This is a genomic window from Pseudoalteromonas maricaloris (assembly GCF_024746855.1).
Classification (GTDB): domain Bacteria; phylum Pseudomonadota; class Gammaproteobacteria; order Enterobacterales; family Alteromonadaceae; genus Pseudoalteromonas; species Pseudoalteromonas maricaloris.
In genome coordinates this window covers 4,028,186-4,085,856 of sequence record NZ_CP024625.1, presented here as the reverse complement: position 1 = coordinate 4,085,856, position 57,671 = coordinate 4,028,186, and the positions used below count along the sequence as shown (strand labels likewise).

Here is a 57,671-nt window from a genome sequence, read left to right as displayed (position 1 = left end):
AAGGGTCAATACCCTGCGGATGAGCTAGAACAATTACCAAGCGGCGTGAGTTTATCGCAAGATATTAGTTTAGTGGTGCCCAAGCTTGAAGGTGAGCGCCATTTAATCATTCTTTCTAAAGATTAATTGTCGAGGACAATGTGGCAAGAGTCATTGCAATAGCAAACCAAAAAGGTGGTGTTGGTAAAACAACCACTGCGGTGAATTTAGCCGCGTCCATGGCGGCGACTAAACGTAAAGTTCTGTTGATCGATCTCGATCCCCAAGGTAATGCAACCATGGGCAGTGGCGTTGATAAATACGCCGATGTTGCAACGGTTTATGATCTGTTGATCGAAGAAGCGCCTATGGATCAAGTGATCACCACAGAAACCAGTGGTGAGTATCATCTGATCGCAGCGAATGGGGATGTAACCGCGGCAGAAGTCAAACTGATGGAGTTGTTTGCGCGCGAAGTGAGATTACGCAACGCCCTTGAGACGATAAAAGATAAATATGAGTATATATTCATCGACTGTCCACCTTCATTAAATATGCTAACGGTAAATGCCATGGCTGCCGCCGATGCGGTTTTAGTTCCGATGCAGTGTGAATATTATGCACTGGAGGGATTAACAGCTTTAATGGACACCATTACCCAACTCGGTAAGTTGGTGAATCCAGGATTGCAAATTGAAGGCATTTTGCGCACTATGTACGACCCGCGTAATCGTCTAGCTAACGACGTATCTGAACAGTTAAAACAACACTTTGGCGATAAAGTGTACCGGACTGTGATCCCTCGTAATGTGCGATTAGCGGAGGCGCCAAGTTTTGGAGCGCCTGCGATGTATTATGATAGAGCATCAAGCGGTGCGAAAGCTTATCTAGCGCTAGCGGGTGAAATGCTAAGACGCAAAGAAAAGCAAGCGGCTGCGGTTGCCTAAGAGGATAAAAAGAACATGTCGGTTAAAAAACGTGGTTTAGGCCGAGGGTTGGATGCCCTACTCAGCTCAGCTAAACCTAATCCAAGTGCTGCGGCACCTGTGCCTAATCAACAAGAAGCGGTTGCAACAGTCAGTGAAGCACCTGCCGAATCGGCGGTTGAACAAGAGTTACAACGATTACCTATTGAGTGGCTAAAGCCGGGTAAATATCAGCCGCGTAAAGATATGTCTGAACAGGCACTTGAGGAACTGGCGAGTTCGATCCGTTCACAGGGGATTTTACAGCCTATTGTGGTGCGTAAAGTTACCACGCAAAGCTTTGAAATTATTGCCGGTGAGAGGCGTTGGCGTGCGGCACAACTGGCAAAGCAGGATACCGTGCCTTGTTTAATCAAAGATGTGCCGGATGAAGCGGCTGTTGCAATTGCGCTTATTGAAAACATTCAGCGTGAAGACCTCAATGCAATGGAAGAAGCAATTGCTCTAGATAGATTGCTCAATGAATTTGAACTCACGCATCAGCAGGTCGCCGATGCGGTTGGTAAATCGCGTACAACGGTCACCAATTTACTTCGTCTCAACAATCTCAACGATGATGTAAAAATCTTGTTGGAACATGGCGATATAGAAATGGGCCATGCTCGTTGTTTACTTGCCCTAACTGGCGAAGCGCAATCTGAAGCGGCAAGAACCGCTGTGGCCAAGGGATTAACCGTAAGAGAAACCGAAAAACTGGTTCGTACCATTTTAGAGCCGGTTGAGAAAAAAGAAGCGAAGCAAAAAGATCCTGATGTGAAGCTGCTTGAACAGCAATTACAGGAAAATTTAGGCGCGAAAGTTGAGATCAACTACAACCAAAAAGGTAAAGGTAAACTGGTTATTTCCTATGCTAGTTTGGATGAGCTTGATGGTATTTTGGGGCGTATTAACCCTGAAATGAATGAAGCTGACTAACGGTAAACTTAACCAATTGACTAATCCGTGAATGCGGTGCTTTATTTTGCGCCGCTATTTCCTCACCGATATGCTGCGAAATAGCGAGAATACTAAGAACTTTGATGGAAAAATAGCCACTCTTGTACAGGCTTTAATTTAAGCCTTCCTCCCTAACAAATTTTGACCTATTTGGCGTCCAAAAAACGTCACATTTCGCCTCGTCAAGTTGCAAATTAAGCAGAAACAAGTATAATTTCGCCAGTTTTCATACCCTGATAAAATTTAACGTCATTAAGGTTAATATAAAGTGACTCATTCGTTAGCCCGCCCATACAGGCGAGCCGCATTACAAGGTGTTTTGATTCAGGGTATCGTAGCATTAGTCGCTGCAGTAATCGTTTTTATAGGTTGGGGAGTACAAGCCGGAGTTTCAGCATTAGCTGGCGGCGCTGTGTTGGTACTCCCTAATTTTGTATTTGCTGCTTACGCCTTTCGATTTATGGGTGCAAGCAAAGCAAATCAAGTATATTCCTCGATAAAACGAGGAAATGGATTAAAATTTTTGCTAACTGTTGTGCTCTTTGCACTGATTTTTAAGCATTTTTCAGTAATGATGCTGCCTTTCTTTGGCGCGTATATGCTCGTGATGCTGACACAATGGTTGGTCCTGATTTTTTTTAATCATTAACTTTTGGGATAAAACATGGCTGCAGAAGAAGTTACTCTATCAAGCCATATTCAGCACCACTTGACCAATGCCAAGATGTGCTCGACCGATGCCGGTCTTGCCTTCAACAAAGCATGTGCGGATAGTGGTTTCTGGACATGGCATGTAGATACCCTCGCATGGTCAATCGGTTTAGGTCTGATATTTTTATGGATCTTCCGAAGTGCCGCTAAAAAATCCACTATAGGTGTTCCTGGTAAATTCCAGTGCTTTATCGAGATGGTTGTTGAGTTCGTTGGTGCCAACGTACGTGACACTTATCATGGTAATAGCAAGTTAGTTGCACCTTTAGCCCTAACGGTCTTCGTTTGGGTATTCCTAATGAACTTGATGGATTTGATTCCAGTTGACTTCCTACCTGCATTCGCTGGCTTTGTTGGTGAACAAGCATTTGGTATGGATTCACACGATGTGTACATGAAGATTGTACCTACAACAGACTTAAACATGACAGCTGCACTGGCGCTAGGTGTGTTTATTCTGATGATCGGTTATTCAATTAAAATCAAAGGCATCGGTGGCTTTATTGCAGAATTAACATTGCACCCATTTAGTTCTAAAAACAAACTAATGATGGCAGTGTTGATCCCGTTTAACTTACTACTTGAAACAATCGCATTGGTTGCTAAGCCGTTCTCGCTAGCACTACGTTTGTTCGGTAACTTATACGCAGGTGAGATGATCTTCATCCTTATCGGTGCAATTGGTTTGATGCAGTTACCACTGCACTTCGTGTGGGCAGTATTCCACATTATGGTAATCGTTCTTCAAGCATTCGTATTTATGATGCTGACTATCGTTTACCTCAGTATGGCTAGTACAAAAAGTCACTAATCAGCTGAATAATAAAGATTTTTACAACTTAAATTTAAACTTAAACTTTAATTTACTATTAAAACTTTGGAGATAAAAATGGAAATCGCAGTTGCTATTAAACTTATCGCTGTTGCACTACTAATCGGTTTTGGTGCTATCGGTACTGCACTAGGCTTCGGTAACATGGGTGGTAAGTTCCTAGAAGCATGTGCTCGTCAACCTGAGCTTGCGCCTTCACTACAAGTTAAAATGTTCATCCTAGCTGGTCTTATCGATGCCGTTGCAATGATCGGTGTAGGTATCGCTATGTACATGTTGTTCGCTCTTTAATATTGCAAAATACCTGAAACGAACAACTGTCAAGTAAGGAGGAGCGGTCGTGAACTTAAACGCCACTCTAATAGGTGAATTAATCGCATTTGTGGTCTTCGTATGGTTCTGTATGAAGTTCGTATGGCCACCACTAAATGGTGCGATTGAAGCTCGCCAGAAGAAAATTGAAGATGGTTTAGCGGCATCTGATGAAGCTGAGAAAGAACTTGAGCGCGTACGTGCACAAGGTGCTGAACAGCTGAAAGAAGCGAAAGCACAAGCGGCTGAAATCATCGAACAAGCTAAGAAGCGTGCTGCGCTGATTGTTGACGAAGAGACTACTCGTGGTCAGCAAGAGCGTGAAAAAATCATTGCTCAGGGACACTCTGAAATTGAGTCTGAGCGCAACCGTGTGAAAGAAGAGCTGCGTTCACAAGTCGCTGCACTTTCTATCGCAGGCGCTGAGAAGATTTTAGAGCGTGAAATCAATCAAGCCACACACAGTGACATCGTTGAAAAACTTGTCGCTGAGCTTTAAGTAGGAGGGTATGAGCATGTCTGAATTGACTACTATCGCTCGCCCATATGCTAAAGCGGCTTTTGAACTTGCCGTTGAAAAAGGCACAGTTGAAGCTTGGAATGAAATGCTGTTCTTCGCTGGTCAAGTTACCAGCGACGAGCAGGTTCAGGCGCTACTTGGTAGCATCGCTACTGAATCACAGCAGTCTGAAATCATTATCAAGTTATGTGCTGAGCAACTCAACGAACAAGGTCAAAATCTTATCAAGCTGATGGCCGAAAATGAGCGTTTAGCCGCCATTCCAGCTGTTGCAGAATTGTTTGCTGAACTAAAAGCAGACTATGACAAAGAAATCGAAGTAGATGTGGTTTCAGCAACAGTGCTTGCAGATGATACGCAAGCAAAATTGGTCGCGGCACTTGAGAAACGTTTCGCACGCAAAGTTAAGCTGAATTGTAGCATCGACGAAGCCATTGTAAGTGGCCTAGTGATTAAAGCCGGTGACACCGTAATCGACGGTTCTGTTCGCGGCAAGTTAGATCGTCTTGCGACGTCGCTACAATCGTAATTGGGAAAAAGAGCATGCAACTTAATTCCACAGAAATTTCTGCACTGATCAAGCAACGCATTGAGCAGTTTGAAGTTGTAAGTGAAGCGCGTAACGAAGGTACTATCGTATCTGTTACCGACGGTATCATCCGCATCCACGGTCTTGCTGACTGTATGCAGGGTGAGATGATCGAGCTTCCTGGCAACCGTTATGCTATCGCACTAAACCTTGAGCGTGACTCAGTAGGTGCTGTAGTAATGGGTCCATACGCTGACCTTAAAGAAGGCGTAAAAGTTAAATCAACTGGTCGTATCCTTGAAGTACCAGTAGGCCGTGGTCTACTAGGTCGTGTTGTTAACACGCTAGGTGAGCCAATCGACGGTAAAGGCGCTGTTGATAACGATGGTTTTGAACCAGTTGAAAAAATCGCACCTGGCGTAATCGAGCGTCAATCAGTAGATGAGCCAGTACAAACTGGTTATAAGTCTATCGATGCGATGATCCCAGTTGGTCGTGGTCAGCGTGAGCTTGTGATCGGTGACCGTCAGACTGGTAAAACAGCACTAGCAATCGATGCTATCATCAACCAAAAAGACACAGGCGTTAAGTGTGTGTACGTAGCGGTTGGTCAAAAAGCGTCAACAATTGCTAACGTAGTACGTAAACTAGAAGAGCACGGTGCACTTGCAAACACTATCGTAGTAGTTGCTTCTGCATCAGAATCTGCAGCGCTACAATTCCTAGCGCCGTTCTCTGGTTGTACTATGGGTGAATACTTCCGTGACCGCGGTGAAGATGCACTAATCGTATATGATGATTTGTCTAAGCAAGCTGTTGCTTACCGTCAAATCTCACTACTACTTAAGCGTCCACCGGGCCGTGAAGCGTACCCAGGTGACGTTTTCTATCTTCACTCACGTCTTCTAGAGCGTGCGTCTCGTGTAAACGCTGACTACGTTGAGAAGTTCACAAATGGTGAAGTGAAAGGTAAAACAGGTTCATTGACGGCATTGCCAATCATTGAAACTCAAGGTGGTGACGTTTCTGCATTCGTACCTACCAACGTTATCTCAATCACTGACGGTCAGATCTTCTTAGAAACTGACTTGTTCAACGCAGGTATCCGTCCAGCTGTTAACGCTGGTATCTCGGTATCTCGTGTAGGTGGTGCAGCTCAAACTAAGATTGTTAAGAAACTAGGTGGTGGTATCCGTCTAGCGCTAGCTCAGTACCGTGAACTAGCGGCGTTCTCTCAGTTCGCTTCTGACCTTGATGATGCAACACGTGCACAGCTTGAACACGGTGAGCGTGTAACAGAGCTAATGAAGCAGAAACAGTACGCACCGATGTCTGTTGCTGATATGTCATTATCGCTATTTGCAGTAGAGAAAGGCTTCCTAAAAGATATCGAAATCAACAAGATCCTTGATTTCGAAGCAAGCCTAATCGCATTTGCTAAGAGCGAGTACGCAGAGCTAATGGCTCAAATCAATGAAACTGGTAACTACAACGCCGAGATCGAAGCGCAGCTTAAAGAGCTTCTTGAGAAGTTCAAGTCTACGCAAACTTGGTAATGTGTTATTAAGGTGAGTAGGTTACTACTCACCGAGATTCGGAGAGAGAGTCATGGCCAGCGGAAAAGAGATAAAAAGCAAGATCGGGAGTATCAAGAATACTCAAAAGATCACCAGCGCAATGGAGATGGTTGCCGCTTCTAAAATGAAGAAGGCACAAGAACGCGTAGCGTCTAGTCGTCCATACGCTGAAAACTTACGCAAAGTGATCGGTCGTGTTGCTCAGGCTAATCTTGATTTCCATCACCCGTTCCTTGAAGAACGTGATGTGAAACGAGTTGGTTATATCGTTATCTCTACAGACCGTGGTCTTTGTGGTGGCTTAAACTCAAACGAGTTTAAGCGTGTAGCGAAAGACGTGAAAGCGTGGAAAGAAAAAGGTGTTGAGGCGTCGTTCGCAACACTAGGTAGCAAAGCTGCTGGTTTCTTTAGACGTTTTGGTGGTTCGCTTGAAGCCAAAAAGGCAGGGCTGGGAGATGCACCTTCAATTCAGGACGTAATTGGTCCTGTAAAAGTAATGCTAGATGCATACGAAGAAGGCAAAATTGACCGCTTATTCGTTGTGTACAACAAGTTTGTCAACACAATGAAACAAGAGCCTGTTATCGATCAGTTATTACCTTTGCCAAAAGCTGAAGAAGAAGTATCAGCTCACGCTTGGGATTACTTATATGAGCCAAGCCCAGAGGCGATTTTAGAGACACTAATTGTGCGCTTTATTGAGTCTCAGGTTTACCAAGGCGTAGTTGAGAATGCTGCCTCTGAGCAAGCTGCCCGTATGGTTGCGATGAAAGCCGCAACTGATAACGCAGGTGGCCTGATTGATGAGCTACAGCTGGTATACAACAAGGCACGTCAAGCCGCAATCACACAAGAAATCAGTGAGATTGTGAGCGGTTCGGCTGCCGTGTAACGCTTCGGCAAAGTTTAATAAGAGGAATAGACATGAGTTTAGGTAAGGTCGTCCAAATTATCGGCGCCGTTGTGGACATCGAGTTTCCACAAGACAACGTGCCAGCCGTATATGACGCACTAAAAGTTACAGAAGGCGACTTAGCTGGTTTGACACTAGAAGTGCAACAGCAGCTAGGTGGCGGTGTGGTACGTGGTATCGCACTAGGTAGTACTGACGGTCTACGTCGCGGTACTCCAGTACAAGGTACAGCTGAGCCAATCAAGGTTCCAGTTGGTACAGCAACACTAGGTCGTATCATGAACGTACTTGGTGACGCGATTGATGAAGCGGGTCCTATCGGTGAAGAAGAGCGTTGGTCTATTCACCGTGCAGCACCATCATACGAAGATCAAAGCAACTCTGTTGAACTTCTAGAGACTGGTATCAAGGTTATCGACCTTGTATGTCCATTCGCTAAAGGTGGTAAAGTTGGTCTATTCGGTGGTGCGGGTGTAGGTAAAACCGTAAACATGATGGAACTTATCCGTAACATCGCAATCGAGCACAGCGGTTACTCAGTATTCGCAGGTGTTGGTGAGCGTACTCGTGAGGGTAATGACTTCTACCATGAGATGAACGACTCAAACGTACTAGACAAAGTATCTCTAGTATATGGTCAGATGAACGAGCCACCGGGTAACCGTCTACGTGTTGCACTAACTGGTCTAACAATGGCTGAGAAGTTCCGTGACGAAGGTCGTGACGTACTATTCTTCGTAGATAACATCTACCGTTATACACTAGCAGGTACTGAAGTATCAGCACTTCTAGGTCGTATGCCTTCAGCAGTAGGTTACCAGCCTACACTAGCTGAAGAAATGGGTGTTCTACAGGAGCGTATCGCATCAACTAAGACAGGTTCAATCACTTCAATCCAAGCGGTATACGTACCTGCGGATGACTTGACTGACCCATCTCCAGCAACAACGTTTGCTCACTTAGATGCGACAGTAGTACTTTCTCGTGATATCGCGTCTCTAGGTATCTACCCTGCGGTAGACCCTCTAGATTCAACTTCACGTCAGCTTGACCCACAAGTTATCGGTCAAGAGCACTACGACACAGCACGTGGCGTTCAGACAGTTCTTCAGCGTTATAAAGAGCTGAAAGACATCATCGCAATTCTAGGTATGGACGAGCTATCTGACGAAGATAAGCAAGTTGTATCTCGTGCACGTAAGATCCAGCGTTTCCTATCTCAGCCGTTCTTCGTTGCTGAGGTATTTACAGGTGCACCTGGTAAATACGTATCTCTTAAAGACACAATCTCTGGCTTTAAGGGCATCCTAAACGGTGATTACGATGATATGCCTGAGCAGGCATTCTACATGGTTGGCTCAATCGACGAAGCAGTTGATAAAGCTAAAAACATGTAATTAGGAGGTTGTTATGGCAATGACAGTACACCTTGATGTAGTAAGTGCAGAGCAGAGCTTGTTCTCTGGCGCTGTGACTACTATCCAAGTGACAGGTAGTGAAGGTGAGCTTGGTATTCATCCAGGTCACGCGCCACTACTGACTGGCCTAAAACCTGGTATGGTACGTTTGGTTAAAGCAGATAGCTCAGAAGAAGTTATCTACGTTGCAGGCGGTACGCTTGAAGTTCAACCACAAACAGTAACTGTTCTAGCGGACGTTGCTATTCGTGCGGAAGAGCTTGACGAGCAAGCTGCTGAAGAAGCTAAACGTGAAGCGCAAGCGCAAATGGCTTCTGGTACTACCGGTGAGTTGGATTACCAACAAGCTGCGGTACAACTAGAAGAAGCCCTTGCTCAACTACGCGTTATTCGCCAGCTGCGCAAATAAGCAACCACCTATCTGGTTATCAAAAACCCACGCATTGCGTGGGTTTTTTTATGAACGATGTATACCACCCAATCAATTTGAAAGTATCAAGCCGACCGACCCAAACGAAGTTCAAGATTTCTCAACGAGGTTGCCTCCTTGGGTTTATTCCAATTCACTTAATTAAGCGAATTGGTATTACTTAGTACATTTAACCTTTCCTACTCTTAGGAGAGCTACAAAATGGCCACCAACCTATTGTGACAGTGTTAATTCTTTATGTTGAAGTTCTTTTTTAGGAATGCTGACGTATCAAATATGCAGGCTTAAGCTGTTTGTCACGATTCATTACTTTTTGTATTTATTGTTATAACTATATGTTTATTAAACTAATAATTACTTGGTCACACGTTGTGGCGTGAGGTAACAACACTTCACTTTTCGTATCCGCTTTCTACTCTCTAAACTCAACCAAACAAACACAGAGAAAAGTGAAATCAACGGGGATCAAGTTATGAAAATTTTTACGCATCAAGTCGGTGTGTTGTTGCTACTCCTTGTGTCTCAGCACAGCTTGGCGCAGCGTATCGTGACTACCGCTCCGGTTGTCGAAAACAGCCGAGGGATCACGAGTAAGTTGGTTGCAGAGGTTGTTGATTCAGATGCCATCGTACTATCTAGTTACAGCAGCGCGCACGTTCTTAGGATTAAAAAGATTGGAGAGCGAGTAAATGCTGGCGATGTGATTGCACAATTGGATACTCAATTTCTATCGTTGTCGGAGCAAAAAAAGCGCTTTGAGATTCACCAAGCTGAGGCTCAGGTACAGCATCTTAATGTTGAGTTAAAGCGACTCGAAACCTTATCAAAAACTAAAAGTGTTAATCAATCGGAGTTAGATCAGCTTACTTATGAGCTTGCGAGCGCCAAAAACAAGGTATCTGAGCTTGAAGTCAGTCTGACAGAAATCCAAAGACATATTTCGCTTAGTACAATTCGTGCTTCTGAAAGTGGCTTTGTCGCAGAAACCTTCGTACGTAAAGGCGAATTTGTCCAAGAAGGGGATGCGATTGCAAGAGTCAATAATTTTGCTGCGATTGAGCTATCTAGTCAGCTTCCCATTGAACTACTTGATTATATTGATGAGCATGCTGAACTGATCATCGAAAGTGAGCTACAGGTACCGAAGCGCATAGGCACAGCCAAGGTCGCGAGAGTTGTACCTGAAGTAAGTGTAGGGACTGGCGCTGTAAAGCTATTTGTTGAACCGGAACCTGGATTGAAAGATAAGCTAGTATTAGGCTCTAACCTGTCCATACAACTCACAATCACGATACCAAATAGTCTGCTTATCCCTGGTGATGCGCTGATCCCAAGAGGCAAGGATAGTTTTGTTTACAAATTAAAAGCTGATAGTTCAGTAGAAAAAGCCAATGTAAAGGTACTTGCTGGCATTAATGGTGATTATGTCGTGAGTGGTGCGCTATCTGCCGGGGAGGTTGTTGTCACTCGAGGTGGACTAGGTTTGAAATCCGGTGATGTAGTAAAAGTGGATGAAAGGGTAGCTCAATTATGAATAGCAGAATACTGAAAAATCCTCACTATGTGGTGAGTTTTTTTCTCATCATAATCATCTTGGGTATTGCCGCTATACCCAAACTCCCTGTTCAATTACTTCCAGATATTGGTGAAGACCGAATTGTTGTAGGAAACTTCTGGCCGGGCGCATCGCCCATGGAAATGGAGCGTCAGATTGTTGAACCAGTAGAGGAGCTGTTAAGTAAAGTGCCCGGAGTGTTGCGTTATGAAACCGATACTGGGACTGGGTTTGCTTGGGTAAATATGACCTTTCAGCCAGGCACCGATATGCAGGAGGCTTATATTGAAGTTATCGATAAGATGAATCAATTTAATACGCGGCCAAAAACAGCACTAGAACCAATCATTCAAAACAAGTCAAAAGATAATAAAGGTAGCATTGCCGGCCTAGTACTTTTCCCAAATAGTGCAGGGGTTCCGGCTGATCGAGCAAGATACACAGAAGTATTTGAGAAATATGTCAGACCTAGAATCCTAGCGATTCCGGGCATTAGCAGCCTCTCGCCTTTAGCGTCAACTGAACAGCGCATAGATATTATTTTTGACCCTGAAAAGTTGACTAAATACACATTGACGATAGATCAAATGCTAAATATTTTGCGCAATTCTCTAGATCAAAGTGTCGGTATCGTTGAACAAGGCACACGCAACTTTGCGGTACGTTTTGAGGGTCGTCGTGATATCTCAGATCTCAATGGGCTAGTTATCGCTAAGAATGAGCAAAAGGTGGTTACACTCGGTGATGTTGCCTACATCGAAAATGCCTTTGTTACTGATTCATCGCCCGTTTACTGGAAGCGACAGCAAGCTTTTTATGTCAGCGTTAATGCTGCAACAGGGTCAAATGCTTTAGCATCTTTGGCACAGCTAAGAAAAGTGATGACTGAACTCAATACTACAGTACTGCCTGAGCTAGGTGTACAAATGGAATTGACCAAGGATGACTCTAAAACCATCAATAGTGCAGTAAGTATGGTGCAAAATAACCTGATCCTTGGGGTTGTATTATCTACTTTAATTCTATTTTTGTTTGTTAGAAAGCTCCCGGTTATCGCGATGATATTCATCAGTTTACCAATTTCCATTTTGGCCACATTTTTGGCTATGCAGGTTTTGGGTAGAACATTTAATGTGATATCGCTTGCCGGTATTGCTCTGTCGACAGGCATGATTTTGGATGCTGCAATCGTCGTGGTTGAAACTGCAGTGCGATATCGAGAGCAGGGGGAGCGTGTTGTAGACGCGATACATAAAACGATGGCTGAGGTATCGGGAGCGCTGGTAAATTCAGTGGTATCTAGCATTATCGTATTTGCTCCAATACTTTTGATGCAAAGTGCAGAGGGCAAGTTATTCCACGATTTGGCCATCACTATTTCATCGGCTCTAGGCGCTTCTTTGTTTGTTGCTTTACTGCTGTTACCACTGCTTTTACGCTATATTTTGCCTAGCATCAAAGCTCTGGATACGACAGGAGACTTTGTCGATAGAATTTCTGCACGCCTTGCACGTATGGTAGTAAGTTCACGAAACCGAAGTGCGATGCTCCTGTTATTAGTGGTAGTACCAATCGCCGGACTGATATTACTCGCGCCTAAGTTGAACATTCTACCGCAAGTGGAAGGAACGCGCGTTAACGTGTCTGTTAATGTCAACCAAAGTATGAATCATGAAGCGTTAACCGGTGAGTTGTTGATGCCCATAAATCAACTGATTGAAGCTGAGCAGGAACAGCAACAAGGCCCGCTTATTGATAAATTTTTGTCATTTGTTTCGGGAAGTTCGTCGGTCCAGTTGGTGCTATATCCCAAAGAACCTGAGCAGGCTGAGCAATTAAAGTCTTGGGCAAAAAACACACTAGAAGCGGCTTTTCCACATGCGAATGTGTATGCCAACTTTAACTCTTTACTTGGTTTTGGTTTGTCTACCAATCGTCGGGTTACTATCGATTTTACCGGTACGTCGCTGGATGATTTGCAATTAATTGGGCGAGAAGTGTATGAGCATCTAAACACCAATATGGGTTATGCCAACCCGTGGAGCAACACACCGCTTTATAATGATGACCCACAAATTATCTTTACTCCAAAAGACAATCAACTGCTTGAGTTGGGAGAGTCCCAGTATAATTTGTCACAGAAGTTACGTGCTCTGACCGACGGTGTCTATATTGGGGAATATTCTAATGGCACAAAAAACTTACCAATCTATATCAAAGGGGAAGATTGGGATGCCATCAATAATGTAATGGATACACCGTTGTATTTTCCACTTGAAAACAAAGTCACCCTGTTAAGGACCTTAGTTGATTATGAGTTGGATGTCGGGCCAAGTTCTTTATATCGTCTAAATGGCTTTCGTACATTATCAATTAATGTAACGCCACCGCCTAGCGTTCCCTTATCTACTTTTATTGACGATCTCAAAGTTCAAGTGACCCCAATTATTGGGCAACATATGCCACAGTCCGTTTCGGTGTCCTATCGTGGTAGCGCGAGTAAATTAAATGAGCTTATTTCGGATATGCTGCAACAGTTTAGCTTTGCAATGCTAATTCTATTTTTACTTGTATCCGGGTGGTTTAAGTCTTTCCGCAATGGTTTGGCTATTATGCTATCGTTACCTATTGCACTGATTGGCGGGATGTTAGCACTCAATACCGTTAATCTTTTTACCTATCAACCTTTAGATGTTATCTCAATGATGGGGTTCATCATTCTAATAGGACTCGTTATTAATAATGCAATTCTGTTTGTAGGTCATTTTAATGAACTTGATAGTTTGCGCTATACCATAGGCGATAAAATTCAGTTAGCGATTAAATCACGAGCGCGGCCTATATATATGAGTACACTGACGAGTATTTTTGGAATGTTGCCTCTGGCCATTATTCCTGGCGTGGGTTCGGAGATTTATCGTGGCTTGGCCATTGTGATCGTTGGTGGTATGACATTCAGTGCTATATTTTCTCTTTCTGTTATGGCTGCCTTGTTAAGTTTACCCGTTTTCGCCAAATACAAAGAGCGAGAAGCCCACTTCCCACACGCTGAAACGGTTTCATAATATTTATTTACCTAGTTGAACCCCATCAAGGCCACACTTAGTTGTGGCCTTTTTATGTATTGCACATTGTATCTTTTATGAGTTGAAGAGATCTGGTTTTGCTATGAAACGTGTAAAGTTGGAAACCTCATCAAGGCTACACGATGTGTCATATTATGCCCTAATGTATAAGAGCATTTGAGTCTGTGCTGAGCGCTATGACATGAAGTATTAATCGAATATTACACCCAACAATACGCCGCTTATTTAACATTACGATCTGATTTCCGTAAGCTTGGGAGTCATTATTGTGAGTTAACTGGCATTGAAGTATTGTGACATATTTATTTCATGACAGCAGCTTACACACTAAAACTTAGTTAGCAATGTTAACTTATTCTCATATTACAACTATTCAGGTCCCATTTCATCTTCACACTCCTGTGACTATCCGCTATGAATGGCCTAATAAAACAAAAGAGTACTTAGTAATAGATAAAAGATAGCAATATTGATTTTTTACAGACTATTGTTTTTGTTGGTTTTATTTATATTTTTGGTATGTAATCAATTGAAATAATGCGTAGTCATGAATGGTGGGGTGGTAAATAGGCTTTTTACGCTTAAAGTAGATTCATCAAATCGAAGCACGATAATAAAGTAAATGAATGCTCGATATAAATTAAACTCAAAAATTGGAAATAAATATGTTCTCTACATTAAAAAAACTAGCGCTAACAACTCTACTTACTTTAACTACAGTATCTGTAAATGCTTATGAGCAAGATACTAACAGTCAAGATAGTGCAACAGTAACGGATGACTTTGTAGTAACACCTGCATGCCCTAGTTTTCCTAAATGTTGGCCGGCTCTACCTCCAACATCAACGTCACAACACAGCACAAATAAAGAATAAAACGATAGCATCGAAGAGATTGCTTACATCCTATTTCCAATGCTGAAAAGTGGTAATAGGTGATGCACTCAGTAGTGATAATGTTACTGAATAAGCACTACTAAGCAAAAAATATAATTAAAATCAATTAAAAACAAAAATTACACAAGGATATAATATGTTTTCTAAAATAAACTCAACAACAATGAAATCACTTTTTATCGGCACCGTGTTTTTTATTCTGTGGGCGCCAGCAAAGGCTTCCGAACAACCTTATTACGCGAATGGTGCCAACACCACGGATACCCCAAATGGTGAGGTTATTACCCCAAGTTGCCCAAACTTCCCTAAGTGTTGGCCGGAAGATAACTCAACGGAAGAGTAATAATGACACTCTACCGCCAAGTGGATACTTACATGCGGTAGTTGGATTATTTAAAGTCTCATAGTAAAAGGTTAAGAAAGGCGTTTTAACACCTATGATCGTTCTAGCCCGTTGTCCTCTGCAAAATGATATGTGATGCAGAGGACACTTTATCGTATCGAGTTAAAAATAGACGTTGTAAAGGTCTGTACTCGGTGCTGCTCGTTGCAGTAGCAATAGCTTTTGTTCGCTCGGATGGAGTTGAAATTTTGCGTAGAATGCGTATTTCAGTAGAGAAGCTCGCTCAGACTTGCCTGAATTCAAATCTGTACGAACCAAATCATACTTATAACCATTTGAAACAGAATAATAGACGTATTGAGATGTAAGGTGCCAAGAAATATTAGATGCTAACTCTAGCTTTGCTATCGGTTTACTTTCTTTCATCGTGTCTAATGGTGCTCGATACAATTGGCCATCAGTACGCTGATAATATAGATACTGGCCTTTGGGATCCTCTTTTGCACTGACTACATTAGAAAGCAGTGGTTCTGATTTACCGCTGTTGACATCTTGGCGTATAAGCCAAAACTGATTGCCTTCCTTTCGTGAGAAGTAGATTGAACGTCCATCATTGCTCCAGCTCGGATTTTGAATATTTTCTAACTGAGTGGTTAGATAGTGTATTTGTTTGCTATTGATATCTAAGGTAAATAGTTGGCGGTCTAAAATACCGAGTATGGAGTGATGCTTTGGGTGATACTCCAGGTCGCTTATATTGTGATGCTGAGTAAACTCGGTTAATAACTCCATTTTTCCTGATGTTGAATAAGTCACGATTTGTGGAATATTGTCATATTCATAGCGGAACACTATGCTATTTGAGTCTGCCAGATAATCGGGATGTCCCTCTTTACCCGCAAGTGAAAACTCAAATAAGTTGTTGATACTATTGTTAAAGAATGGATTCTTAACTTCAATAATATCACGCACATTTTCTTCTTCCTTACCTACTAACAAGCAATGTTGTCCGCAGGTACTGTAAATTGAAGATAGCCCAAAATCGGTTTGCACTTGAGGGGTGAGCTCATTTTTCTGAGCGTTAAAAAAGAAGATTTCATTATTATTTGAAAGATAAAGGCCTGAACCGCTTTCATCCCAAACGATATTTTGCGGTATAAAGTCAAGTACGGTATTGCTCTGCACTTTTCCAGAGGCCAATTCTAAAATGATCAAGTGTGTCCGTTGATAATTTGAGTATCTTAAAACGCCAAGGCGTGATCCATCCCCTGAAATTGCTGAAAAGTAATCTCCATAAGGATTAAAGTCTGGGTAAGTTACCTGAGTTAGGCGTTTACTGTTAATATCGATCTTAAAGATGGTATTTGGATAATCCGATTGCTTTTTCAGGGAAAAGTACAGCGCACTATCGTCTGGAGCCCAGGATAAATTTGGCTGAGATGTATCATACTTGTAGATCACCTCTTCCTTAGAAACATCCATTGCATCATTTAGCGATAAGATGACTAGTTCTGCATGATTGCCTTTTTGTTTTTGTGCAGCGATTTTCTTTCCATTTTTAGAGAATTTAGCGGAATAATAATTAGCCTCGCCTGGGCTTAACCTTTTAGTAACGTTGGTTGACAAAGATTTAATGTATAAGTTAAAAAAACCCGACACGTCTTTGCGATGAGAATAGACGACCATATCCGACTCTTTGTGGTAATCCGCCCAATCCTCTTCACCTGACATACTGGTGACTGCTTTTATTTGTTGTATTTCCTTTTTAGTAGGTTTCAAAATATAAGCGTAAGCCACATAGCAAGAAATCAATGTTACTATAAGTAATATAAACAAATACTTAGATTGATTCTGGAGAGTTCTTTTAATGTTCTTATTATCAGGGGATTGGATATTTCCAGGGATGTGATCAGCGTCGTTACCTTGTGTGACCGTCTCGATATTTACTTCGGCAATAAGCAGGTAGCCTTTGCTAGGCACGGTTTTTATATAAGTAGGAGACTTTACATCGTCACCTAGCGCATCTCTGAGCTTTTTAACGACTCGGCGAATAGCATTGTCTGAAACGATGCGCCCATCCCAAACATGATCAAGCAGCTCTTTTTGGCTTACATAGTCACCTTGGCGCTTAACTAGGTAGCATAAAAGCTCCATGGTTAAGGGTTCTAGCTTAATTACTCGTTCGGCTTCATCCACGGCATTGTTGTCATACAAGCGTGTTTTTTTGAAATCGATCTGAAATTGACCAACTGTAATTTGTTTATCTTCTAACCAAATTGCCCTGTTAACACTATTACCATTCATGATTATATTGTGTTTATTTAATGTGTTTTTTTGTTACCAAACAATGTAACACATTATAATGGGAAGTGTTTTGTCTTTCTGTGCTGATTATTCAATTATCTTGGCTAGTTTAGTTTTGTTCACCGTGTGTCGTGCACAAGGAACAGGTATTGGAAGGCGAAGATGAGCATAGAAAGAAAACATAGCACTATAAAAAAGGCACTTTTATTTAGTGGCCTATCAACTATGGTAGTAACCAGTTGCGCTAGTTATTGGTTATGGGATCGACTGAATTCTGCTCTGCCTTTATTAAATGGTGAAGTTAATCTTCCTCATATTGAAAATGAAGTTGTTATAGACAGAGACAGAAGCGGTGTGCCATCCATTATTGCACAGACAAGAATGGATGTATCTCGAGCAATGGGCTTCTTACATGCTCAAGAGCGCTTTTTTCAAATGGATTACCTGCGTCGAAAGGCGGCTGGTGAACTTAGTGCACTTTTTGGTGAGTCTTTTGTTAGTGCTGACAAGGAAGCTCGGCTACATCAATTCAGAAAGTCTGCGCGACAAGCTTATGAAAGTTTAGATGTTAGACACAAAGCACTACTTGATGCCTATGTTGAAGGCGTAAATGCTGGGCTTGAAAAGCTAGACAATACCCCATTTGAATATACTTTGTTACAGGCATCACCAAATCTTTGGCAAGCGGAGGATTCATTCTTAGTTTCTTTTGCCATGTTTATGGAAATGCAAGGCCATGATTACCGTAATACACTTTATCTAAATAAGTTACGACAAAACTTACCACAGGCACTGGTTGACTTTCTGGTGCCGCTGGGTACTTCTTGGGATCAGCCATTAGATACACAACATCTTGCCGCAATATCTATCCCTAGTGCTGAAGTTTACTCACTAAAAAGTGCTACTGACACTAATCAAGACATTCTGGCGTTGCATGAGCAAGCTGATTCTTTATATACAATGGCGTTACAAGATAGCCCTTCAGTTGCTGGCAGTAATAACTGGGCTGTGTCGGGTGCAAATACAAAATCCGGCAAGGCTTTAGTTGCCAATGATATGCACTTAAACCTCAATGTTCCCAATATTTGGTATCGAGTTGGCTTTTCGTGGCACGAAGCGAATGAAGACCGCAAATTAACCGGTGTTTCCTTACCCGGTCTACCGCTGATGATTGCGGGCAGTAATACGCATATTGCCTGGGGTTTCACTAACTCTATGGGAGATTGGTCTGATTTGCTGCGGATCCCTGCAGATAGAGGCCAAGAACTAGTCACACATGTTACACAGCACATTGATGTCAAGGACGCTGAACCTGTGGAATATGTCGTTGATATCACACCTTACGGACCTGTCGTTGAACGTGAACAGAATGGCGATTTATTGGTTTTACGTTGGGTCGCCCATTCATCCTCTGCGGTCAACTTAGGGTTATTGGAGGTTGAGCGTGCATCTAGCGTTGATACCGCGCTGCCTTTATTCAATAACACACATATGACGCATCTCAATGTAGTGGTGGGTGATGAACAAGGGAATATTGGCTGGACGATGTTGGGGGTATTACCAAAGAGAGCCCATTCAGTATGGGCTCCCATCGACTATGACAATAAAGAATATGACTGGTCAGGGTACTTAACGACAGATAAATATCCGAAACGTGTTAATCCTAAATCGGGTTTTATTTTTACTGCTAATGCACGAGTCGTTTCAGGTGATGAACTAGATATTATTGGTCGCGAAAACTACGCACTTGGCGCGAGAGCGCAGCAAATTCATAACGGTCTCAGAGTGATGCATGAGCCTAGTGAAGCCCAGATGTTGCGTACACAGCTCGATAGTCGCGCAATATTTCTCCAGCGTTGGCAGTATCTGCTGCTGTCTATTATGAATGAAGAGTTCATGGCCAAATATCCTGAATTGGCCGAATACCGAAAAATTGTCAATAACTGGAATGGTAAAGCACTTAAAGACTCCACCGGTTATTTGTTGGTGAGAGCATTCAGAACTCAGGTCGCACGCAGAGTTTTTAGCGGCATTCTGAGTGGAGTTAATGAAAGTAATCCCGACCTAAATGTTTTTGACTACTTCAGCTTAACCAGCCAGTGGGAAGGGCCACTATGGAAGTTAGTCAATGAGCACCCTGACCATCTCTTAAATACACATTTTGAGTCTTGGCAAGCTTTGTATGCCGATGCTCTGACTTTTTTGAATGACCACTTTAATAACACTCATGGTTCGATTGCGAATGCCAAATGGGGTGACTACAACAAAGTTGCTATTTCTCATCCTGTCGCTGGTGCTCTGCCACTCATTGGGAGGTTCTTTAATATCCCAGAATACGGTGCTGACGGAGATATCAACATGCCCCTAGTACAGGAGCAAAGCTTCGGTGCCTCGATGAGAATGGGGGTGACACCAGGTGAAGAGCAAAGTGGATTCTTTCATATGCCTGTAGGTCAAGCGTCCAATCCAATGTCGCCATACTGGATGGCGGGGCATGACGACTGGCAAAAAGGGGTATTCTCGCCATTTTTGCCGCAGGAAACCGTTTACTCGCTCAAGCTACTCCCCGCTGAGTCTAAGGAATAAACCATGAAAAACAATAATAAACTCACAGAGGATAAGGGTATGATGCTGACATCTGCACAACTCGATATTTATCTGGATCAAAAACGATATCCAAGCTCACCAAACTATAACATTGGTGGAGTGATTACAATTAAAGAGCCTATTTGTGTGGCCTCCTTTCAACAGGCTATGGCGCAACTTGTGGCTGAAAACGATGTTTTTCACCTCTATTTCCAAGAACAGATGGGTCAACCAGTTCAGTGTCGCGCTGAAGTTGCGTGTAAGTTCGAATATCTTGACTTTAGTGCCGCTTCTGATGCGAAAGAGCAAGCGAAGCAGTTTGTAAAAACACAGCTAATGCAGCCTTTTGATTTATCTGAACCAGGTTTATATCAAACCTTCTTGCTCAAAGTAACGAGCGATGAGTATTGGTATGTACCGATTGCGCATCACTTGATTACCGATGGATTTGGTTACAGCAACTGGTTTGATACGTTATTTAGATATTATTTGGCACAGAAAGATGGAAACAGCGTTGTTGAGCCTATCCAGCTGACGCAGTTTGAGCACGTTGTCGATTATATGAATCACAATGTGGATATTAGTGCTGCAACAGCAGGCTTCTGGCAGCAAAAGTTCAGCAGCCAATTGCCAGATAGAATGTTTGTTCCCAAGCAGCTAAATACCCCCCTGATGCATGAGAGCTTTTTGAGCCAGTATGCGATTGCTCAGGCTGATTATACTAGCCTATCTGAACTGGCAAAAAACATGGGAGTTCGTATACATCATCTGTTTATGGCAGCTATCTCATGTTATTTAAACCTTCAATATCATACATCTGACATTATTTTGGCTTTGCCGTTTCACAATCGTGATAAAGCCACCGTGCGAGCAATTGGTGGCATAGTCTCTGTTTTACCAATGCGTTTTGGCATTGATCAACAGTGGACCATGGCTGACCTTGCGAGTGAGATCCGCACGCAAATGCGAGATGTCTCAAAGTTTAAGAAATATCCGGTAAGTAAAATTGTTGAGCACGCTCGTCAGTTGAAGCCGGACCTTGAGCGCTTATTCGATGTTCAGTTCAATTATCAAAAGCTAGATTATAAATATGCAGACGGACAGATAGACGCCGAATCAGAGTTTATCCCTCCTGGGGTGGAAACCACACCTTTGTTATTCAATCTTTGTGAATATGGCGACCATCAAGATGTGATTTTACAGGTTGAAGCAAATCGCGCATTTTTTGATGAATCTGATGTGGCAGTCATATTCGAACGTCTGTTTGCTATTTTGGAAGCTATACGTCACAACCCAGAGCAGCAGATCTCAGGCTTTAACTTTTTCAATGAGCAGGACTTTCAGGCTTATCAAACGCTAAACGGCAGCTCGGAAGCGTGTGACAGTAGTAGCCTAGTGCAACGTTTTAATCAGCAAGTAACAGACCGCCCAAATAGTATTGCGCTAGTTGTTGGTGAATCTACTTGGACTTATCGCGAATTAAGCGAAAAAGCGGTGCAAATCGCTGAAATTTTAACTTCACAAGGGCTCCAATCTGGCGATTGTGTAGGGTTATGTCTCGATCGCAATGAGAATATGGTTGCCACGTTATTAGCTTGCTTATCTATAGGCGTAACCTATGTACCGCTAGACCCTTCTTATCCGCTTGATCGTCTGACCTTTATGTTTACTGATAGTCAGGCTGCGCTGTTGGTGACTGATACGCAGGTATCGAAAACGACTCCGATTGATGCTAAACGTACATTACTTATTGACCAATTAACCGCCGATATAGAGGCGCCAAGGCAGCATAGCCTTAGCTTTTTGACAGAACGTGAAGCTGTGGGTGCTTATATTTTATACACTTCAGGGTCTACGGGTCGTCCTAAAGGCGCATTGATTGCTCAACGTAGTTTAGACAACCTCATTGGTGGCATGGTCGCGCGCCTTGAACTTACAGAAGCATGTCATTGTTTAGCAACAACAACGATAGGGTTTGATATTTCGACTTTGGAAATATTTGCCCCTTTGGTTGTTGGTGGCAAAGTCACGTTGGTTGGACATCAGATAGGTAAGGATGCACTTAAACTCGCAGCGTTTGCAAATACATCTGAGTACAACTTATTCCAGTGTACTCCAACGATGTGGCAAGCCTTAGTTGAGGCTGGTTGGCAAGGAAATGCTCAAGCGACATTGGTCACTGGTGGTGAGCCGCTTTATCCAGCACTTGCAGAGCAAATGCTGTTGCGTTCGAAACGAGTTATTAACGGTTATGGGCCAACGGAAGCAACCGTGTACTCTTTGGTTGAAGAGGTGCATAGAGACAAAGATGGTATACCAAGTTGCCGGTTATCAAGATCACTTCCTAATTACCGTCATGTTGTTGTTGATACTCGAGGGCAACTAGCTCCGGTTGGTGTGAGTGGTGAGCTATGTATTGCTGGCGATGGTCTTGCGCTTGAATATATAGGTCGACCTGATATTACCGCTACTCAGTTTGTGCACTTACCTGCGGTTGCCAAAGAGCGACTTTATCGAACAGGGGACTTAGTCACTTTACACCGCTCCGGTGAGATTGAGTATTTAGGTCGTATCGATCATCAGGTAAAAATCCGTGGTTATCGTATTGAATTGGGGGAAATCGAAGAAAAGCTATCGCAACTGACCGGCATTAAGCAGGCGGTGGTGACCACGCATGGTGAGCGAGGTAGTGATGTAAAGCTGGCTGCGTATGTCATCATGGAGTCTAGTGCTGCACTTGATGTTGAGGCCATACGTACTGCGCTTACAGCTGAGTTACCTAACTTTATGGTTCCTCACTTTTATACCGAAATGAATGCATTTCCATTGACTTCTAGTGGCAAGGTAGACCGTAAAGCGCTGCCTGAACCCGCACATCGAGAAGTTGAGTTTCTCGCAGCAACAACTGACACCGAGCATTTGTTAAGCACGATTTGGCAGTCGCTATTTGAGCGAGATGCAATTAGCGTGACACATAACTTCTTTGAGCTGGGTGGTCACTCTTTATTAGCCATGAAGATGTTTGGTCAGATAAGGCAAAGATTACAAGTGGATCTGCCACTTGCTTGCATCTTTGAACAGCCAACGATTAGGCAGTTGGCGAGCAAAGTCGATACGATGTTGGAAGATCAATCATATAGTCCGGCGACTCGCAATCTGACTAAGTCGGACATCGAACGTGGACATCCTTTATCGCGCTCTCAACTGTCAATGTGGGTGATTGATAAGCTCAGTTATGGCACGGCGCAATACAATATGCCCGGAGTATTTTCCATCACTGGGGCATTGCAGGTTAGTGCATTACGGAATGCGTTAGCGCAGCTAGTTAGCCGCCATGAGGTGTTACGCACAGTGTTAATCGATGACGATTATACGGCTAAGCAATACGTACTCGAAGACTATAGCTTTGATGTGCCAATGATAGACCTCTCGGGTAAACAAGATGTGATGTCCAGTGTTGAACATTTTGTTGAAGCCGAAGCGAATATGCCTTTTCAACTAGATGTGGGGTTAAAAATTCGCGCCAAAATTATTAAAACTGCGCCGGAACATCACTTTTTGTTACTGACTTTGCACCATATTGCCGCTGATGGATGGTCTATCAACATCTTAACCGAAGAGCTGAAGATGCTTTATCGCAGTGTGTTGAGAAATGAAGCTGCTGAACTTCCGACTCTGGATATTCAATACAAAGATTATGCGCATTGGCAACATCAAAACATTCAGGACGGTTTACTGGATGCGCAATTAGAGCATTGGCTTGACTTTTTGGCGGATCATCCACAAGTGCATGGTTTGCCGTTGGATTATCCTCGACCAGCACAACCTTCATTTGAAGGGCGTAGCTACAAGTTGACTATTGATAGCCAAATGCGCTCGCAGTTACAGGCTTTTTGTCAGCGTAAAGACATGACGCCGTTTATGGTACTACAGCTCGTGTATGCCCTTTTAATCGCAGAGCAAAGTGGCGAAAGCGATATCCTAGTTGGCACACCTGTAGCGGGTAGAAATCACCCTGATATCGAAGGATTAATAGGGTGTTTCACTAATTCAATAGTACTTCGCAATAGGATCGATTTTGGTCGACCCCTTGAAGACTTATTGGCCGAGTCCAAACAGTCTGTGATGTCTGCTTTTGATAATCAGGATGTTCCCTTTGAACTATTGGTAGAGCGATTAAATCCCGAACGCAACCAAAGTTACAACCCGATCTTTCAGCTTTGGTTTGTTTACCACAGCCAACAATTCAACCCGATGACGTTGGATAATTTAAAAGTTGAGCTGGTGGAGCCTCATACTCCAAGCGTTAACTTCGATCTTTCATTGTCGGTATACGAACAGGAAAGCACATTAACACTGGATTGGGAGTACCGCCCTGAGTTGTTTAACGTCGATACGGTAGCGCAATACGCCGCGCGCTTTAAGGCTATTTTGCAATGGTTCCTTGAAGGGTCTGACACGTTAATTCCTTTGACACAAATGTCCTCACAAAATATTGAAGTGCCAATCGTTGAGCAAGGAGTGTTTGCTGCACGAGTGGTCGCAAATGCTACCGCCAGTCCTCAGTCAACGGCAGTGGTAAACGAAGGACAAACAGTTGCTCAGCAAGCCCTGTTTGCCAAAGTTAGACGCATGCGCGCTTATTTAGATGCTCAAGGCGTAAAACCAGGTTATTCGGTAGGGGTTTGTTTAGAACATGGTTTGGCTTTATTAATCACTCAAATGGCCTGCTTATTCAGTGGTATCACCTTTATCGTATTAGACCCAGATAGTGATACACAGACGATAGATGAAGCAATCAAGCGTTTTAACCTGGAATTCGCGGTTACGCAGCGTCATTTAGGATCATTCTTAGCTGATACACCGGTAAAAGTGTTGGATACAACAGAAGCGCTGGCTTTTAAGGTACCGACAGGGTTTGTTGAGCCAGAAGCAAAGTTATCGATTCAGCCTATTTGTATTCTGTATCCAGGATCCGATAACGAAATAGCACTAACACAACACGATCTCGTCATGCTATCGGGCAAGCTCACCAATGAGCTTCAACCACAGCAGAGTCACAGTAATAAGTTTATTTGGAATGCATCCGTGTCCTTCGATTGCTCTGTCATGGCGCTATGTCTAATGAGTATTGGCTTCGAATTACATATCGTTGACACCAAGACTCGATACTCAATTACTGAATTGAATGATTACTTAGCATCTCAACAAGTAAACCTGATTGAGCTGACGCCTGGGTACTTAAATTTAATGCACAGCCAAACTGGGCTTACGTTTAGTCACACAACGGATCTGCTTATCAATGGTACAGAGGTGGATACACACCTGACTGAAATCCTAGCGCAATATCAAGCAACATCAGATGCCAAAGTGATAGCAGTCAACGCACTTTTTGAAGAGTTCCGCTTAATCAAACTTAACCAGCTATCAGCGTCAACTCAGCATGTTGGCAGTCTTGCACAGACTCAAAGCAAAGCCATACAACTGCGCGAACGCATTATAGATATTTTGCATGATATTTATGCATCGTTACTAAAAAAAGACCAAGTCAAAGTCGATGCAGGGTTCTACGAATTAGGAGGTAATCCATTACAAGTACAGGGTTTATGTTCATCTTGTGAACAGCATTTTAACTTGGGACTAAATGTGTCGACATTTGCCAGTGGTCCCTCTGTTAGCCAATTGGCAGAACTAATCTCATCCATTTTTAACAATCAAAGTATGGCCAGTCCAACGATGACAGCTACTACTTCGCCGCAAACTTTAAGGAAATAACCATGAACACACAAACAATAATAAATCAATGTCTTGAGCAAGGAGTTCGACTCTCTGTAGAGAACGGCAACTTGCAAATCGATGCGCCAAAAGGCGGATTGAGCAATGAAATGATCACTATTTTACGAGAAAATAAAGCGCAGCTTATTGAGTTCATTAATAAATTTTCAGCACAGAAAAGTGCTGTTGAAAAACAAAAACTCAAGCGTGCGGTGATTGATGGACCTATTCCGCTATCTTTTGCTCAACAGCGCCTTTGGATTATTGACCGTATTGAGCAAGGCTCTGCACAGTACAATATGTCTGCGGCATTTAAGCTAGATGGCAGCCTTAACCAAGCAGCTTTCATTGCTACGATCGATGCCGTGATTGAGCGCCATGAGATTTTACGTACAGTATACAAAGAAACAAACGACAAATGTGAACAGGTGATCCGAGATCAGGTTGATAGTGCGGTGACCATTATTGATTTCACTCACTTGCAAGGAGATGACCTGTACGACGAGATCCGTTCGTTGGCAGAGCAAGATGCATTAAAGCCATTCGATCTGCAAAACGACACTATGCTGCGAGTTCAGTTAATTAAAGCGTCAGGATCTGAGCATTATGTGTTGTTTAACATGCATCACATTGCTTCAGATGGTTGGTCTCTTGGTGTGTTAGTCAAAGAGTTCTTGGAAGTATATACCGCGTACAGTCAAGGCAAACCGAATCCGTTAGTTGAGTTGGAAGTACAATATAAGGACTATGCACACTGGCAACGTCAATGGCTACAAGGTGAAGTATTTGAAAATGAAGTGGGTTACTGGCGCGAACAGTTAAAAGGCCTACCAGCAACACACAGCCTACCATTAGACCGTAGTCGCCCAGCACAGCAAGGCTTTTTAGGTAATTCATTGCGCTGTGAATTGAGTGTCGCGCTAACGAAAAAACTAGATGCATACTGCCAACAACAGGGCGTAACACAGTTTATGGCGCTGCAAACGATTTATGCCTTATTGGTTGGTCAATGGAGCGCCGAAGAAGATGTTGTTATGGGTACGCCAGTCGCAGGCCGTATTCACCAAAACGTGGAACCACTCATTGGCTTCTTCCTAAACAATTTAGTACTACGTACCGACTTGTCAGGTAATCCAAGTTTCAATGAACTTATCGCCAGCAATAGAACTACGCTATTAGAGGCATTTGAACATCAGCACCTGCCGTTTGATGCACTTGTTGAAGACTTGAACCCTGAGCGTAGTAGCAGTCATCAACCTATGTTCCAGCTGTGGTTTGTACTACAAAACCATGATAGCGGTACGTTCCAGCTCCCTGGTTTAGAAATGTCGGATCCGGAAGAAATCCTCTCAGGTGTTGACGTGGTCAACTTTGATATCTCGCTAAGTGCCGCGGTGGAAGAAGGAAAGCTAGTACTGGTTTGGCAATATAAATCGGATCTGTTCGACGCACATACCATGGAGAACTTTGCTCAATCATTTGAAGCGTTGCTAGCAAATGCTATCGCTAATGGAGACGAGAAAATCTCGACAATTTCTGGTGTCACAGAAGGTACTCTACAGCCTTGGCAAAATGCGAATGAACATACCTTTGAAAACAAAACCAATCTGATTAATTCGATTTTTGAATTCGCACAACAAAATCCAGATGCAATCGCGTTACGAGTTGAAGATGAAGCTATTAGTTATGGTGAGCTTGCAGCGAAAGTCAGTGAGTTTTCTCAGCAATTAACAGCGCTAGGCGTGGTAACTGAGTCTCCTGTTGGTATTTGTGTCGACCGCAGTATCGAACAGCTAATTGCCCAACTAGCTGTGATGCACGCGGGTGGCGCATATGTCCCACTAGATGCTGGAGCACCTAATGATCGCATCGAATACATCATTGCTGACACTGGACTACATATCGTTGTTGCTCAGTCTCATTACAACGATAAATTCAAAGACATCAATTGTCAGACTCTGACTATCGATCACACACAGTTAGTGGCAACTGGTGAGATCAGTGTCGACGATATCAACTTGTCAGCTGAGCAATTGGCTTACGTGTTATATACATCAGGCTCAACTGGTAAGCCAAAGGGCGTGGCAGTTCAACACGGTAACTTGGTGAATCTTGCAAACAGCATGAAGCTGCTGTTGTCTGAGCGTGGGGTTTCAGGTCAGTATCGCTGGGCATGGAACGCGCCGATGATTTTCGATGCTTCTGTTCAGGCTCTGACTCAGTTGGCTTTTGGTGTGGAGCTTAATCTACTAAAAGATGAATTGCGAAAGGATCCAAGCAAGTTACTTAGTTACCTTACCGAAAATAAAATCGACGTACTCGATACCACCCCTGCATTAGTTGATTTAGTGCTTCGTGAAGCCAATGAGCAGGGAATTGCATTGCCGAATTTATTAATCGGTGGTGAGGCTATCAGCTCTGAATTATGGCAAAAAGTGGCATCACATGCTTCTGAACATCAACGTTTTGCGCTCAACGTCTATGGGCCTACAGAATGTACTGTTAACGCGACTTTCTCTGATATTACCGCTGAGTCTGTACCAAATATTGGGCGTCCATTGCCGAATTGCCAGACTTATATTTTGAATGATGCACTAGCACCGTTAGCGGCTGGCGCAAAAGGTGAAATATACATTGGTGGTGAAGGGGTTGCTCGTGGCTACTTTAACAATGAAGTGTTAACTGAAGAGCGTTTCATCGAGTCTGCTACTTTTGGTCGTATCTACAAAACCGGTGACTTAGGGCGTTGGCTGGCAGATGGCACTATTGAATACCTAGGACGTAGTGACTTCCAAGTTAAGTTACGTGGTTATCGTATCGAACTAAACGAAATCGAGTCTGTTATTTTGGAAGATGCGGGTGTAACTGATGCCGCAGTACTCGTTAAAGATGAACAGCTAGTCGCTTACGTGGCAGGTGCAGATGTAAACCAAAATAGACTCAGTGATTGGATGAAAGCAAAACTTCCCGCTTACATGGTTGCTGCCGTCATCATTGAAGTTGAAGAAATCCCGTTAACGAAAAATGGTAAGCAGGATCGTAAAGCGCTACTTAGCATTGAGCTTGAAGAAGTGATTGATGACTACATTGCGCCAAGATCAGAGATGGAAGCGCGTTTACAAACCATTTGGCAGGATTTATTGGGCAAAGAGTCTATCAGCATGGACGACAACTTCTTCGCTATCGGCGGTCACTCTCTATTGGGGATCCGAGTTGCGAGTGCCTGCCGTGAGCAACTTAGCATTGAAATACCATTAAAAGTGCTAATGGAAAACCCAACTATTCAAGCACTTGCTGAACAGTGTGAGCTCTATGAGAAACAAAAGTTGGTAATGTCTAGCAGCGTCGCGCGTGATGATGACGAAAGGATGGTGATATGAGTGTAGAGCACATCATTGAACAGTGCTCTACTTTGGGCCTCAGGCTGTCTACGGACGGCCAGAGCCTGAATATCACTGGCGATAAGAGTAACCTGATCCCTGAACTCATAGCGATGCTTAAGGAAAATAAAACAGCTCTGATTACATATATTCAGCGGTTTGCTGCGCTAGAAGGTGAACGGCAGCGTTATCGTATTACGCCAGTAGACAGAAATGGGCTTCTGCCCGTTTCTTCTGCACAACGCCGAATTTGGTTATCACAGCAGATGTCAGATGCTACGGCGACTTACAATATGCCAAATGGTGTGCACGTGGTTGGAGAGTTTGACGAGCTTATGGCTCGTCAGACAATGCAAATGATAGTTGCTCGTCATGAAGCATTGCGTACTGTTGTACATTACCAAGGTGAACAGCTGGTGCAAACGGTACGTGAAGCGGGCGATGTTGACTTTATTATTGAAGATTATAGTCATTTATCAGCTGCAGAAAGCGAGGCGCTTGCACTTGAGTTTGTACGTAAGGATGCTGATAGGCCTTTTGATCTTGAACATGACCTCATGCTTCGAGGTGGTTTTTTAAGGCAATCTCCAGAGCGGGGTATTTTGTTCTTCAATGTCCATCACATTGCTGCTGATGGCTGGTCAATGGCATTGTTACTTGACGAATTCAAGCATATTTATAACGCTTTATTTCATGGTATTGCGCCACAGCTTCCCGACGTTGCAGTGCAATATGCCGATTATGCAAATTGGCAATCAGAGATGCTACGTAGTGATAATGTGGAGGGATCAAAGACCTACTGGCTAACTCAATTACAGGATTTGCCAAGCGTTCATAGTATCCCATTGGACTTTTCGCGACCGGCATCTACCGGTGGTAGAAGTGACTTTAGAGTTGCCCAGTTATCAGCTTCTTTAAGTCGCAAGCTAAAAGCGTTGGCAACAACACAGCAAACATCATTATTTGTGTTGTTTCATGCCGCTATTTCGGTGGTACTGGGGCGCTACGCAGGTAGTGACGACGTTGTCGTGGGCACGCCAGTGGCGGGTAGAAAGCAAAAAGAACTAGAAAAAACGTTTGGCTGCTTTATTAACAACTTAGTGTTGCGCTTACGCCTAGACTCAAAGCAGTCATTTGCCCAGCTGTTGTCGGCAGCCAAACAAGTGAATGAATCTGCGCTTGAGCATCAGGATATTCCATTTGAATATTTAGTTGAGGCGTTAAAACCAGAGCGTAGCAATGGTTATCATCCGCTGTTTCAAATTGCGCTCGTACAGAACAATCTAGATATTAGCACAGAGGCAGAGATCCCATTGGCAGGAGAGGTCGTGTTGCAATCGTTTGACTCAGCAGAGCTAAGCGCAAAATACGATATCCAAATAAACATCGTTGACACAGTTGATGGCATTCAAGTGAGCTTTTCATTTGACACTAACCTGTTTAAGGCCGAAACCGTCGCGAGAATGACCCGCCAGTTACAGATCATTTGCAAGCAAATTGCTGACAATATTGATACTCCTATAGAGCAACTTGTGCTGATTGATGATGCCGAACTTACTCAGATACAAGAATGGGAGCAATCCGCTGCATATCAGGGAAATAATTTACCTATTCATAGCTATGTAGAGCATCGGGCAGGTAGCAACCCAGACAAACCAGCTATTTGTGTCGCCGGTAACACTCTGAGTTATGGAGAAGTAAATACCCGAGCGAATCAATTAGCAAGATACCTACAAAGCCAAGGTATAAGTAAAGGTGCATTCATTGGCGTGACATTCGAACGTTCTACGGAGCTCGTGATTGCCATGCTCGCGATTGTCAAAGCTGGCGCGGTTTACGTCCCTCTAGATCCCGATTATCCAGCGGCTAGGCTGCAATATATGATCGAAGATACGGCGCTAGAGCAAGTGCTGACTACGACAGCGTTAGCCCCCATTTTTGAGCAGTACGAGATTGCTGTCGCGGCAGTTGATGCGCTAGAAATTGAAGCTAAAATTGCAACTCACAGTGGTACTAATCTTGATTTAACTACTAGTGGTGATGATCTTGCCTACATTATTTACACCTCTGGATCGACAGGTAAACCAAAGGGGGTGATGGTTGAACACTTAGGTATTGAGCGATTAGTACACAACCCTAATTATGTCTCATTGAGTTCGGCTGAAAATATCTTATTCATTTCCAATACCGCGTTTGACGCTGCCACATTTGAGATTTGGGGAGCATTGGCAAACGGTGCAACATTATATGGGATGGATAAGGCTTGTTTACTTGATGCCAACCGCTTTGCTGATGAAGTTCGTCGCATGAACATTTCCACAGTATTCATCACTGTGGCGCTATTTAATCAAATCATTGCTATTCGTCCAGATGCATTTGCCTCACTAAATAATGTCATGGTTGGTGGAGAGAAACTCGATAAATATACTATTGATCGCGCATTAGCTAATGGTAAGCCCATGCGTTTATTGAATATTTATGGACCGACTGAAAATACGACATTTAGTACTTACTATGAAATTGAAGAAGTAGGGAGAGTCCAATATCCAATCGGCAAGGCAATCTCAGGTACGGGTTGTTATATTTTGGATGCTGAGCAGCAACGCAGTGCCGTTGGCGTTGTTGGTGAGCTGTACTTAAGCGGAATGGGACTTGCCAGAGGGTACTTAAACAAACCTGATATGACAGCAGAGCGTTTTGTCCATGTTGATTCAATTACGAGTGAGCGACTTTATCGCACCGGCGACATGGTTAAGTGGGATGAAAATGGCAATGTTTGTTATATCGGCAGAACCGATAATCAGGTAAAGATCCGCGGATTTCGTATCGAGATCGGTGAAATAGAGCAAGCGCTAACAAATCTAACCGATGTCAAAGAGGCCGCAGTACAAGTCGAAACTGAGGGTGGGCAAAAAAGCTTGATTGCTTATGTAACTTGCCATCAGGTACAGAGTGTTGAGGCGATTAAACAGGCACTTACTCCGTGTTTGCCTTTACATATGCTCCCGGCTCAGATTGTACTTTTAGAAGCGATGCCACTGACCGCAAATGGCAAAATAGATCGTGCCCGCCTGGTGCGTGAGCAAAGTAATACGGCTACGAAACTGACACCACCCTCTAGCGCTTTAGCGAGTGTAGTTGCCAATATTTGGGCTGTTGCTCTGCAGCTTGCGCCAGAGCACATTGGCATGGAAAGTAATTTCTTTGAACTCGGCGGCCATTCGCTACTGGCGATGAATGTCGTGCACAAAATTCATCATGCTGCACAATCTGAAGTGCCTGTGCAATGTTTATTTGAAGCGCCTACACTGGCTCAATTTACCGAATTAGTCGCGCAATATCAGCATACCACTAGCTTACTTAGCGTCACCAAAGCGCCAAGTTCGGAGCAGGGGTATCCCTTGTCGGCAGCACAGCGCAGAATGTGGTTTATCGACCAACTTGGTCATGGTAGTACGCAATATAATCTAAATTATCAGTTTGAAGTTCGCGGTGATTTTAACATTGATTCAGCCGAACGCGCGTTTTTAAGCCTGCTTCAGCGTCACGAAGTATTAAGAACGTCTTACCATGAAACCGATGAAGGTGAGATACAGCAGGTTCAGCCAATTTCAGCATTTACTATTGCTCACTACCATACCAGTGCAGAGCACTATGCTGATGAGTTAATGAGAGTGCAAAGTGAGTTGAATGAATCATTTGATCTCACCTGCTCTCCGCTGATACGCGTGGCTTACATTGATGGTGCTGCGCAAAATTCGGGTACCTTACTATTGTGCTTGCATCATATTGCTACCGATGGTTGGTCGATGAACATCTTGTTTAACGAGTTCGCCGAACTCTACCATGGTGAGCAAGAAGGTAAGAAGCCAAACTTGCCGCATAATGCGCTTAATTACACGGATTATGCTGTGTGGCAGCAAACATACTTGACCAGTGAGAGCTGCTTAGCATCGCTTGAACACTGGCAGGAGTGCCTTAAGGATGCACCAGCAGAGCATGGTATTAGCTTGGATTTTCCTCGGCCGAAAATTAAACAGCAAGCTGGAGCCGTTGTAACCCAGGTTCTTGTAAAGGCTGAAGCGTTGGCGTTAAAGGATTTTATCGGCACGCATAATCTAACCCCATTTATGTTGGCACATGCAGCGTTGTCGCTTGTTGTTGCACAACATGGCCGTGAATCCCAGTGTGTAATTGGCGCGCCGGTGGCTGGTAGGCATGATCAAAAGCTAGCCGATTTAATTGGACTATTTGTAAATACCATTGCACTAACGGCGCACACCGACTTTGCGACTCTGGGAGAGTATTTAGCTCACATACGTGACGTTAATATTGCCGCACAATCACATAATTTGGTGCCTTTTGATTTAGTAGTTGATGCGCTAAATGTGAATCGCTCCGCAGCGATAAGCCCAGTATTTCAGATAATGTTGACTACGGATGGAGAAGATAGCTTCCGGTTTGATAAAGCAGACTCGATAGAGGCTTTATCAGGTGTTCAGTTTACCTCGCTAACGGATGGAAAGATCACAACCAAGTTTGATTTAGATGTTCATTTTGAGCTGTCTGACCACCAGTTAACCGTTAATTGGGTATACGACACTAGCCTATTTAAAGCATCGAGCATTGAGCGATTATCCGAGCAGATGATGCAGTTGTTACGCGCGTTGGTAAAAGGTAATTCGCAGCGCGATATCATGACTTTACCAATGAGCGCGTTGACGCTTTGTAACGAAGCTCAAACCACAGCACTACTCGCTAAGTTGAATCCGCTAGACTCAACGCAGCCTGTTGTTGCCGAGAGTTTGGTCACATGTTGGTCAGATACTGTAGCAAAGCACGCTACTAACATCGCGCTTCACTGGCAGGATCAAAATTGGACCTTTCAAGCGTTGGCATCGCGTGTAGCAAAGTGTGCGCAAGTGCTCCAGACAGTTCATGGTATTGAGCGTGGACAGGTTATCGCTGTGCAGATGGACAAAAGTGATGAGATGGTCGTTGCTTTGTTAGCCATTATGACTGCTGGCGCAGCTTACTTGCCGCTAGACCCAAGCGCGCCGCAAGAACGGATAGATTTTGTGCTAGCTGATGCTAAAGCCAGTCTATTGATTTCACAGCCTAGTTATCAGACGCGCTTTGATAGCGCTCAGTGCCCAAGCACTACCGTCAATATGTTAGAAGCCGCACAAGTCGCTGGGGAAGTTACCTCTGTTATCGTCTCGGCAGAGGATCTTGCCTATGTGATATACACCTCAGGTACTACAGGGCAGCCGAAAGGTGTCATGGTATCGCACCGCAATGCAGTTTCATTGATGGAAGAGATGCAACGTTGGCCAATATGCCAAGGTGAACAAAACTGGGGATGGAATGCTAACTATGTTTTTGATGCGTCGTTGCAGGGGTTATTGCAGCTGATAGCTGGAATGGCGTTAACACCGATACCAGAAACCCTTAAGTTACAACCACAACAACTGGGCGAATACCTTAGCGACAATAACGTGACGGTATTGGATTGTACGCCAAGCTTAGTCGAAATGTGGCTGGACGAAGACCTAGATGCGCAATTACCAAACCTTATCATAGGCGGTGAAGCCATCTCTGAGTCACTTTGGCAGCGTTTGGTTAAGTGGCAGCACCAGTATGATCGGAAGGCTTTGAACGTTTATGGTCCAACAGAATGTACCGTCAATGCAACGGTTGCTGAAATCTCAGGCTCCTGTCCACATTTAGGTGTGCCGTTATCTAATACTCGTTTGTATGTGTTTGATGATCATCAAAGGTTAGTCGCAGAAGGAATGAGTGGGGAGTTATATATCAGTGGTGAAGGCGTTGCAGAAGGGTATTTAGGTAAACCTGAGCTAACTGCCAGCTGCTTTATTGATAACCCGTTTGGTTACCATCAATCATGCCATGCTCGGTTATACAAAACAGGCGATATCGTGCGTTTTTCAGACGGTATTTTGCACTACGTAGGTCGTGCTGACTCTCAAGTGAAACTAAACGGATATCGTATTGAATTGGCTGAAATAGAGCAGCATCTTTTCGCTTTGCCTGATGTCGTAAGGGCACATGTGATGATTAGTTATTTAGCAAGTGGTACTCCTATGCTTGTGGCATATGTACAAGGTGTATCTGAAGTGCTTGATAGTACTGGGTTGAGCGCTACATTAAGTGCGAAATTACCAAGCTACATGATACCTCAACAATATATTGCCATGACACACTGGCCAGTTACTCGCAACGGCAAACTGGATATTTCTGCATTACCACAAGTCGAGGTTGAGCCATCCGGGGACAGTTTAAGCACTGAGACGGAGTGCAAGTTAGCAGAGGTATGGCAAGCAGTATTAAGGCTACCGACGGATACGCTGCTGTTTAAGGGGTCGTCGTTTTTTGAGCTAGGTGGCAACTCATTACAAGCGGTCGCGCTAGTCCGAGCAATTAAAAAGACGTTCAATGTGCAGCTCAATGCACTAGATGTTTTCCAGCAGCAAACGTTGAGTTCACTGGCAGCAAAAGTGGATGCAATGGATAGTTATGGTGACCTTAAACAACTTGTGTGTTTGCGTGAAGGCGATGACCAACAACCCCCGATTGTGTTTATTCACCCTGTGGGTGGTCAGTTGACTTGCTATGCACAATTGGTTTCTGAATTGGAAACGAATGCACCTATTTACGGGCTGCAATCCACTACCTTGCAATTTAGATCGATCACTGCGCTGGCCACACATTATCTGTCTTTGCTTGAGGTTGATATCGAGCACCCGAATTATCATCTGATCGGTTGGTCGATGGGTGGAGTAATTGGTCACACCATGCAAAGGTTGGCACAAGAAAAAGTACTTAGTCTGACCATGATTGATTCATATATTCCTGAGCTACATAGAAATATTGAACAAAGTGAATTACAGCGGTTAGGCGCTTTTGCCGAAGAACTTGGGGTATCGCTGGATGGCATTGCCGTTGAAGATGTACAGCATTTGGATCACGAGCAACGTCTGGCGATGCTTCATCAGTTGTGTGTGACACAGCACCTAGTCTCTGAAGCGTTTACCTTAATGGATTTACAGATGCAGTGGCAGATATTGAGCCATAACCATGCATTATTTTCAGCCCATACCTGCATTCCTTCTGCATCCAGTGCTCGACTAATTTACGCCAGCGATTTTACGGCTGTAGAGGGGTGGTCAACACGTTTATCACATTGTGAAGCATTTGGCATTGAGGACACAGATCATCATGCCATCATGAAAGAAAACGAACTTAAAACACTGATTAATAAATATTTAAACTAAAATATAAAAGGAAATATCCATGTTAAAAGATACTGTAATTTTCAAAGAGCAATACAACGGTCAAATGCCAGCTGCACTTCAGGAGCGTTTTTTACCTGAAGGTCCAGATTTCCCGCTTGTAATTGAAGATACTAGCGGAACACACAGTGCTGCGCAGTGGGTTGCTGACAATGCAGCAAAAATAGATCAGCAGCTGAGACAATACGGTGCAATTCTATTACGTGGTTTTAATCTACAGAATGAAGACGACTTCCGTGACGTCGCAAATGAGTTTATTCCGACGCTCGCAAAATATATGGAAGGCGCGACACCTCGTACCAATCTCGGCAAAGGTGCTTACACCTCAACTGAGTTTCCTAATGAATTGAGCATCGCACAGCACAACGAGTTGTCATACGTTAAACAATGGCCAATGAAGATTGCATTTAGCTGCATGATCCCAGCAGAGGAGCGCGGTGCGACACCTATCGCAGACGTTAGAAAAGTGCATGACTATATTGACGCTGATATTAAAGCCAAGTTTGAACAGCATGGTTGGATGTTAGTACGCAACTATGGCAATGGCTTAGGCCCAACGTGGCAAAAAGCATTCAACACTGATGATATTGAAGAAGTTAAAGCATACTGTCAGAAAGCGGATGTGGAGTTGGAAATTATCAGTGCCGATCAAATCCGTACTCGCCAAGTGCGTCCTGCTATTCGCGATCACATTCATACCGGTGAAAAGGTGTGGTTTAACCATGCTGCATTCTGGCATCCGTCAAGCTTGTGTCCAGTGATTAGAAAAGAGTTGGTGTCTCAGTTTGGCGAAGAAGCGTTAACTTATAACACAATGTATGGCGACGGCTCTGTGATCCCTGACGACGTGATTGAGCATATTAACGAAGCCTATAAAAAAGCGACCGTGACTTTCTTGTGGGAAAAAGGCGATGTGTTACTGATGGACAACATGTTGGTATCACACGGCCGCGATCCATTCAAAGGCGAGCGTCGGATTGTTGTTTCAATGGGCGAGCCAGTGGAACTATAAGTTAGTCATGTGGCTCGTGACTGCGAGCCCCAAAATAGCAGGTTTATTATGTTGCTTTACTATATTAAAAAATTCAAAAAGATCATGTTCTTATCGGGGCTCGCTAGTTTGTTTACTGCGGCTACATCGATAGCTTTGTTTCATATGATAGGGGAAAGTGGGGAAACCGGTTTTCAGCCTCTAGAGGTTGTTGTGTTTGCGGTATTAGTCACGTTTCTATTAGCGGCTTCAATGACGACGAGTTACTTTCTCTCTCAATACAGTGCAGGCACAGTAAACAGTGTGCGCCAAAACCTAGTTAGTCGAATTTTGGGAACCGATTACGACAAACTAGAAAAAGCTGGTAGAGCGCGACTATATAACGTTCTGACCAATGATGTGAATGCTATCTCGGGGGCGCTCGCTGAGATGCCAGCTTTCGTTTATAACAGTTTTCTGTTGTTGGCTTGTTTCGGTTATCTATTTGTACTGTCTGAAGTCATGTTTGGCATTCTTGTATTAGCTGCGTTAGTGTCATTTTTAATCACAAAAATAGTAATGACAAAAATAACCAAGGCCGCGAACCAAATGCGTGAACATCAAGACCATGTATTTGAGGGCTATAAGGGCATTTTAGATGGCGCGAAACAATTAACAGTCAACAAAGCGAGACGCCAGTACTTTTTTGAGAAGCGCCTACAGCCAGTGATGACTGAGTTACGCAGCAGCGAGCGTGAATATGGCTTTGCCTGGGACATTAACCGCAATATAAGTCAGGTGGTGATTTTCATCACGTTGGGCACCATAGTTGCGGTCAGTCATTATCTACAGCGCACTGAATTAGTAATGAGTTATATCCTTATCGTAACTTACATTGCGGCACCATTTGGGTATGTGATGAATCTATGGCAAAACATCGCTCGGGCACGCGTCTCGATGCAAAAAATCGAATCTTTACAGCTTGGCAGTGAGCAAGGTGGATTAACTACGGATCAGCACACGCCGCTTTCAGACAACTGGAATAAGTTAGTTTTTAAAGATGTCTCTTTCGCTTATGAAGCGAAAGGAGAAGATACCGCTTTTTCTTTGCCGAAACTGAATCTGACGTTTAATAAAGGAGAAATTATTTTTATTACCGGTGGTAACGGCAGTGGTAAGTCAACATTCTTACACTTGCTATTGGGTCTTTACACACCCTCAAAGGGCGTAATAAAAGTAGATGAACAGGAAGTGCATGCAGCTCAACTTGATAGCTATAGAGATAAAATTACGATGGTGCTGCCCGATTTCTACCTTTATCGCGAGCTGTTAGACGCCAAAGGCGACCCAGTAGATAGAAAAACGGCGAATACATTGCTGGCTCAGTTTCAATTGGATCACAAGCTAAGCGTGGATGAGGAAGGGTTTTCCGCCACACAGTTTTCTCAAGGTCAGAGAAAGCGTTTGGCATTGATCGCCTCAATTCTCGAAGATAAAGATATCTACGTGCTAGATGAATGGGCTGCGGATCAAGACCCACATTTTAGAGCGCTATTTTATCAAGAATTGCTGCCATGGTTGAAGTCGCAAGGTAAAACAGTAATTGCGGTAACTCATGATGACAAATACTTTCACCTCGCTGATCGCCATATCAAGTTCGATCAGGGGCAGGCAGAAGAGTTGAACCAGAAAAAACAACAAGCTGCATAATTAAAGGAGCACATATGTTTGATTTTATCAAAGGTCGCAAGACCCCAGAAACACCAAAAAATACGGATATCGAAGCTGTTGGAGCAGAAAGTGAAGTGACCGTGAAAGAATCCCAGTACACCGTTGGTGGTGAAGTGGTGAAAGAACGCCATGTAACCGTTACCAAAGGCGATGGCGGACCAGCCCCAACCACGCCGACTCCGCCCCAAGTTCCAGCCAAATAAGTGCTGAACATTGAGTGGTGCGAGGCGAAAGCTTCGTGCCACTTTAGCTCACTTTTAGTGTGTTAAAACGATTCAGCTGACTGTGTTGTAGGTACTATTGCATTCTTTTAACGTATTTTTTGACTAAACCGCTGTGCGGAAGAAAAGTACACTCTTACCTTTCTCACCAATCCTCGCTACAATATTGCGCAATTTGTACTTAGTAAGTGCTTGTTGTCTGCTAAAGCCATTTCAGTATTACGGTGCACAATGAAGTGACCGAATTAAAGACAAGAGTATTGAACCGTACGTTTGTTTTTTGACACAAGAAAAAGGATCCTGTGTTCATGCCGTTAAATACAATTATTCTTGCTGCGGGTAAAGGCACTCGCATGCGCTCTAAGTTGCCAAAAGTACTTCACCCTATCGCTGGAAAGCCGATGGTTCAGCATGTTATCGACAATGCGGTCTCATTGGGCGCGCAGTCTACCAATTTAGTTTTCGGTCATGGTGCGCAGCAGCTACAAGCCGCGTTATCACATAATGAAGTGAACTGGGTGCATCAAGCTGAGCAGTTGGGTACTGGTCATGCTGTCGCGGTAGCAAAGGAGCATATCAGTGATGACGATAAAGTACTGATCCTTTATGGTGATGTGCCTCTCACAAAGCTGAGCACGCTACAGCGTTTGCTGGATGTGACGCCAGCTAAAGGCCTTGCGGTACTCACTGTTGATTTAGCAAACCCGACAGGTTACGGCCGTATGCTGCGAGAAAATGGCAAATTGGTTGGTATTGTCGAACAAAAAGATGCGTCTGCGGAGCAACTTGCTATTACCGAGATCAATACAGGCATAATGGCGGCTAACGGTGGATTATTGAAAAAGTGGCTTGGACAGCTATCGAATAATAACGCACAAGGTGAATATTATCTCACTGATATTGTGGCGATGGCGCACCGCGAAGGGGTAGAAATTACTTCTGCACAGCCTGATGATGAGATGGAAGTAGAAGGTGCGAATAACCGTGTGCAACTTGCTGCTTTAGAGCGCGCTTATCAAACTTGGCAAGCTGAAACTTTGATGATTAATGGTGCTAGTTTAGCGGATCCTGCTCGCATTGATGTGCGTGGACAGGTAATAACTGGCGAAGATGTTCAGATTGATGTTAACGTGATATTTGAAGGCCATGTTGAAATTGGCGATGATGTCGTTATTGGTCCTAACTGCGTACTTAAAAACTGTAAAATCGGCAATGGTGTAGTTATTAAAGCTAATACGCTTATCGAAGATGCGCAGGTTGCTGATAAGTGTACTTTAGGTCCATTTGCTCGCTTGCGTCCTGGCGCGATAATGGAAGAAGATTCTCATATTGGTAACTTTGTCGAGATGAAGAAATCTCGTTTGGGTAAAGGTTCAAAAGCTAATCACTTGACCTACCTTGGAGATGCTGAAATTGGGGAAAAAGTGAATATTGGTGCCGGGACCATCACTTGTAACTATGACGGTGTGAATAAGTCAAAAACCATTATCGGTGATAATGCCTTTATTGGCTCTAATTCATCACTAGTTGCACCGGTTGAAATTGGTAGTACGGCAACGATTGGTGCAGGCTCAGTGATTACCTCAAGTGTTAAAGATGAGCAATTGGCAGTCGCGCGAGGAAAACAGCGTAACTTGGATGGCTGGCAGCGTCCAATAAAGAAATCATAATATTATTTAATTTTTAATATCATACAGATAGCGTTAAATATTTCTAAACCTAAATAAGGCAAGTGCGACTTGCCTTATTTCATTCCTTTCTGTTACCACCCGTGGTACATTGTATTTTCAATAAAAAAATATTAACAATAATATTACCCGATAAGTGCTATGGAAAATTTATTTCGCCGTGAGGTGTTAGAGCATAAACAGCACCGCTTAGAGGGCACAATTAGCTTAATCCAACCGCCCGTATTTAAGACTTTGGGATTACTCATTTTAACGGTTGTGATTTTAAGTATCGTGTTTCTATCAAGTGGTAGCTATACCAGAAAGGAAAGAGTGTCTGGCGTTATTGAGCCCAGTGGTGGATTGCTGCGTGTTGCTGCAATGCAACAGGGGGTGGTGTCTGAAGTGTTGGTCAAAGAGGGTGAACAAGTCGCTGCTGGGCAACCTTTGCTGCGAATTGCATCTGCAAAACATAGCACCGAAGCCACTGAATTGAATCAAGCATTACTGAATCAATATCGCTTTCAGCAAAAGAACTTACTACAGCAGATTGAGCAACTACGTGGACAGTACCAGCTTGATATCGAAGAGCTACAGCAACAAGAAACGACCGTAAAAGAAAAGTTAAAAGAACTTGAGAGCCAAGCAAGCACGTTCCAGGAGCGGCTACTACTTAATCAAGATTTAGTATCGCAAATTGCGACGTTAAAAGGCACTGGTTATATTTCTGAACTAGAATTACAGCGCCAAAAAGACACCTTGCTTTCATTAAAGCAGCAAGCTTCTTCAATCCGTTCAGAACGCATAGCGCTTGAGTCACAGCTTAAAAACATCAAAAATCAATTGGCGAAATTGCCGATTGAACATCAAAACCGAACTTCTCAGCTGCAATCGCAGCAAGCTGACCTGCTTATCCAAATCTCATCCATCGAGCAGGAGCGACTTGGTGAAGTCCGCGCGGCCCAATCCGGTGTTGTCACTGGATTGCTTGCTAAGCTTGGCAAAAATGTCTCCATAGGTCAGCATTTACTGACCCTTATCCCTGAAGATAGTGATATGCAAGCAATTGTTTATATCCCAACTTCGGCTTTTGGTTTTATCAAAGAGGGGCAGGAAACAAAATTGCGCTACCACGCGTTTCCTTACGAAAAGTTTGGTATATACAAAGGAAAGATTGTAGAGCTTAGTAACAGCGTCATCTTGCCTGAGGAAACTAACATGCCAGGCATTATTCAAGAGCCTGCGTACCGTGTAGTGGTTGCGTTGGATGAACAAGCAGTAAAAGCATATGGTAAAGATACAGTCTTGCGTGCAGGTATGACGCTTGATGCGGATATTGTGGTAGAAGAACGCTCTTTATTGCGTTGGTTGTTTGACCCAGTATTTAGCATCAAAGGCCAGTTATAAGAAGTAAAAGGGTTGATATGGAAATGGAACATGAAGGCGCAGCCAATAAGTTAGAGTTTTGGTCGCGGAAATCTTTACCAGTGATCATCCAATCAGAAGCGGCAGAGTGTGGCCTTGCGAGTCTTGCTATGGTTGCTGGATATCATGGTTATCGCACTGATTTAACTCGCTTAAGGCAGCGTTTTAGTATTTCAATCGAGGGTTGTACGCTGCTCGATATTATGCACTTTGCTGAAAAGCTCCATTTAACTTCAAGGCCTCTGCGAATTGAGCTTGAAGATCTAGATGCGCTGCAAGCACCGGCAATTCTACATTGGGATATGAACCATTTTGTGGTGCTTAAAAAAGCCAACGAAAAGCGCATCGTGATCCATGACCCCGCTGGTGGCGAAAAAACCTTTACGATGGAAGAAGCCTCTAAGCATTTTACTGGCGTGGCATTGGAGTTAACGCCAACCAAAGACTTTGAAAAGAAAGAGCAAAAAGCGAGCCTTAGATTCTCAGATTTTTGGAGCCGTATTACGGGCTTAAAACGCTCACTGCTGCTTATCTTTATGTTATCCATCTTGCTACAGGTATTTACGCTGGCAGCGCCCTATTATATTCAGCTGGTTATAGATGATGTCATACTCACTGGTGACACCTCTCTCTTGACGGTGCTGGCGATAGGGTTCTTTTTAGTACTGCTTTTTGAAATCGCTACCAATGCGCTACGTGGCTTTACCTTGCTGCACTTTGGTAATCAGATGAATATTCAACTGGGGGCGAACCTATTTCACCACTTAGTGCGCTTACCCATCGCCTATTTTGAGAAGCGCCATATGGGGGATGTTGTTTCTCGCTTCGGCTCTCTTCAGCAAGTAAAGCAGCTCCTTACAACGGGAGTCATTGAAGCGATTATTGATGGCTTAATGGCGATTATTACCTTAGCGATGATCTTCTTTTACAGCCCTATGTTATCAGCGGTTGTGTTGGTGGCCGTGATCACTTACGCGATTATCAGAATGCTCATGTATAAGCCATTTCGCAATATCAGTGAGCAAGAAATCATGGCGCGCGCGGAAGAAAATTCCAACTTTATGGAAACGGTACGCGGGATCCAAACAATTAAATTATTTGGCTCAGAGGTGAAGCGAGAAGGACAGTGGCAAAATCGCTATGCGAGTGCGATTAACCACAATATCCGCTTGGGCAATTTTAAAATTGGCTATGACGCGATTAACCGGGCGCTATTTGGTATCGAAAATATCATTGTGGTTTATTTGGCGGCGCACTTGGTGATTGCTGGTGGATTTAGTACCGGTATGCTGTTTGCTTTTATGTCTTACAAGCGTCAGTTTATGGATAAGACCGCAAATCTTATAGAAAAGCTCATTGAGTTTAAAATGTTAGGCCTCCACTTTGACCGTATCGCTGATATTGCTTTAACGGACAAAGAAGAGTTACAACCAGATCAATATCGCAAACTGAATATCGAAGGCAAAATTGAAGTAAAAAATCTGTCGTTCGCATATTCAGACGCAACACCAAATGTCATTGACAAATTAAACTTAACAATCAATGCGGGCGAGTCAGTAGCAATCACAGGGCCTTCTGGTTGCGGTAAGTCGACGTTACTTAAGTTAATGCTGGGGCTAAATAAACCATCCAGCGGTGAAATTTTGGTGGATGGTATATCTCTTAACCAAATTGGCGCAAGACAGTATCGTCAGCAGATAGCTGCGGTGATGCAAGACGATGAGCTCCTATCCGGTACTGTGGCTGATAATATCGCCTTTTTTGATTCACCAATCAATATGGAAAAAGTGGTGCATTGTGCTCAATTAGCAGCTATCCATGATGATATTAGCGATATGCCAATGGGGTATGACAGCTTGATTGGTGATATGGGGTCAAGCTTATCTGGTGGTCAGAAGCAGCGGATCATCTTGGCGCGTGCTCTATATAAAGATCCGAAAATACTGTTTATGGATGAAGCAACGAGTCACCTTGATACTGGGCTGGAAGAGGATATCAATGAAGCTGTGTCACGGTTGAAAATTACTCGCGTGATCATTGCGCACCGGAAAGAAACCATTGCCTCGGCGGATCGGGAAATTAAGCTCAAAAGGCCTGTGCACCATGAAGGGGAAGAACAAACCTCGACATCGGGATCTGAATAAATAAAGCGAGCATGCAGCTCGCTTTATTTTAAGGCTTACTGCTGTAGCAAATTATGGGATCTGGCAAGTGTGCTCACGGCAAGAGTGGTTACGACCTGTCCAACAATCGCCATAGCGATCTGTGAATAGAGAGCCTGCCGGAGAATTAGCCTGAACATCACCGCCAGCAATTTGAGGTGTCATATTTGCTGGAATAGATTTGCTGTCATTTGAGAGCGCTTTTATGCACTTTTTGTTTAGTGTCAATTTCATTCGTTTTTCCTTACTTATGTTGGTTAATAGTAGTCCTTTATTTCAATCCTTTTGCTACACGCATTGAATGCGTGTGTACAAAAGTTAAGCTAGTGTTAGTTTGAATAAATGTCAATACATTGTTTTTTTATGGCAACCTTTATATCAAAATTTGAGTTTGGCTAAACAAAAGGTTAACTTACCTATGGTGAGTACAGAAATTATAATTAAGAGTTGAAACAAGGATAAGTATGCTAAAGGCGTTAGATTTAGAAAAAAAAGAACAAATCCTGTCTATAGTGGAAAAGCTAGCCAAGCAGGTTGAATCAAATCTTGAAGCCGTGAACAGTAACGGTTTGCTTAGTGGTTTAGCTGGGCACTTATTGTTTTTATTTCGAGCTGCAAACTTTAATGATGCTTGGGTCGATGAGGAAAAATTTCATCTGGCGCTAGATAAGCTCCAAAATGAATTGGCAGAGCAAACCCCTGAACTGAGTTCAGGGCTAGCTGGGCAAGCTTGGGTGCTTGAGTATTTTAACCAGTATGAGGACGAAGAGTATGATCCTGCTCTGCTGGAGGAGATAGATAATTTCTTTGACACTGCACTCGACTTTTCTCCTTGGACAGGAGAAATCGAAATGGTGTTAGGCCTTGCCGGATATTCTCCCTATATCTCACGTCGTGCAAAAAAAACACAACAAAGTACTTTGTTTGATCGTCTTGTTACGGGATACGAGTCGGTTGCGGTAGAGCTAGATGGTCAGCAGGTTGCTTGGTCTCAGCCGAAGCAATCGGTATATAGATTTGATAAAGAAGATACGGAAAGTCACGAATTTAATCTAGGTCTGGCACATGGTGTTCCTGGCATTATCGCCGCTCTTATTCCTGCGCTTCAGGACGAAAAAGTAAAGCTGCGGGCGCAAAAACTGGTCGTTGCGGGCTGTGATTGGCTGCTTGAACAACAAAGTCATGCTGATGATAAGAAAGCTTGCTTTGGATCATGTGCAGGAGATGAGCACCATTCTCGCTTGGGTTGGTGCTATGGTGACTTAACGATTGCGTTAACACTTGCAAGAGCTGGGCATGCGTTAGACAAGCCAAGTTATGTTGAACAGGCACTGGAAATCGCGTTGTTTAACGTCGATAGAGACGCGAAGCAAGGCCATATTAACGATGCCGGACTTTGTCATGGTTTTTTTGGGTTGGTAACCATTTATCAACTACTCAACCAAGTTATGCCTCATCCTAAGTTACAGCAGGCCGCCTTAACTTGGTTAGATTATGGCTTAAATCAGTACCAAGAACGTGGACTAGAAGCCCTGTATTCATATAACGGTCTGGAAAAGGCACACCAGGAAGATCATAGCTTTTTAATGGGTTTTGCGGGTATTGGTTTAGCGCTCATCGGTGTGCTGGATGACAATCTTGATTGGACCGATTGTCTGTTAATGAGTTAAGGAGTATCTATGCCAGCTAAAATAACAACAGACTCCTTTTTTGTTCTGCGAACACCAAAACTGCCGATTGAAACCTTGTTCAATCAGCAAGATAGTAATGCGATGTTAAGTGCCTGGCTTGCCACACCAGGGGTGATGGAAGCTTTGTACGTTGCAAGTCCATCTCTATTAGAGCGATTGGAACAGTGGCGTGAAAAGCCGAACTCCAAGCAGGGGAAAAAAGTCGCATTGGCGCTATTGCGATACCTCATTCGAATGTCTTCACGACCTACACCTTTTGGTCTTTTTTCTGGTGTCCATACGGGTAAAATCGGCTCAGAAACTCGTCTTGTGAGTGATAGCGCAGAGCATGATTCCCGCAAAACTCGCTTAGACATGTTTCTGCTGTCTGCAATTCGCTCTCATTTAGCAGAAACTGAAGCAAAATCAGATAATTTGTCTTATTTACCTAATCCATCTCATTACTTTATAGCAGATCAGTGCCGCTACATCGAAACTTACCTTTCTGATGACACCATGCAGTATCGCCTGAGTGCCGTTGATAGTGATGAGTACTTCATCACTATGCTGGAACTGGCGAAACAGAAGCTAAGCTTTTCTCAGCTCATTGAGCAATTTTGTTTGCGCTATAGTGAAGCAGAATATGAGGAAGTTAGTGCATACCTTGAAGAGCTCATCAGTGAAGGGGTATTAATTCCCGATATTCCGCTACCACTTACTGGTGAAAGTCCCGACATCGCGTTGATTAAAGCGTTGAAAAATGTTGCGCCTGTGGAAGTTTACGCCAAGCTGGAGCAGGCGAGTCATGACCTTGCAGTGATGGATGAAGCGGGACAAGCGAAGCCTGAGCAATACCAAACCATTTTTAAATACCTTTCTGAGCTACCGGTTAAAGTTCAAGAAAACAAACTTTTCCAATCAGATACTTACCGCGCTTTTTTGCATTGTGAAATGTCGCAGCAAGAAGTTGCAAGGGTGAATAAACAACTGCAATTGATCGCGAGCTTAAATCGCAGCGCTAAGCATAACCCACTTGAAAACTTTATTAATAAGTTCAACACGCGGTTTGAAGGTCAATTTGTACCTTTGGATATGGTGTTGGATGATGAGTCGGGTATTAGTGTCTCCACTGAAACTGGCTATGATGCCCCGTTAGTAGGTGGTTTACAGTTGGGTCGAGCGAGTAGCGGACAAGCTAGCGCCCCTGACTATACCGAACTGGATCACATTATTGAGCAGGCTGTGACATTGCCAAGTAATTTAGGCAAAAGCTGTGTGGTCCTGACCAGTAGCGAATTAAAGCAAAAAGTTAAGGATAAAGTAGAACTTAACTTGCCACGTTCAATGGCTGTGATGTTGAGTTTATTTGAGGACGAAAAGTCGAATCCTGTGTTCAAGTTCAATGGCTGTTATGGGCCGTCGGCAGCTAATCTTTTGGGTCGTTTTTGCCACCTTGATGAAACATTAAAAGAATCGGTGATTCATCATTTAGAGCAAGAACACAGTCACAGTGAAGAGGTTATCTTCGCAGAAATTGTACATATGCCCGAGGGAAGACCTGGTAACGTGATTGCGAGGCCACATTTACGGCAGTACGAAATCGTTTTTATGGCAGACAGTTCACTAGACCTTGAATACCAGATCCCGCTAAGTGATCTGTATGTTTGGGTCGAAAGCCAGCAGGTTAAACTCTGGAGTAAGCGACTCAATAAACGCATTATTCCGCGTTTGTCGAGTGCACATAACTTTTCTGCTCGAAGCTTGAGCGCTTACAAATTCCTTTGTATGTTGCAGCATCAAGAAAGTGAAACGCCCAAGTTTTCACTGCCTTCAAGCCTAAGAAACGCTACTTATGTGCCGCGCATCATGTTAGATAACCTGATTTTACATGAGAAAACATGGCGTATTGAACGCAAAGAACTTGAAGCGTTATTAGTTAATCAACACATCGACGCAAATAAGCTTCAACAGCTCAGAGAGAAGTATTTGTTAGATGATTGGGTCAGTTTTGCCGCAGGAGATAATGTTTTAACTTTGAACTTAAGCCAAAGTGCGATGGTAGAAGTGTTGCTGATGGAAACCAAAGGCCGCAATACGGTTGAGCTCAGCGAAGTATTAGCATATCAACTGACGCCGCGTGTAACGGATGCGCAAGGTCGTCATTACGCTAATGAAATCATTGTTCCTTTACTTAATGAGAATGCGGCTCCTCATACGCACTTTGCAGAAAAGCCACTAGAAAATATTACCGCCACACCAATCTCTCGGCGCTTCAGTGCGGGTTCCGAGTGGCTTAGCTTAAAAATATATTCAGGTAATACCATTGTTGAGCAGCTACTTTATGAGCAGTTATTGCCGCTTATTGAGGAAAATAGTGCATTGTTCGATAAGTGGTTCTTTATTCGCTATGGCGATCCGGATTGGCATCTACGCTTACGCTTCCAAGGCAAGCCAGCAGTGCTTTGTGGAGAGTTATTGCCAAAACTCAACCAGCTATTGTCACCTATGATAGAGAGCTCTCAGCTGCATAAAGTTGAATTAATGACTTATGAGCGAGAAGTCGAGCGCTACGGCGGTCCGCAATCGATGACTTTGATCGAAAGCTTGTTTATGTTTGACAGTGAGCTTATTGCGAAAAGTTGTCAGCTAGTTGAAGAGTTCGGAGAAGATGTCCGTTGGCGTATCGCATTGGCTTGTACTAACCGTTTGCTGACGCTATTTGATTATGATGCGGAACAAAAGCTATCACTGATCTCTTCATTGCGCGCAGGGTTTGGTAAAGAATTCAATGAGAGTAGCGCGCTGAGAAAGCAGCTCGGTAATCGTTATCGCGATCACCAAACTCAGCTCGATGATGACTTTACCAAGCTTAATATTGCGAGCTTAGCGCAATGTGATGAGACGCAACAAGCGATGTTGGCGCTGTTAGAGGCGTGGCAGAAGCAGGCAGAGCCAGTGGTGAAGGAAATTTTGACATTAGAAAAGTCAGGTTCACTTAATTTGAGTATACAATCATTACTCGGCTCTCTTTTGCATATGCATAACAACCGTATGTTTAAAGCTTATGGTCGAGAACAGGAATTTGTTATTCATGATATGTTGAGACGAAAGTACTTCTCTGAGTCTAAAGTTTCTTAGAGAATGAAAAAGGTTGGCTTGGTTGCCAACCTTTTTCATTTATGAGTTATGCTGACACTTTATTTTGCATTTTCTCACCAACAAGTTTTGGTAATACTCGCTCAATGAACTGTTGAAGTGGCTTAACGTGCGCTTCTACGTCAGTCCAGTCCGCTTCTAGGTCCTCAATAATATGATGAGTCTCTATTACTTCACCCTGATAGCAAAGTTCAATGATGGGGTGTAAGAATTTACTTAACTCCGCATCAGTCGCGTTGTCTTTATGCACTCGAACCTGATTGAACGGGTCACCTTCAATTGGTGCACCAAAGTCTAATGCTATCTGCAAATGATAGTGATCACCTAGATGAGCATGGAGGTACGGACTCGGCAAGTGTTTATAATATTGTGCCATACCGCTCTTTGATACCGTAACTGCATCCACCATGAAGCCATGCTGTTGCCATAGCGCGCTTGTCTCATTGATACGGTTCAGGATTGCACTGCCGATTGCTTCTGGCGTACCTAAGTGTTGGTCGCATGCAAGCGTAGTATTATGATGCTTTTGTTTTAGCATCTCGACTAAGGCGCGGCTATTATATCTAAAGCCGTGAATAAAGCCTGAGGTCGACTTACGATATTTGGTGGATTGTGTCAGCGTGCCGGCAAAATACAGGCCTTTTACATTGATGGATTCAAAGCTGCAATCTAGAGATGGGAAGCGGCCTTCAATCATGAGATCAGGTTTTGCACTATCGGCAAAAATACTACTGTCCATGGCAAATCCAGTACAACAAATGATCTCATCATACTCTATGGTTTCTTGCTCACCATTAGCATGAGCATAACTAAAGTGCACGATAAAACGGTTGTCTTGTTTCTCAATACGCTTAATGTCGGCGTCTAAGATAGCGTTTTGCGACTTCAGTTGATATGTATCTAGAATATTGTTGTTTACTGCACGTAGGTCGCCAACATAGTGGGTCTTCCATGCCATATCTAAAGGATTTGGACTACAAACGTGGATTAGGCTGGTGGCAGGGATAAGGTGATCAGCCGTTTCGAAAGCTGAGTTTCCTTTACCGATAACAAGTACGCGTTTGTTTTCATATGGTGCCAAATCAATATTTAAGTCTGAGTATTGTGTAACTAGCTCTATTCCTTCGATCTTCGGAATATAAGGCTTAGGGACACCAGTGCTGACGATGACGCGGGCTGCTGTATATTGTTCATTATGAGTTGTGGTCACAACGAAGTGATCGGCAATCTTTTCGACGGACTTAACACGCTGGTTATAAGCAACATTTAGCTGATTTTGGTCAACATAATGGTTGAGGTATTTGACTAAGTTATCAGCACTTGGGAAAAAGTCGCGGTCAAAACTGGAAAAGTTGAGGCTGTAGTCATCAGTTAAAATGGAGTTCCAATCGTGTCTTAAGTTGAATTCAGGGTTTGTTGAGCCGGTAAATACTTTATTAATTGAAATTAGTTTCCGGTGAATTGGGAATGTTTCAAAAAAGCATCCTGCGCGCTGACCTGACTCCAACATGAGGTAGGACAAGCCACTTTGTTTTAGGTGGTAAGCGGTTTGGACTCCAGCTGGGCCTGCGCCAATAATAAGATAATCAAGCATGTTCGTTGTTCCTTGTTGGTGTTGGTGCTGCAACAACTACTCTAGACAGGGTAACGTTCCCCCGCTTTCCCTATTGCAGTTATGATATTAATTCGTTGTATAATTGTTGTTTTAAATTGTGTATTAATTGTGTATTTGCAATGTTTTTTTACCAACTGGGCGGTAACACGAATTCCAGTATGTATTTTTAGGGAGGGAGTCGTAGATAGTGCAACTAAGGCAAGCAATGACTAAAAGCTAATAGTCGGTAATAGGTATTAGCTATGTACTATCTAGAGATATTCTTCAGTTTAGTGACTTAAGAATGCTCTCTTTGACTAAGCTGACTTACCTGCGGACGAGAGCAAATACCAAATAATAAGAGAACTTTGATATACCTTGAATTTGTTTAGTAGCAATATGTAAGTAGGGCTTGAAGTAGCATCCGGACTTACAGGAGCTAAGTAAAGCTAAAAGGTTATTTAGAGCGTATAATTAGAGGAATTACAAATCTGTTACCTAATGACCTGATGGTCTTTAGGTAACAGGTTTCGTTCTTTACCTTGTGTGTCTACTAGCTTGAAAAGCACTACTATCCCGCCAATAAAACTAAAAATTAGCATATTTTGCGAAAACTTTTTTATAAATATTATCGTCAATAGCTATCTAAGAAATCATATTAAACATTATCTTCATCCATAATAAAGCTATAAATATCATTTTCTTATTTGTTTCTAAGGATTGATAATTACTGCTTTTTACACTTTGTTTGTAATCTGGAGTGGGACGGTTGAGCTGAAAGGTTGACTGAGACTGTAACTACGAAGAAAAAACATAAAAGGTGTAGACATCATGCTTAAATTGAAATTTATAAAAAGAAATCTAAAAGAATTAAATGATAAAGGTCACTTTAATAAGTCTTTAACCAAAAAAATTGTAGGCGGTAATACGGATGGTATTGTGACTACCACACATAGTGTCGCCGATCCAGAACCTAAACTTTAGAATTGTTAGTAATGAATGTAGGAAAGGCATTATTAGGGTGCTTCACTACATATTCTTTAATGATCTCTGCTTCTACTTCACCATCTTTTACTATTGAAGTAGAGCCTCCAAGAGTTGAACTCGTGTATGCATATGAAAATGCGATTGCTTTTGAGCTTCTAGCTTCGGAAAATGTAGAAGTTTTTGAAGGAGATATTTTAATTAAGTATATCAATGAAAAAAATGAAGAAAAAAAAATATTAGCCACATCATCCAGCTTAGTTAATTGGATAAGAAAGCATAGCTTTGATCAACAAGGGTTCAGCTCTGGTGATTTACTTATGAAATTGAAGAGTAGGACGATTTATGGTGTTATCAGGATGCCTGGCGATACTGATGAAGGTTTCAAGGTTGGACAATTAGTAACACTATGTAATAGAGGGGTATCTGCGAAAATTATTATCCAGAGCAAAGAAAAAGGAAGCTATACGTTTGTAGCTAATGATGTGTCATTTGAGTGGCAATCAAAAATCGACATCAATATTATGGATAATAATCATGGTTGTGTGTAGTTTTTTTGTTGCGTATGTTGGTATTGTGTTTCATTTTTGTGGTTGTTTTTTTTAAGTTTTATTTATTTTCGCTATGTGATTGTTGAGTTATTGTACTTATTGAGTAGAATGATTAAGTAGATCTTTATAGCTAAAAGTAAATAATGAACGAAGTTAGTTTTTCAAGGAAAGTTAGAGAAGTTCGATTTGGTGAATGGGTTTTGGATCCCAAGTCACAAAGAATATTTGATGGCGAAGTCTCCAGAGAATTGGAGCCTCTTATCTTTAAACTACTTTGTTATTTTATTGTTAATCATGAGTCGGTCGTAACAAGGCAAGACCTTGTTGAGAGTGTTTGGTGTCAGCGCTATGTAGATGATAATGCTATCAATCGCGCTATGTCTGAACTAAGAAAGATCTTACGTTCAAACAAGCAGCAAGGTATTGTGGTTAAAACGCACTACAGTAAAGGTTATAGCTTTTTCCTTGAGCCTGAAATCGTTTATTTCGAAAACACATCCGAGTCTTATCCTCACGATAGTACACCAAAAATCTTTCCCCCTCGTACGGCGTTTATTTTCTATTTTGTACTTGCCATGCTAATCACAAGTCTGATATTCGTTTTTATATCGTTTAAAACACGTGATGTAGATGTGAGAGAAGTTAGTGTTGATGAGAAAACAATTTCTTGGCTTGAAGGTAGTTACAACTCGATCATCATACACCCATCTGAACGATTTATTGCTTTTGAATTTACTCCTGAAGGGGAAGGGTTTTCTAGTGTTATCGTTAGAGACTTAGTGACAAACCAAGAAAATAAGCTTTCACATCAAGGTATTAATCTTTCTCCTTCAGGTTGGTCTTTAAAGTCTAGCGAGCTTTTCGTCAAAAAGATTAGAAACAGCCAATGTGAAATTTGGAAAGTTGACTTAGAGGATAAGGAAAAGTCTCAAAAGTTTATTATGAATTGCGATGAACGGCAGCGTGTAATGGCCGGAATAAGCGATGAAACAATAATATATTCTAAGTTTGGCTATAGAAATAATAATAACTTATCTACAGTTGTGATTAGAAATATAAAATCAGGTGATGAATACCAGATCACTTCTCCAAGTCTTAGCTCATTTGGAGATAACTTTCTTTACTTTGATGAACTGGGTAAAAAGGTATACTTTGAGCGAGTGCAGTTTGGTTTTACGGAATTAATGGTGACAGACATTGAAGGTACAGAGGTAACAAGCTTATATAAAACAGAAGGAAGAATATGGAGAGTGAGTTACGATAAAGAGAATGACTCAATATCGTGGTTTGATAATATCAATCAGGCTATAGTCTACTTTTCATTGAATAAGTTTTCTGTATCAAAAGTCGAAAAGTTAGATAAGAAAAGCGCTTACTCGCTCGCATACAATTTGAGTAATAACAAGATCATAGCTGTGAGTGTTCCATACTCTTTTGATATTTATGATTTCGATTTGCAAGAAAGGAAATTCAGTCCTCTCTACGTGAGTAGCGAAGATGAATTTAAGGCGATCTACAAAGGTGAATTCAATGCTTACCTTAAGAAACACGGTAATGGGTCTAAAGAATTAATACTTACAGGTTCTGGAATTGACAGTGAGGAACCTTGGATGGTAGGAAATATTTTAGACTTTGATCTTGCTGAGAAATCAAAAACGGCGCTCTTCCTATATAAGGATTCATTTAAGGTCTATGACCTAATAACTCGAGAATTGCGAGCTGAAGTTACACTAAAAAACTACCCAATAAGTATTGGATTTAAATCTGAAAATGTTGTTTTTGGCTTAATAAAGAATGACAAATTGAGACAGAACCAAGCATTTCTCTATGACCTAAATGCTATGAAAATGATTCTTTTACCGTTAGACAAGGTGAGCTGGTTTGCCCCCTATAAAAATGGAAGTTATATATATGTCGATGTTGAAGGAAGTGTCTGGGTTAAAGAGAGTGATGGGAGTACTAAAAATGTAGCCAACATAACAAAAAGCTATTTTATAGATTCCTTTGCATTAAGAGAGGGTGAGCTATTTCACTCGGACGGAAAGAACATATTCAAATATAGATTTGAATTGGGTGATTTTAAACCTGAGCTCATAACATCCGAATTACCTAATAATATGTTTATTAATGATATATATATACTTCAGGGAAGTTCAAAGCTAGTTTTAGATACCGTCAGTATATCTTCAAATTCACTAATTTATGCAGATACTAATCGATGAGTATGTAACTCCACTCAATTTAGTACAGCTATTTCGTAGAATTTTATGCAGCCTCAAGATAGCCAATTGGTGTCATATTGACCACGATTCATTATGTTGTGTCGGTGCACTTAATGGTTCAGGTGTTCTTGTTGGAACACGGCGCTTCCCCTTACGTCTCAAGTTTAGTTTTAGCATGTTGTAAACGCGTTCAACACGCTTTTTATTTTATTGCGAAGCCTTTTGAATAGCTTAGGCAGCCCCCACCTAGGATGGCACTCTACCAGCGCAAGTAATGCATCGATAACTTCATCATCTAACGGCCGTTTATGTTTGTAATAAAAAGCTGAGCGGCTTAGCCCTGCCACTTCACAAGCAAATGCGACGCTGACGTTAAATTGAGCTCTTAAATGCTCTACCCAAGCTCTGCGCCTACTTGTTTTTACAGCTTTTTTGCGATGATATCCTCAAGCATCGAGTGCTTTAGGCTAAGCGTTGCAAACATATCTTTTAGCTTACGATTTTCTTCTTCAAGCTCTTTGAGGCGTTTAATATCAGACGCTTCCATACCCATCATGCTATGTATCATTACATTCTTTAAACAGCGAATCTCATTCGTGAGACATTAATTAGAGCTTATCATCACAGTGTGTTCTGGAAATATTAGGCTATATGCAAATAAACAAACACAAAAGAAGGCGCAATATTATTGAAATTGATTGGTAATTAAGCTGTGCATAAAGCCAGCAAGCTCAGACTGATTCGTTTATTATAATTTTGCGGTCAGTCAGGCTTGTCGGAATTATATGAGTGAGTACTTTTACCTAGTTTAAATTGACACACTCAGAGCGCTTTAAGCTAGGTCAGTTATAAAGTTTTGTGTATCAAATTCTTTATGCAAATCGGTATCAAGTAACCCTTGTATTGCACTGGAACTAATAAAAACACCATCTAAGCCGTTTGCTTGTCCCTTAGAGTAGCCATGACTATATGCCCACTTGATTAGCTGATACTCTCTGCTTGAAAGTGTATGATTAGATGTTTTTTCTATTGTATTTTGTTTCATGAGTAACCTACTTTGCTGTTGAGCTTTAACATGAAGTACGGCTCGATGTTGAAGTTGTGTACTTATATATTATCTTTAAGGTTACAGAGGAAAAGTTTTATTTGGTACTTATGAATTCTTATCTACCCTAGCAAATGTTTAAGTTTAAAATTTTGATTTTTAAGCTTTTATTGTTATTTTTTGATTTTTGGTGAGAGCGTGGGAAATTAGTGTGGGGCGTTAGTGTCAATTTGTATCGTAGTAATTATTTTACTAAAAGATACTAAACCCTTTTGAGTTGCAATATAATGACACACTTTACTCTTATCCTTAGTTAGCATCTGAGCTATTAAATTTTATAGGGAGCGTGCCTTACAGGCGTGCAACCTGTTTGTTGTACCTAAATATTAATACGGAGTCATCTGGAATTATGGCTGAAAACCTTGAACAGCTTCTACTTGCGACACTGAATAACAAAGAGTTTCTGCATAGTGAATCATTTGAGTATAAATCACTTTTTCTCAGCTCGGTTACTCCGGACATTTCCAACGCTAGGTTTATGCCATGTATTTTTATTGAAGATGAACATGCAAAACAGTTTATATCGAGAGCGATATCTAAGCGTAAGCTATGTGATCTATACAACGGGGAGAACTATGTTCTTGTTGGTAAATCTTGCATCATAAATTGTCTTAAATATGGCTCAAGTGAATGGAAAAAGGCGAATACAACAATTGAGTCAATCGTTGAGCTTGGAGAAAATATAGCTGTTTCTGAAATGATCCAAGTGCCTACGGTATACCCTATCGATGATGGAAAGTATCAGATACTAACTGGGCACAGACGCTTTTTTGCACTGGTTTTCGCTTATGGGTTTGGCCATGTTGCTCAGTTTAAAGTCTATGCGCGCAAGCCTATACTCTCAAAAGTTAAACAGTTTCAAGAAAATGCTAGTAGAGAGGATCTTCCTCAATACGGTAAGCTTCAAGCATTTTTAGCTGCGATGATGGAAGTGGACTATTTGGATCAAGCTCGCCTTAAAATTGGTGAAAAGCGAATTACAGTTAGGGAAAAGGCAAAATATCTTGGTATTTCTTTTGGGGCTTTTGATAACTACAATGTTTTAACAAGGTACCCAGAGGTCATTCGAGCATACGAAAATGGATTAAGCTTTTCTTTTGTAAAAGTAAAAAAGATCGTTTTGAAAATTGAAAATGATTACAAGGTCCAACACGATAAAAAAGTATTGAATATTGGTGACCGAAAAGCGATTGGTGCAAAAATCTCAGATGCACTAGAGGGGAAAGCTGCCACTAGTATTAAAAAACAGAACTACATTATTAAGAATATCTCTTCGAGTTCATTGCTTAAAAAGCTTTTATTTACTGATATTTCTGAATTAGACCTTGGTGTTGATTGGGAAAATATAAACTGGGAAGATCGGGCTCAAGTGACTACTTTAATCGCTGAAGTAATTGAATTTTTAGATAATAATTAATGTTATAGGTAAAGCATATTTGGTGTAATGCTATCTCGCACTTTTTTGTTGCGTTATAAAGTCACATTTGATGTTTGAATGGATTCACGTAATTTTCCTTAGTTTTTTTGTAGCTCAAGCAATTTAGCTATTACCGTCTATATTAGACACTGCCCCACAGAGGGGGATTGACTAGCTACGCAAATCTTAGTATTGAGTTTTATACTGAGTGAGACACAATCAACGGAAATAAAAATGATGAAAAAATTCGGGCTCGCCATATTGGTGGTATTCAGTACGCTATCTTGGGCTAATGAAAAATTAAATGAAGAACTCTCGGTGTTTACACCTTATCTTGGTACTTGGCAATCGGACTTTGATGTGCCTTCAGATAAACCAAAGATGCAGGATGTCAGTCACTGGGAGCGGGCTTTAA

37 protein-coding genes (2 of these 37 running past the window's edge) are annotated in these 57,671 nt (G+C 42.6%); 32 read left to right on the top strand and 5 right to left on the bottom strand.

Features of this window, described 5'->3' with window-relative positions; genetic code table 11:
- The 15 genes from rsmG to CTT31_RS17925 form a co-directional block, all read left to right on the top strand.
- Window positions 1-126, top strand: partial view of a 16S rRNA (guanine(527)-N(7))-methyltransferase RsmG gene (gene rsmG / locus CTT31_RS17995; protein ID WP_260491705.1) — the 3' end only. 495 nt of this gene lie to the left of the window's left edge; 126 of the gene's 621 nt are visible here — the last part of the coding sequence; its start codon lies off the left edge, out of view; the stop codon is at window positions 124-126.
- A gap of 14 nt (window positions 127-140) precedes the next feature.
- Window positions 141-926 (top strand): ParA family protein, encoded by a 786-nt coding sequence (locus tag CTT31_RS17990; RefSeq protein WP_010376876.1) that lies wholly within the window; start codon window positions 141-143, stop codon window positions 924-926.
- Window positions 927-941: 15 nt separating this feature from the next.
- Window positions 942-1,880 (top strand): ParB/RepB/Spo0J family partition protein, encoded by a 939-nt coding sequence (locus tag CTT31_RS17985; protein ID WP_017218543.1) that lies wholly within the window; start codon window positions 942-944, stop codon window positions 1,878-1,880.
- Window positions 1,881-2,169: 289 nt separating this feature from the next.
- Entirely contained in the window at window positions 2,170-2,550 is a 381-nt protein-coding gene (locus CTT31_RS17980) for an ATP synthase subunit I (RefSeq protein ID WP_010604145.1), read from the top strand.
- 15 nt (window positions 2,551-2,565) lie between these two features.
- Window positions 2,566-3,423 carry a F0F1 ATP synthase subunit A gene (gene atpB / locus CTT31_RS17975; RefSeq protein ID WP_069021955.1) on the top strand — a complete coding sequence of 286 codons (858 nt, stop codon included), beginning with the start codon at window positions 2,566-2,568 and terminating at the stop codon, window positions 3,421-3,423.
- Window positions 3,424-3,501: 78 nt separating this feature from the next.
- Window positions 3,502-3,735 (top strand): F0F1 ATP synthase subunit C, encoded by a 234-nt coding sequence (gene atpE / locus CTT31_RS17970; protein ID WP_010376881.1) that lies wholly within the window; start codon window positions 3,502-3,504, stop codon window positions 3,733-3,735.
- A 49-nt stretch (window positions 3,736-3,784) separates the two neighbouring features.
- Entirely contained in the window at window positions 3,785-4,255 is a 471-nt protein-coding gene (atpF, locus tag CTT31_RS17965; protein ID WP_010376882.1) for a F0F1 ATP synthase subunit B, read from the top strand.
- A gap of 16 nt (window positions 4,256-4,271) precedes the next feature.
- A complete protein-coding gene (gene atpH, locus CTT31_RS17960) occupies window positions 4,272-4,805 on the top strand; it encodes a F0F1 ATP synthase subunit delta (protein ID WP_010604141.1) in 534 nt (177 codons plus the stop codon).
- Window positions 4,806-4,819: 14 nt separating this feature from the next.
- Complete coding sequence (gene atpA, locus CTT31_RS17955) at window positions 4,820-6,361, top strand: F0F1 ATP synthase subunit alpha (protein WP_010376884.1); 1,542 nt, start codon at window positions 4,820-4,822, stop codon at window positions 6,359-6,361.
- Between the two features lie 52 nt (window positions 6,362-6,413).
- Window positions 6,414-7,274: a F0F1 ATP synthase subunit gamma gene (gene atpG, locus CTT31_RS17950; protein WP_010604140.1), complete on the top strand. Its 861-nt coding sequence runs from the start codon at window positions 6,414-6,416 to the stop codon at window positions 7,272-7,274.
- Between the two features lie 32 nt (window positions 7,275-7,306).
- Complete coding sequence (gene atpD, locus CTT31_RS17945) at window positions 7,307-8,692, top strand: F0F1 ATP synthase subunit beta (RefSeq protein WP_128732332.1); 1,386 nt, start codon at window positions 7,307-7,309, stop codon at window positions 8,690-8,692.
- 13 nt (window positions 8,693-8,705) lie between these two features.
- Window positions 8,706-9,122: a F0F1 ATP synthase subunit epsilon gene (locus tag CTT31_RS17940; RefSeq protein ID WP_010376888.1), complete on the top strand. Its 417-nt coding sequence runs from the start codon at window positions 8,706-8,708 to the stop codon at window positions 9,120-9,122.
- Window positions 9,123-9,615: 493 nt separating this feature from the next.
- A complete protein-coding gene (locus CTT31_RS17935) occupies window positions 9,616-10,677 on the top strand; it encodes an efflux RND transporter periplasmic adaptor subunit (RefSeq protein WP_211858922.1) in 1,062 nt (353 codons plus the stop codon).
- Window positions 10,674-13,763, top strand: a complete 3,090-nt coding sequence (locus tag CTT31_RS17930) for an efflux RND transporter permease subunit (RefSeq protein WP_260491704.1) — start codon at window positions 10,674-10,676, stop codon at window positions 13,761-13,763. Before CTT31_RS17935 ends, CTT31_RS17930 begins: the two co-directional genes overlap by 4 nt.
- A 1,053-nt stretch (window positions 13,764-14,816) precedes the next feature.
- Window positions 14,817-15,023: a hypothetical protein gene (locus CTT31_RS17925; RefSeq protein WP_260491703.1), complete on the top strand. Its 207-nt coding sequence runs from the start codon at window positions 14,817-14,819 to the stop codon at window positions 15,021-15,023.
- A 162-nt stretch (window positions 15,024-15,185) separates the two neighbouring features.
- Here CTT31_RS17925 and CTT31_RS17920 read toward each other — a convergent pair whose 3' ends face one another.
- Window positions 15,186-17,327: a winged helix-turn-helix domain-containing protein gene (locus CTT31_RS17920; protein WP_260491702.1), complete on the bottom strand. Its 2,142-nt coding sequence runs from the start codon at window positions 17,325-17,327 to the stop codon at window positions 15,186-15,188.
- A 162-nt stretch (window positions 17,328-17,489) separates the two neighbouring features.
- On the opposite strand from CTT31_RS17920, the gene CTT31_RS17915 reads away from it, so the two are divergent.
- The 10 genes from CTT31_RS17915 (at window position 17,490) to CTT31_RS17870 (ending at window position 44,539) form a co-directional block, all read left to right on the top strand.
- Window positions 17,490-19,913, top strand: a complete 2,424-nt coding sequence (locus CTT31_RS17915; protein WP_260491701.1) for a penicillin acylase family protein — start codon at window positions 17,490-17,492, stop codon at window positions 19,911-19,913.
- Window positions 19,914-19,916: 3 nt separating this feature from the next.
- Window positions 19,917-25,688, top strand: coding sequence for a non-ribosomal peptide synthetase (locus CTT31_RS17910; RefSeq protein ID WP_260491700.1), 5,772 nt, complete (start codon window positions 19,917-19,919; stop codon window positions 25,686-25,688).
- A gap of 2 nt (window positions 25,689-25,690) precedes the next feature.
- Window positions 25,691-29,068, top strand: coding sequence for a non-ribosomal peptide synthetase (locus tag CTT31_RS17905; protein ID WP_260491699.1), 3,378 nt, complete (start codon window positions 25,691-25,693; stop codon window positions 29,066-29,068).
- Window positions 29,065-36,363, top strand: coding sequence for a non-ribosomal peptide synthetase (locus tag CTT31_RS17900; protein WP_260491698.1), 7,299 nt, complete (start codon window positions 29,065-29,067; stop codon window positions 36,361-36,363). The genes CTT31_RS17905 and CTT31_RS17900 overlap by 4 nt, the downstream gene beginning before the upstream one ends.
- 19 nt (window positions 36,364-36,382) lie before the next feature.
- On the top strand, window positions 36,383-37,393 hold the full coding sequence (locus tag CTT31_RS17895) for a TauD/TfdA family dioxygenase (protein WP_130165225.1): 1,011 nt from the start codon (window positions 36,383-36,385) through the stop codon (window positions 37,391-37,393).
- Between the two features lie 48 nt (window positions 37,394-37,441).
- Window positions 37,442-39,061, top strand: a complete 1,620-nt coding sequence (locus tag CTT31_RS17890) for a cyclic peptide export ABC transporter (protein WP_039493173.1) — start codon at window positions 37,442-37,444, stop codon at window positions 39,059-39,061.
- 14 nt (window positions 39,062-39,075) lie between these two features.
- Window positions 39,076-39,285, top strand: coding sequence for a hypothetical protein (locus CTT31_RS17885; protein WP_130127216.1), 210 nt, complete (start codon window positions 39,076-39,078; stop codon window positions 39,283-39,285).
- Window positions 39,286-39,611: 326 nt separating this feature from the next.
- Window positions 39,612-40,973, top strand: coding sequence for a bifunctional UDP-N-acetylglucosamine diphosphorylase/glucosamine-1-phosphate N-acetyltransferase GlmU (gene glmU / locus CTT31_RS17880; protein ID WP_211858915.1), 1,362 nt, complete (start codon window positions 39,612-39,614; stop codon window positions 40,971-40,973).
- 159 nt (window positions 40,974-41,132) lie between these two features.
- Complete coding sequence (locus tag CTT31_RS17875; RefSeq protein WP_211858914.1) at window positions 41,133-42,377, top strand: HlyD family secretion protein; 1,245 nt, start codon at window positions 41,133-41,135, stop codon at window positions 42,375-42,377.
- Window positions 42,378-42,394: 17 nt separating this feature from the next.
- The gene (locus CTT31_RS17870; protein WP_211858913.1) at window positions 42,395-44,539 is read left to right on the top strand and encodes a peptidase domain-containing ABC transporter; all 2,145 of its coding nucleotides are present in this window, start codon (window positions 42,395-42,397) and stop codon (window positions 44,537-44,539) included.
- A 51-nt stretch (window positions 44,540-44,590) separates the two neighbouring features.
- On the opposite strand, the gene CTT31_RS17865 is transcribed toward CTT31_RS17870, so the two are convergent.
- On the bottom strand, window positions 44,591-44,791 hold the full coding sequence (locus tag CTT31_RS17865) for a hypothetical protein (protein WP_039493184.1): 201 nt from the start codon (window positions 44,789-44,791) through the stop codon (window positions 44,591-44,593).
- A gap of 230 nt (window positions 44,792-45,021) precedes the next feature.
- Here CTT31_RS17865 and CTT31_RS17860 point away from each other — a divergent pair, with 230 nt between their 5' ends.
- Together CTT31_RS17860 and CTT31_RS17855 are read left to right on the top strand one after the other, a co-directional pair.
- Window positions 45,022-46,227: a lanthionine synthetase C family protein gene (locus CTT31_RS17860; RefSeq protein ID WP_211858912.1), complete on the top strand. Its 1,206-nt coding sequence runs from the start codon at window positions 45,022-45,024 to the stop codon at window positions 46,225-46,227.
- Between the two features lie 9 nt (window positions 46,228-46,236).
- Entirely contained in the window at window positions 46,237-49,365 is a 3,129-nt protein-coding gene (locus CTT31_RS17855) for a lantibiotic dehydratase (protein WP_260491697.1), read from the top strand.
- Between the two features lie 46 nt (window positions 49,366-49,411).
- On the opposite strand, the gene CTT31_RS17850 is transcribed toward CTT31_RS17855, so the two are convergent.
- Window positions 49,412-50,977 (bottom strand): NAD(P)-binding domain-containing protein, encoded by a 1,566-nt coding sequence (locus tag CTT31_RS17850; protein WP_211858910.1) that lies wholly within the window; start codon window positions 50,975-50,977, stop codon window positions 49,412-49,414.
- 831 nt (window positions 50,978-51,808) lie between these two features.
- On the opposite strand from CTT31_RS17850, the gene CTT31_RS17845 reads away from it, so the two are divergent.
- From CTT31_RS17845 to CTT31_RS17835, 3 genes are all read left to right on the top strand, one after another.
- Window positions 51,809-51,961 carry a hypothetical protein gene (locus tag CTT31_RS17845; protein ID WP_260491696.1) on the top strand — a complete coding sequence of 51 codons (153 nt, stop codon included), beginning with the start codon at window positions 51,809-51,811 and terminating at the stop codon, window positions 51,959-51,961.
- Window positions 51,962-51,972: 11 nt separating this feature from the next.
- Window positions 51,973-52,512, top strand: a complete 540-nt coding sequence (locus tag CTT31_RS17840) for a hypothetical protein (protein WP_260491695.1) — start codon at window positions 51,973-51,975, stop codon at window positions 52,510-52,512.
- A gap of 143 nt (window positions 52,513-52,655) precedes the next feature.
- Window positions 52,656-54,734: a winged helix-turn-helix domain-containing protein gene (locus CTT31_RS17835; protein ID WP_211858908.1), complete on the top strand. Its 2,079-nt coding sequence runs from the start codon at window positions 52,656-52,658 to the stop codon at window positions 54,732-54,734.
- A gap of 421 nt (window positions 54,735-55,155) precedes the next feature.
- On the opposite strand, the gene CTT31_RS17830 is transcribed toward CTT31_RS17835, so the two are convergent.
- Complete coding sequence (locus tag CTT31_RS17830; RefSeq protein ID WP_211858907.1) at window positions 55,156-55,302, bottom strand: hypothetical protein; 147 nt, start codon at window positions 55,300-55,302, stop codon at window positions 55,156-55,158.
- A gap of 264 nt (window positions 55,303-55,566) precedes the next feature.
- Complete coding sequence (locus tag CTT31_RS17825; protein ID WP_045965510.1) at window positions 55,567-55,779, bottom strand: hypothetical protein; 213 nt, start codon at window positions 55,777-55,779, stop codon at window positions 55,567-55,569.
- Window positions 55,780-56,188: 409 nt separating this feature from the next.
- Between CTT31_RS17825 and CTT31_RS17820 the strand changes: the two genes are divergently transcribed.
- Both CTT31_RS17820 and CTT31_RS17815 read left to right on the top strand, forming a co-directional pair.
- Window positions 56,189-57,256 carry a ParB/RepB/Spo0J family partition protein gene (locus CTT31_RS17820; RefSeq protein ID WP_039493195.1) on the top strand — a complete coding sequence of 356 codons (1,068 nt, stop codon included), beginning with the start codon at window positions 56,189-56,191 and terminating at the stop codon, window positions 57,254-57,256.
- A gap of 234 nt (window positions 57,257-57,490) precedes the next feature.
- Window positions 57,491-57,671, top strand: partial view of a hypothetical protein gene (locus tag CTT31_RS17815; protein ID WP_039493197.1) — the 5' end (the start) only. The gene runs 338 nt beyond the window's last position; the window shows 181 of its 519 coding nt (coding positions 1-181); the start codon lies at window positions 57,491-57,493; its stop codon lies off the right edge, out of view.

What these genes read in the sequence shown, in the direction of transcription:
- CTT31_RS17985 (WP_017218543.1), top strand. Translation starts at nt 942, where the DNA reads ATGTCGGTTAAAAAACGTGGTTTAGGCCGAGGGTTGGATGCCCTACTC.
- atpB (WP_069021955.1), top strand. Translation starts at nt 2,566, where the DNA reads ATGGCTGCAGAAGAAGTTACTCTATCAAGCCATATTCAGCACCACTTG.
- atpE (WP_010376881.1), top strand. Translation starts at nt 3,502, where the DNA reads ATGGAAATCGCAGTTGCTATTAAACTTATCGCTGTTGCACTACTAATC.
- atpH (WP_010604141.1), top strand. Translation starts at nt 4,272, where the DNA reads ATGTCTGAATTGACTACTATCGCTCGCCCATATGCTAAAGCGGCTTTT.
- atpA (WP_010376884.1), top strand. Translation starts at nt 4,820, where the DNA reads ATGCAACTTAATTCCACAGAAATTTCTGCACTGATCAAGCAACGCATT.
- atpG (WP_010604140.1), top strand. Translation starts at nt 6,414, where the DNA reads ATGGCCAGCGGAAAAGAGATAAAAAGCAAGATCGGGAGTATCAAGAAT.
- atpD (WP_128732332.1), top strand. Translation starts at nt 7,307, where the DNA reads ATGAGTTTAGGTAAGGTCGTCCAAATTATCGGCGCCGTTGTGGACATC.
- CTT31_RS17940 (WP_010376888.1), top strand. Translation starts at nt 8,706, where the DNA reads ATGGCAATGACAGTACACCTTGATGTAGTAAGTGCAGAGCAGAGCTTG.
- CTT31_RS17935 (WP_211858922.1), top strand. Translation starts at nt 9,616, where the DNA reads ATGAAAATTTTTACGCATCAAGTCGGTGTGTTGTTGCTACTCCTTGTG.
- CTT31_RS17930 (WP_260491704.1), top strand. Translation starts at nt 10,674, where the DNA reads ATGAATAGCAGAATACTGAAAAATCCTCACTATGTGGTGAGTTTTTTT.
- CTT31_RS17925 (WP_260491703.1), top strand. Translation starts at nt 14,817, where the DNA reads ATGTTTTCTAAAATAAACTCAACAACAATGAAATCACTTTTTATCGGC.
- CTT31_RS17920 (WP_260491702.1), bottom strand. Translation starts at nt 17,327, where the DNA reads ATGAATGGTAATAGTGTTAACAGGGCAATTTGGTTAGAAGATAAACAA.
- CTT31_RS17915 (WP_260491701.1), top strand. Translation starts at nt 17,490, where the DNA reads ATGAGCATAGAAAGAAAACATAGCACTATAAAAAAGGCACTTTTATTT.
- CTT31_RS17910 (WP_260491700.1), top strand. Translation starts at nt 19,917, where the DNA reads ATGAAAAACAATAATAAACTCACAGAGGATAAGGGTATGATGCTGACA.
- CTT31_RS17905 (WP_260491699.1), top strand. Translation starts at nt 25,691, where the DNA reads ATGAACACACAAACAATAATAAATCAATGTCTTGAGCAAGGAGTTCGA.
- CTT31_RS17900 (WP_260491698.1), top strand. Translation starts at nt 29,065, where the DNA reads ATGAGTGTAGAGCACATCATTGAACAGTGCTCTACTTTGGGCCTCAGG.
- CTT31_RS17895 (WP_130165225.1), top strand. Translation starts at nt 36,383, where the DNA reads ATGTTAAAAGATACTGTAATTTTCAAAGAGCAATACAACGGTCAAATG.
- CTT31_RS17890 (WP_039493173.1), top strand. Translation starts at nt 37,442, where the DNA reads ATGTTGCTTTACTATATTAAAAAATTCAAAAAGATCATGTTCTTATCG.
- CTT31_RS17885 (WP_130127216.1), top strand. Translation starts at nt 39,076, where the DNA reads ATGTTTGATTTTATCAAAGGTCGCAAGACCCCAGAAACACCAAAAAAT.
- glmU (WP_211858915.1), top strand. Translation starts at nt 39,612, where the DNA reads ATGCCGTTAAATACAATTATTCTTGCTGCGGGTAAAGGCACTCGCATG.
- CTT31_RS17875 (WP_211858914.1), top strand. Translation starts at nt 41,133, where the DNA reads ATGGAAAATTTATTTCGCCGTGAGGTGTTAGAGCATAAACAGCACCGC.
- CTT31_RS17870 (WP_211858913.1), top strand. Translation starts at nt 42,395, where the DNA reads ATGGAAATGGAACATGAAGGCGCAGCCAATAAGTTAGAGTTTTGGTCG.
- CTT31_RS17865 (WP_039493184.1), bottom strand. Translation starts at nt 44,791, where the DNA reads ATGAAATTGACACTAAACAAAAAGTGCATAAAAGCGCTCTCAAATGAC.
- CTT31_RS17860 (WP_211858912.1), top strand. Translation starts at nt 45,022, where the DNA reads ATGCTAAAGGCGTTAGATTTAGAAAAAAAAGAACAAATCCTGTCTATA.
- CTT31_RS17855 (WP_260491697.1), top strand. Translation starts at nt 46,237, where the DNA reads ATGCCAGCTAAAATAACAACAGACTCCTTTTTTGTTCTGCGAACACCA.
- CTT31_RS17850 (WP_211858910.1), bottom strand. Translation starts at nt 50,977, where the DNA reads ATGCTTGATTATCTTATTATTGGCGCAGGCCCAGCTGGAGTCCAAACC.
- CTT31_RS17845 (WP_260491696.1), top strand. Translation starts at nt 51,809, where the DNA reads ATGCTTAAATTGAAATTTATAAAAAGAAATCTAAAAGAATTAAATGAT.
- CTT31_RS17840 (WP_260491695.1), top strand. Translation starts at nt 51,973, where the DNA reads ATGAATGTAGGAAAGGCATTATTAGGGTGCTTCACTACATATTCTTTA.
- CTT31_RS17835 (WP_211858908.1), top strand. Translation starts at nt 52,656, where the DNA reads ATGAACGAAGTTAGTTTTTCAAGGAAAGTTAGAGAAGTTCGATTTGGT.
- CTT31_RS17830 (WP_211858907.1), bottom strand. Translation starts at nt 55,302, where the DNA reads ATGATACATAGCATGATGGGTATGGAAGCGTCTGATATTAAACGCCTC.
- CTT31_RS17825 (WP_045965510.1), bottom strand. Translation starts at nt 55,779, where the DNA reads ATGAAACAAAATACAATAGAAAAAACATCTAATCATACACTTTCAAGC.
- CTT31_RS17820 (WP_039493195.1), top strand. Translation starts at nt 56,189, where the DNA reads ATGGCTGAAAACCTTGAACAGCTTCTACTTGCGACACTGAATAACAAA.